We start from the raw sequence: 57,671 nt of genomic DNA on the forward strand, positions 1-57,671 counted from the left end.
ATCAACTGCTTGTAACTCATGGTAACTACTCTTGTTTTTTGGCGATTACAGAGTACCACCAACAGGCAGTTGATCTCTTCTCACCATTTAACCAAGAGTGGTGCACTTATTATCTGAATTCGGGGCTTTTACATCGCTAGGCAAATCGTTGTAATTGGCGACAATACGTAAATCGAGAATTTGCGCTTGCCCCGACTCATCAAGTTGGGCGGTTTCAGCTGCTCTCACCATCATGTTTCGCAGCATTCCATCCATGCCGTCTAAAAAGCTGTCGCTACTTTCTATCGAAAATAGCGTCACCACCAAAGTCGCTAAACTGAAAAGAGACCAAATGACATAACGGCGTAAACTCAGCCTTAATCCGCTCACCATAAATAATTAATCCTTTTCACGTGATTGAACTCGAGGGCTCTCGCCACCCACCGCCTCAGCATCTGCTGCAATACGCTCGGCGTTTGCATCAAGGGTTACATTACCAAAGGTAAAGGTGGTTGCTTGCCCTGAACGTCTGGCGGCCAATACACTTACGCGAGCAACGAGTTCAGGCATATCAAAAGGCTTCACTAAGTAATCATCAGCCCCTTTTTGAAAGCCCTCGAGTTTATTCTCAAGCTGGTCGCGGGCGGTAAGCATAATAATCGGCGTGTCATTGCCGCATCTAAATCGTCGAGGTCGCCAAGCCCAGTGCGATAGCGAGTGAGGATAACCGCTTCATTATTTTCTAGTTCTTCCAAGCGCGCTTTTTCGATACTCAGCAAATGTTGCTGCGATAAAATATCGATGTAGCGGCGAATAACATTGGCCACTAACGTATCGCGGGCAGACTGATAACTAGCTTTAGCGCTATCAGCATTTAAAGAGGCCGCGGTAATACCGTCACTGATTCTTTGCCATACATCAAGCTCCCAACTTACGTTTAGGCTGCTGGTATAGTTAGTGTCAGATTGCTTGTTTTTGGTGGCGCTTGCGCCGGCATCAACATTGATATTTCGTTGAGATGCGGTGGAATCAATGGCAACTTGCGCTTTTTGTAAGGTGATGAGTGTTTGCTGAAGGTTAGCATTGTGCTGTAACGCCTCTTCAATAAACGAAGACATATGCGCAATGTCATCAAGATTAATTAAGTCGGTTAATTGACTCGCCTTAACCCCTGACACCTCGTCGTTTAATGATTGCCACGTTACGTTATCACCGGTATTTGCTAAGGCCGACTTACTAAGTGCCCTATTATCGGTTTGTGCGCACGCGGCTAGCCCCATCGATAGTATGGTAGCTAACAGCATTTTTCTCGCCCCGGTCATTGTAATACTCTCTCGACTTACTCTTAATAAAGCGATTATTACAAAGGCAGGGTTAAGGACCGGTTAAGAACAACTGCTGCATTAGAGCAACATAGTAACATGAAGCAAAACCGAAGCAAAAACGCCGCCTAATGAAAGTAGGCGGCGAGCTAAAAGCTAGTCTTTATTTTAACGCTGCAAGCGTGCGGGCTAAATCATTCACGTCTGACACACTGTAGTTAGGCTTTTCCGCTAACGGAAAAAGGACTTTACCAGGGCGACGGATAAAGGCGGTTTTAAGACCAGCTTTGTTCGCGCCGGCAATATCCCAACCGTGTGCCGCTACCATAAGCGCGTCGCTAGCATCGACGCCCAAGTCATTAAGCGCCCATTGGTAGGTTTTTAAATGAGGTTTAAATACACCCACAGATTCTATGCTCAGGTTAGCATCAAAATATTGGCTTAATTTGGCATTTTTTAGCTGTAATTTAACACCTTCAAGAGATGAATTAGTTAAGGTAACTAACTTATATCCTTGCGCTTTTAATGCCGCTAGCCCTTCGGCAACATCTGGGTGCGCCGGCAAAGAGCGCAGCGGTGTCACGATGGCACTTCGTGCCTTATCGTGTGAAATAGCAATATCATTATTTTCTGCCACCATTTCTAACGCTGCCACACCGATATTACCAAAAGATTGATATTCGCCTGTCGCCGACACCACTAAAGAATGGTGCAACATAGTAGAAAACCACAATGGCAGTAAATCGTCTCGACCATTGAGCGCCTCGCCCACTGAAGTGCGCATGTTTTCAAGGTCTAACAAGGTTTCGTTTACGTCAAAAATAATCACTTTGGGCTTTGTGTGTTGAGCCGTTGCCTCTGCTGAATCGTTGGCAAATACGCTGCTGTTAAACAGCCAAAATACGCTAAAAAGGGATAGTAGTGTGCGATTCCTCATAATACCTCTGTCTATTTACGTTAAAGGTGAATGTCTATTTACGCTAAAGACGAACGAATTGAACGATCGTTCAATTCATTCCTAGACTAAATGAAACACCGGGTAAAATCACGGGTTAATTGCAACATGGCGTAAATTACCGCTAAACGCATTGTTGAACTAAGTAGAGAAATAAGCGTGTTTTTATCTTTTCAATTAGCCCCTCATAAAGAATCGCTCAGATGCATGCTAGTAAGATACACCGAGTGTAATTTTTATATTTAAACGCTAGGCTACGCACCCACACAGCACGCTAAAAAGGAAAGACAAATGAGCTGGATATATTTGATAGTAGCGGGCCTATTAGAAATAGGATGGCCTGTGGGGCTTAAGTTAGCACAGGAAGTTGAAACCCGTGTGGTAGGTATTGGATTAGCCGTTGGCTTTATGGCTGCCAGTGGTTTTTGCTTGTGGATGGCTCAAAAGCACATTCCTATTGGTACCGCATACGCTGTGTGGACAGGTATTGGTGCGGCAGGCACCTTTTTAGTAGGCGTTATGTATTACGGCGACCCATCATCAATTGCGAGATACTGCGGCGTAGCGCTTATTGTTGCCGGAGTAATAGTACTTAAACTTGCTCAGTAGAGCTGGTTCACTGTACTGGCTGACTAAAACTGGCTTACCCAAAAGCGAAGCCTTTAAATGTACAAAGCAATAGATAACAATTTACGCTGACCTTTTTCTATTTTGCTCACGGTATGTAGATACTTATCAGGGCGAAAAAAGTAAATGCGATTAAATAAGTTGAAGATAACTTTTTCTGCGCGAAACACACCGCCTCTCTCAGGCTTTTTCAACACAACATTGAATTTATAATAGCGCCCACGCCCCATAGGATCGTTGTGCTCTAACACACGATGGCCTTCTTTGTACGTCACCACATTGATGGCGAGCCGTTTAGATGAGAATAGCGCATTATTTACAACGTTAGCCATGAACTATGTTCGCCATATAAGTACAACCAAAATGAATAAAGTGGATAAGACAGTCATTGTCTCAATTCCACACGGCAATGACTACCGCTGACAAAGGTGAGAGAGAGGCTTGTTGGTGCTTTGATATGACGCAAACGCATATGCAGATACCACGTTGCCCTTGTGTAAAAGCGCGTTACTTACCCCAATCATGCAGAATATATCTTCAAAACATCGAGGCTTTTGGCAAATTCAGCAAATTATCGCCCTCTCGCCAACGTGAACATCAGATATGCCCAATAAAAAATAGCTATAAATAAAGCACATCTGCCAGAGGTGGATTACACTAGTGTAGCGACATACATTAAAATATAAGCTAATAACGTATTTGCTCGGGCGTGCTTGCTTAGCTTTTGTTTTATGGCTGAGCTTACTCAACAAAATACATACTCGACTGACACAGCAACAGGTTAACGTTTTGAAAAATACTAGTTTACTTAATAATGCCTTAAGCCTGCTTGCACTTTTCTGGTGCTCTGTTTCTTTTGCAGACAACAATGACATAGAGTTTTCCGGATTTGCACGTGCAGTAGGCGGATATTTAGATACATCTTCGGCAGAGTACGAGGGCTACGATGACTCAGTTAGTTTTTCAGAAAAGTCATTGCTAGGGCTTCAAGCAGATTACACGCTCAACCAGTATTTTTCAGCATCTGCTCAGGTACTGCTTCACAGCGACGAAAACCGCGAATCTGGCATTGAATGGCTGTATATTACCTATGCGCCAAACGATGCGCTTCAATTTAATGTTGGTCGCTTACGCACTCCCTCACTAAAATATTCAGACGTCATCGACGTTGGCTTTGCTTACCCATGGGTTAACGCACCTCAACAACTTTACAGCAGCTATCTATTTTCTCAATACGAGGGAGGTAACGCACGTTTTAGGGGACGATTAGGTAAAGTCACTTACGATATTGAAGGCTACTTAGGGCGATATAATGACGATTTGAGAACGAGTGGCCTAGCAATAGATGTGGAGATAGATACCCTTTATGGTGGTGTTTTAGAGCTTAATTATGGCGGTTTTCAATTAAGAACGGCTGTTACAGGAGCAAGAAAAGTGGAGGCGCAAATAGAAGGAGTAGCGCCTCTTATTAACGGATTACAAGCCGCTGGGTTTGAAGATATCGCCGAAAACTTTATTATCAACGACAGCGTGAGTTCGTTTTTAGTAGGTGCAAGCTACGATGGGCTCAAATGGTACGCGAGTGCTGAATGGATGAGCGTAAACTCTGACATTGAATTATTGGCTGAACTTGAAAGCTACTATGTCTCAGCGGGCTACTACATTGATGATGTGCTCTTACACGCTACATATGCATCATCAAGCCAGTCTCTCAATAATATTGAAAACACAATTCCAATTGGAGTTTCTCCCGACTTAGACGGGCTGTTTTTTGCTGTTGAGGAACTAAATAGCTCTTTTCCAACTGATAATCTCGATACGATAACGCTTGGCGCTCGTTGGGATTTCAAAACTAACATGGCATTGAAAGCAGAAGTTTCATTTCTTGATGGCGAAGAAGGCAATACCTCATTTTTCGAAGTGAAAGACAGAGAAGAAGGCTTCGACAGGCAAGCTACGCTCTATCAAGTAGCGTTGGAGTGGGTGTTTTGATGAAGCAGGCTTTCCTTGTTTTCGCACTATTAACATTCTCGGGAGCTTCCCTTGCCTCTGAACGTGTGGTTGTGGTGGCCAATATTGCGCAGAGCAGCGTTACGTTAACTAAATCTCAAGTAAGAGACTTATTTATGAGCGGGGCTTCTCCCGAGTTATTATCTCTTACGCCAGTATCGATTGCGCCAGGTGAGCAAAGCAGAACGATATTTAACACACGCGTTATTGGATTACCAGAATCTCGCATACAGGCGTACTGGGCCCAAATGCGATTCAGTGGACGTTTGACGCCTCCTAAAGAAGTGGAGAGTGCAGAGCAAATGCTTGACTATTTGAGAGCGAATGAGGGCAGTGTCGGTTACTTGCCTGAGTCGACCCAACTGCCTGAGGGTTTAAAAGTGGTGTACACCACAAGGTAGATCATAAGACCTATTTCGTCGCAACCTGGTGCTGTAACTGACTAAGCGTAGAGGGCCGGCTATACAGAAAGCCTTGTAATAAATCGCAATCGTGTGCGAGAAGAAAAGTTTCCTGCTCTTCGGTTTCAACACCTTCCGCACACACGGCAAAATTGAGACTTTTTGCCATAGTAATAATAGCAACGGTTATCTTCTCAGACCGCTCAGATTGACCTATTTGACTAACAAACTGCCTATCAATCTTAAGGGTGTCGATATTAAATTCGGTAAGATAGCTTAGCGAAGAATAGCCTGTACCAAAATCGTCTAGGGATAAATGGCAACCGTGCTTTTTTAGCGCCTCAAAAAAACTATTCGCCACGCCAAAGTTATTCATATAAGCAGTTTCTGTAATTTCAAACTCGATATGCTGAGCTGAGATCTCCCCCGAATTTAACCCGTTTAAAATACAGTTAGTCACTTCAGTGTTATTAAGGTCGTGAGCACTCAAATTAATAGAAACACGAATATGGCTACCAAACCGCGCTATCAGCTGTGGCAACTCCTTACAGGTTTGATTAATAACCCATAGCGAAATAAGCGATATTTTGTCGGCTTTTTCTGCAACAGGAATAAATTCAGCAGGAGAAACGAGGCCTAATACTTCATCATGCCAACGAAGCAGTACTTCAACACCTTCAATATCTTTCTGCGGGCCGACTTTCGTTTGATAGGTAAGGTAAAAGCTATCATTCTCTAGTGCGTTAGCAAGGCGCATCGATATCTGTATCTTTCGCTGTGTATCTTCAAACATGGCACTGTTAAACCAAACTAGGCGACCTTTACCTTCTTTTTTGGCACGGTACATTGCCACATCTGCATTGGTAATTAAGGTGGAGGCTTCGTAATTACACTCACTAGCAACCGCAATACCGATACTTAGACTTGAGTCTAACCGCAGTCGATTTACATCGTGTGCTTTCATGACCGAATCAATGAGGTTTGTGGCTATATGCTCCACATCTGTGTGGGAACTCACGCTGTCTACAATAACTAAAAATTCATCTCCGCCAAGCCTTCCCAAGGTGGCATTAGTAGGCAACACGCGACTCATAATAGCGCTAATATGTAATAAGAATTTATCACCCGTGTCATGACCGAATGAGTCGTTGATATTTTTAAAACCGTCAACATCTAAAAACATGAGGCACAATTCGGTATTTTCTCGCTGATTTTTTGCTAACAGCGATGATAAGGTTTTCATCAAATACTGCCGATTTGGCAGGCCCGTTAAAACGTCAAAATTGGCAAGGGTTTCTAGCTTTGACTGTTGCTGTTCAAGTAACAGGTTTTTCTGTGCATTCATCTGTGACTGAGATTTGATATTAGCCATCATGTTGTTGAATGCGTGGGACAGTGCTGCAGTCTCTGACTTATTCGTTTCTTCTACCGTTACATCATAGCTTTGTTCATCCACTACGCTATCCATTGTTTTTATGAGGTTTTCTAACGGACGTAGGGAGCGACGATGGAGTCGCGTAGAAATAAATAATGATAACAGTGTTAGTGCAATAACAGATGGAGCAACTAAAATCACATATCGTCGTCGGTTTTCATGAAGCGCCTCTTGTAAGTTAAACGTGAGAATTAACTTACCCAGTGGAAAACTCATTTCACCAATATTTTTAACAACGACAACTTTAGATTCAAGATTATGCATGCCCAAGGACAGTTGGCTGTATTCGCCATTTTCTGGGGTGCGATCAAATTTCATTGACGACTGAGCGAGCGCTTCATCACGACTGTTTTTAACAACCGATAACCCTGCTGCACCCACATAGCTATTTAGCAGGTTGTTTTCATCATCATACACGTTGGCTGTTTCAACGTACTCATATTCTTCCAGTCTAAGCAAGATTTGGGTTTGATTAAATTGGGCTGCAGGCTCGTCGATATAATCAAGCAAATCAATCGCCATATTTTGTGCAATCGCTTCAACTTCTGTTGCTATAAACTCGATATATAGCTTCTCATACACATAAATCGACAGGCTAATAATGAGCGTGCTCACAACCGCTATCGATGTAATGGTAGTAAAAGAAATTTCAAAACGAAGACTTTTCAAAGGTACTCTCTATTTATTTACCAACTCATTAACAGCTGAACATCACTGGCAAACGCTGTCGAAAAATCATTTTATATATTTTTTTGTTTTAACGCTTTGTATTAAGGCAAAAAACAGCGCGGTAAATCTCATCCCGACAAAACGGAGCGAATAGTAGCAAAACGTAAAGTGAACACTAATTATACTTTAGATGCTTCCCTTGTTTGCGCAAGTATAGTTGAGCTCACGAGCTGAGAGGTAGTTATTCTTGAAGCACAAAAAAGCCCACTAAAAAGTGGGCCTTGGTAGTCTAATCGACTGCTCTCATTTAATTAGGTGTTATTGCGTTGTGATAAACGTCTTGAACGTCATCACAATCGTTAAGCATGTCCATGAACTTTTCAAACATTGGCATATCATCTTCGCTGATTTCCGTTTCTGTTTGAGGCATCCAGCTCATTTCATCAGCTAAAAAGTTAATATCTGGGTACGCTTCTGTAAGCGCAGTTTTAACCTGGTAGAACTCAGTATGTGGTGCGTATACCGTTACCTTGCCATCGTCTACTTCAACATCGGTCACATCAACATCGGCTTCCATCAACACTTCTAAAATAGCGTCCTCGTCATCACCTTCAAACTGAAACACAGCTTGGTGGTCAAACATGTGAGAAACTGCACCTTGCGCACCAAGTTTTGCATTGGTTTTAGTAAAGCAGTTTCGCACCTCAGTGATAGTACGGTTAGCGTTGTCAGACAAGCAATCGACGATAACCATACAGTTACCAGGCCCGAAACCTTCATAACGCATGGGCTGAAAATCTTCACCAACGCCACCGGCTGCTTTGTCTATTGCCTTGTCTATAACGTGGCCCGGCACTTGGTCTTTTTTAGCTTTTTCCATCAAGCGACGCAGCGATAGGTTCGTGTCTGGATCGGCACCGCCATTTTTGGCGCACACGTAAATTTCTTTACCGTATTTAGAGTAAACCTTGGTTTTCGCGCCAGCTGTTTTTGCCATGGCGTTTTTTCTTACTTCGAATGCTCTTCCCATCTTAAGATTCTCTTCCTCGCAATTTTAGTGCAACTTTGCGTATTTTATCGGGTTGCTGCGTCTGTCTTCACCAATACACTAAATTGGTTAGCAATACGTGTCGCATCGACACGCGAAACGCGAAACGCAGAAAAATATTATAAAATTCTACCTAGTTTATGCACAACAATACAGTGTTTATAGCGTTTTACTTTATCCAGTGTGCACTATGGAAGGTGCTCGGTAGCTAGGTATTCATGAGATTGCATTTCTTTTAGCCTACTTAAGCAGCGTCTAAACTCGAAGCTTAACAGGCCCTCTGTATAGAGTTCTTCTAACGCAACCTGTGCTGAAATAATTAACTTAACGTTTCGCTCATAAAATTCATCAACCATAGCAATAAACCGCCTTGCCACATCATCCGTTCCCTGCCCCATTTGTTCAACGTTAGCTAACAATACTGAGTGATAACAGCGGCTAAGCTCTATGTAGTCGCTTTGGCTTCGCGGCCCTTTACATAAACTATCAAACTCAATCATGAGTACGCCATCGGCGTTTCTCATTGTGGGAATTTGACGATGATTGACATCTATATCTTCGTTTTGTGTACCTGCTTCTGGCGCAAGTTGGGTAAAGTAATTATTCAGATTTTCTGTTGCTTGAGCATCGAGTGGATAGTGATAAATCTCAGCTTGTTCAAGGGTTCTCAATCGATAATCGATCCCGCTGTCTACATTCACTACGTTAGTGTTTTGGTTTAGCAAATCTATCGCTGGTAAAAAGCGCGCTCTCTGCAGCCCGTTTTTGTAAAGCTCGTTGGGAATGATGTTAGAGGTTGCCACCAGCACAATACCGTGGCCAAACAATTCTTCCATTAACGTACCGAGTATCATGGCATCAGTAATGTCTGACACAAAAAACTCATCAAAACATATAACCCGCGCTTCTTTGGCAATTTTAAGCGCTATCGTTTTAAGCGGGTCTTGCGCATTTTTCAGCAATTTTAACTCGTCGTGAATTCGATGCATAAAGCGGTGGAAATGCACACGCATTTTACGCTCAAAGGGTAAACACTCAAAAAAGGTGTCTACAAGGTAGGTTTTACCCCGCCCTACGCCGCCGTAAAAATAAATACCTTTAATGTCTTTCTGAGTATCCTCTTTACCAAAGGCCGCCTTTAACTTGCTTCGCCAGTTCGCTTTGCTTTGTGGTTGAGTAAGTTCATCGTATAAACGTTGAAGCTCTTTCACGGCAGTTTCTTGCGCTGCGTCGTAATGAAAATCGGCTAATTCGAGATCTTGTTGATATTTTTCCCAGGGCGTCATCGCCAAAAACCACTCCATACGAATGTCAATAGTGGTGCACGCTGCACCGACCTGCTTGAATTTCTTAATTATGACCTTAATTTTAATGAAAATCACGGTAGAATCACTCGTTCACAGTGCGCTATCTCGTAACCATCAGAATTAATGTTTACGAACAATGCGCTTTTCAACTTCGACCTTGCTATATTCAAGGTTTGGTCGAAAGCAGCAAAACCCACGTATCAATGGTTGTGCTGTGGGATGTAGATTGATTCGGAGAATATAATGGAATTGTTAGTATCTCTTGCGTTGTTGGTCGTCGGCTTAATTATCGGCTTTTTTGTCGGTCGTTTTGCTCAGTCGAAAAAAGGAGCAGGTAATGCTGCACAAACAGAGAAGCAAGTAAAAGAGATCCTTGCACAGCAAGCGCAACACCATATACATCAAACGCGTCAAAGCCTTGAAAGTATCGAAGGCCAGTGCGATGTGTTAAAGCAACAACTTGAAGAATATGAAACGCTGCTTGAGCAAAGCGGCGATGATAGTGAAAGCAAGGTCCCTTTTTACGGGGAGCAAGCAACAACCTATCTACGTAATAACTTAAAAGGGTCTGATGGGTCTAAGGTTAAACGTGTTTCAGACACTCAACCAAAAGACTTCGCCAACTCAGGTTCTGGGCTGTTCGTCGGCGGTTCTGGTGAGAATACCGCAGAAAAACAGTAACATCGGGAACTTTTGAAAGGCCACAGACTCTTTTAGTGAGACCATGCTTTATTGCATATAACATTAAGGAGTGTAAGCGAACATGAAAATGTCTTTCCGCCATTGTGTTTTGGCGTCAGCCGTTGTTGTAAGTTCATTAGGCTTTACCGCTACTACGCAAGCGGCGTTGCCTTTCTTTTCTGATAAAAAAACAGAAGTTCCCTCTTTAGCCCCCATGCTTGAAGAGGCCACGCCTGCTGTTGTAAGTATTGCCGTTGAGGGAACGCAAACATCTCGTCAACGGGTGCCTGAAATGTTCCGCTACTTTTTTGGCGCACCGCAAGAACAAGCACAAGAACGTCCTTTTAAAGGGCTCGGCTCGGGCGTCATTATCGACGCTGACAAAGGCTACGTAGTAACGAATAATCACGTTGTTGATAACGCAGACGAAATTACGGTTAAGTTAACAGACGGTAGAGAATTTACCGCTAAGAAACTTGGCGCCGACGAGCAAAGCGATATAGCACTTCTTAAAATCGATCCTGACAATTTAAAAGCACTGCCTTTAGCTGACTCTGATGCCGCTAGAGTGGGCGATTTTGTCGTAGCAATCGGTAACCCATTTGGGCTCTCTCAAACTGTGACCTCAGGTATTGTAAGCGCGCTGGGACGCTCTGGTTTAAACATTGGCGGCTATGAAGACTTTATTCAAACCGATGCAGCTATTAACCGCGGTAACTCTGGTGGAGCCCTTGTAAACCTTCACGGCGAACTCGTGGGTATTAACACTGCTATATTCGGCCCTAATGGTGGCAATGTAGGCATTGGCTTTGCCATTCCTGCCAATATGATGAAAAGCTTAGTGGATCAAATTGCAGAATTCGGCGAAGTTCGTCGTGGTCTACTTGGCATATTAGGTAGCGATATTGACGCTGGTCTTGCTGAAGCCATGAATGCTGAAGTTAATCTTGGCGCTTTTGTTAGCGAAGTACAGCCAGAATCGGCAGCCGAAGATGCCGGTCTGCAAGCTGGTGACATTATCACAGCTATTAACGGCAGAAAGCTCAACAGCTTCCAAGAGCTACGAGCGAAGATCGCGAGCATGGGCGCAGGCGCAGAAGTTGAACTAACCGTAATGCGCAAAGGCGATGAGATCAGTGTTGACGTAACCTTAGACGATGCCACAGAACAAACGGTAACCGCAGCGCAAATTCATCCTGCATTAGAAGGTGCAACGCTGACGAACGGCAGCGATGGTGCTGGAAATGCCGGTGTTATCGTTTCTGAAATTGAACGAGGCGCACCTGCTGCTCGCATCGGTTTACAGTCTGATGACGTCATCATTGGTGTTAACCGCGTTCGCGTAGCAAGTGTAGCAGATTTCCGCAATGCCCTTGACGAAGCAAAAGGGGTAATAGCACTTAATGTGAAACGTGGTAATTCAACCCTGTATTTGGTGATTCGCCAATAAGCACCTCTCGATGTACTGTGATTTGAGAAAATTCACTCTCATGAAATGAACATCGATACATTAAAGCAGCGCCTCAGGGCGCTGTTTTTGTTTCTCGTATTTCTTTCATCCCCTCTCTTCCCAAAGGCCTATAAAAAATAATCTGGGTTAGAGTAGTTTAGTAAATAAAATGATATCCTCGTTCCACAAGTTATAATAAATAGCTGTTTCTCGTATCGGCGAGGCATTGTGTGAGTGGAAAACTGTTTTTAACACTTAACCCATAACGACAAATGCGCTGACGATAAAAGAACCCCGTGCTAACTAACAAAAAAGTGTGACCAGTGACAAGCCGCTCAATTATTCATTTTTTCATCAAATCTGTTGTTCTTGGTGCCGCAGTAGCAGCGCTTCTACTCTTATTCTTGCCCGATTTACGTCAGGGCAATGGATTTACAAACGGCCTGTTTACTGAGCCGTCGGTAAGCGCAAGTAGAGAGAGCTACTTCGCATCACTCAGTCGTTCAGCGCCGGCTGTGGTCAATATATATAGCGTGAGCATTGAAACCGATGCAGGCTTATTTAGAAACCAACCTCGTGAGCGAGCAAGCTTGGGCTCTGGTGTAATAATGACCGAAAACGGCTATATCCTTACCTGCCATCACGTGGTGGAAAATGCAGACAGTATTTATGTTGCTGTTCAAGATGGGCGGGTGCTAGAAGCACAGATAGTGGGTAACGATCCGCTTACTGACCTCGCGGTATTAAAAGTCACCGCAGAAAGCCTTAATATCATCCCACAAGTTGCCGAACCCGATACACACGTTGGTGATGTGGTAATGGCCATCGGTAATCCATTCGACCTTGGTCAAACTATTACACAAGGCATTGTGAGCCGTGCTGGTCGCAATGGACTATCGAACTATGTCGATTTCATTCAAACCGACGCCGTTTTGAACCAGGGTAATTCTGGCGGCGCACTTGTTGACAGTAACGGTATTCTTTTAGGAATAACCAATGCTAACTTTCAAGTAAGAGACTCGCGAAATAGAGTACGAAACGTCGATGGGATTAACTTTGCGGTTCCTTATGAATTGGCAAAGCGAGTAATGGATGAAATTATTAGCAACGGCAGGGTTATTCGCGGGCAGCTTGGCTTTATTGGCAGTGAAAGGCGTAACCTAGCTGGCATACTGGGTATTGATGTAACCGCTGTCGCTAAGGGCAGTCCTGCCGATACCGCAGGATTACAACCTGGGGATATTATACTGTCTATTGACGGCGTAAGAGCAGAAAGTGCATCAAAAACTCTGGATATGATTGCTGAGACAGAGCCTGGCACCAAGCTTGAAATTGAAATTAGTCGCAATGAAAAATCGATGATCTTAACTGCTACCGTGGCTGAACTTCGTACTGGTCAGTAAACATAAGAAACAAACAGACATAAAAAAAGCGCCTGAGGCGCTTTTTTTATGTCTGTTTCACAGAGAAATAGTTGTACTCTATTACTTTACACTCTATTTCTTTATTCCTTTACACGCTCAATGATAGCGCCAAGGCCGCCCAGCTTTTCTTCAATGGCTTCATAGCCTCTATCTAGGTGATAGATACGATTAACGTGAGTCTCACCCTCAGCAATAAGCCCGGCTATCACTAAACTTGCTGACGCACGTAAGTCGGTGGCCATTACTGGCGCCCCTTTGAGTACTGAGCTTCCTTTAGATACCGCAGAGTTCGCTTCAAGCGCTATTTCAGCCCCCATACGCTGTAACTCAGGCACGTGCATAAAGCGATTTTCGAAAATGGTCTCTGTAATAACACCCGTGCCCTCGGCAACACAGTTAAGCGTAACAAATTGCGCCTGCATATCTGTTGGAAATGCAGGATGAGGCGCAGTTTTCACTCTAACCGCTTTTGGCTTTTGGCCTTTCATATCAAGCTCTATCCAATCCTCACCAACAGTAATGTGAGCACCGGCTTGTTCAAGCTTATCAATAACGGCATCGAGGGTATCTGGAGCCGCATGCGTACAGCGCACTTTACCGCCCGTCGCTGCTGCTGCCACTAAGAACGTACCTGTTTCAATGCGATCGGGAAGCACGGCGTAATCACAACCATTTAGGGTTTCTACGCCTTCGACGGTAATTTTGTCAGTCCCTGCACCTTTGATTTTAGCGCCCATTTGAACGAGGCAGTTGGCGAGGTCAACAATTTCAGGCTCTCTTGCAGCATTTTCTAGAATAGACGTACCGTCTGCCAATGCTGCTGCCATAAGAAGGTTTTCAGTTGCGCCTACGCTCACCATATCCATAAAGATACGAGCACCTTTTAAACGACCGTCTACATGGGCACGAATATAGCCTTCTTCCACCTCAATAATAGCGCCCATTTTCTCAAGGCCAGTAAGATGAAGATTCACCGGGCGAGCGCCAATGGCACATCCACCGGGCAAAGACACGTTTGCCTTACCCTGTTTAGCAAGCAAAGGCCCAAGCACTAAAATAGATGCACGCATAGTACGTACAAGGTCGTAAGACGCCGTCACACTCTCAAGTGTGCTTGCGTCGATTAACACGTCGTTAGGAGATGGCTGAGCTACTTCAACACCAAGCTCCCGCAGTAACGCCGTTGTTGTATTAATATCTCTCAGACGAGGCACGTTGGTATAACGGCATGGAGAGTCTGTCAGCAGACTGGTCATCAGCAGCGGTAAAGCCGCATTTTTGGCACCAGAAATTCGCACTGTTCCGTTAAGAGCAGGACTCTTTTTAATAACAAGTTTATCCACGAAAAGCGCCTATTACTGAGGAATGTTAAACTGGCGCTCGCGCTCCCAGTCTTTCACTGAAAAAGTTTTGATTGAAATCGCATGCATTGAACCGTCTGCGATCTTATCGGCAAGCGGCGCATAAACAGCTTGCTGGCGTTTAACACGGCTCATTTCGTTAAAGGCATCACTAACGGCAATGATATTAAAATGAGAGCCTTCGGCTTTTACATGAACTTCGTGAAGGTCTAATGCGTCCTTCAAAATGCTTTCGATTTCTGACAATTCCATAATGTACTTCTTTAATCTTAAAAATTGGCGTTATTTTACCGGCAAAAAGCTATCTACATCGCTTATTTTAGCAAGCTTGTGAAGCTTAGCAGGCATATGCTGTATGACCATGCTAACACCGTTTTGGTTCGTATCCCTAACGGCATTTATTAGCCACGCTAATCCAGCACTATCCACCCGCTCTACATCGCCTAGATCAACGGTACAACTGCCTGCGCTTTTCAGGCTGTCTTGCTGCTGTGAACTAAGACGCTGCCAAAAGTTCGTAGAGAGCGTGTCACGGTCTAAATTTCCGTGAACGACAATATCTCCGTTTTTGCCAACGTCGAAAAGGCTCACACAGACTCTCCGTCAATGTCGATAGATTCGCCGGCTTTGAGTTCTACCGGCTTGCCAATTTTTTCACGCATCAGCGAGATAACCGCGTCAATACCGTCTGTGCGTAAGATAGACTCAAACTCACTGCGCTTGCTGTTCAGCATGCTGATACCTTCGGCAACCATGTCGTAAGCTTTCCACTCATTGGTTTTGCTATCTCTGCGCACTTTAAACGCAATTTTGATATCTGGACGGGTAGGATCTTTTACCACAGCACGCACCGTGACTGACTTTTCTTTTGAGAAATCTGACTCAGGCTCAAAAATCACTTCCTGGTTATCATAATATCCCATTGCTACCGCGTAGGTAGTCACAAGATACTGACGGAAAACACTGATGTACTCACCCATTTTTTCTTTAGGCACTGACTTAAAATGCTTGCCCAACACCATAAATGCAGCAAACTTATAGTCGATATGAGGCACCAATTCTTCTTGCATAATTGTGCGCAACATTTCAGGGTCAGCTTGTATTTCAGACTGATTGGCCTTAATACGCTCGAAGGTAGTGTTAGCTACACCATGAACTAATTTATAGGGATTTTGCTCGTCTACCTCTTGTGCACCTACGGCGCTCGATAACGACAATACAACCATACCCAATATGGCGATTAATTTTTTCAACGTAATTCTCCTAACAAAAACATGCTATACAGCAGACCGGACTGATGTTTAATAAGTTTCACCCGCGCTCCTGATAAATTTTTAATAATCTTCTACTCTATTCGTCACTACCGCGATTGAATAGGAACTGGCCAATGAGATCTTCAAGTACTAATGCTGATTTGGTGTCTTGTAAGTAATCACCGTCTTGCAAATCTGCCACGCCATCAAACGAAAACCCCGGTTGGAAACCAACGTATTGCTCGCCAAGTAAACCAGACGTCAATATTGATACTGAACTTGTCTCAGGAAAGCCGTTGTACTGCTTAAGAATGGACAGCTCTACTATTGGGGTGAAATCGTCTTTATCTAGCGTAATAGAAGAAACTCTTCCCACTGTGACGCCGCCCACTTTCACCGCAGAACGTGCTTTTAAGCTACCAATGTTGTCGAATTTTGCGTAAAGGGTATAGCTGTCGCCTTCAGTGGCAACAGACTGCTCGGCAACTTTCAGTGCCAACAACAGTAATGCGCTAATAGTAAGGGCAACGAAGAACCCTACCATGACTTCCGTTTTATACTTGTTCATTCTATCCTCTACTCGATACCAAACATGAGGGCGGTTAGCACGAAATCCAGCCCCAATACTGCTAATGATGAATAGACCACTGTTTCAGTAGTCGCTTTGCTGATCCCTTCCGATGTAGGAATAGAATCGTAACCTTTAAATATGGCAATCCACGTCACCACCAAGGCGAACACGACACTCTTTATTACGCCGTTAATAACGTCTTGGTTCCAATCTACCGTGGACTGCATGATAGACCAGTAGCTGCCTGAATCTACGCCTAGCCAATCAACACCCACTAAGTGTCCGCCCAAAATACCAATAGCACTGAAAATGACCGCTAACATTGGCATAGCGAGCATGCCAGCCCAAAATCGCGGAGCGACTATTCTGCGCAAGGGGTCTACGGCCATCATCTCAAGGCTGCTTAACTGTTCAGTCGCTTTCATTAATCCAATCTCTGCGGTTAACGCAGAACCTGCGCGCCCAGCAAACAGCAAGGCCGTCACTACAGGGCCAAGCTCTCGCAACAAAGACAACGCGACCATGGGCCCGAGGCTTCCCTCAGCGCCGTAGTCCACTAAGATGGTGTAGCCTTGTAAAGCCATTACCATGCCGATGAACAAACCCGAAACCATAATGATAAGCAGAGATTGCACGCCCACCACGTAGAGCTGCTGTATCACCAGAGGGATATTTTTTACCCGAGGCACAGCCACTAACGCACCGAAAAGCATTAATGTCGCTCGCCCGATAGCGGTCAATTTTGAAATAGTAGAAGCGCCTAAAGACTGCAAGAACCTCATTTACGCTCTCCCAAGAAACTCTTTTCTAGCTCTGGCGCAGGATAATGAAAAGGAACAGGCCCATCGGCTTTTCCGTTCAAAAACTGCTGTACCAGTTCGGAATCGCTGTCTCTTATTTGTTGAGCTGTTCCTTCCCCAATTACTCGCTTGTCCGCCAAAATATAAATGTAGTCGGCAATTGTCAGTACCTCTTTCACATCGTGGGTTACCACAATGCTAGTCAAGTTTAGGGCATCGTTGAGCTCGCGAATTAGCTTGACCAGTACGCCCATAGAAATAGGATCTTGGCCTGCGAAGGGCTCGTCGTACATAATAAGGTCGGGGTCTAACGCGATGGCCCGTGCTAATGCAGCACGCCTTGCCATGCCTCCAGACAATTCGCTTGGCATTAAATCGGCAGCGCCACGCAAGCCCACTGCCTGTAGCTTTAATGCGACAATGGTAGCAATGACGTCATCAGATAAGTTGGTATGCTCTTTAAGTGGAAAAGCGACATTGTCGAACACGGTCATGTCAGTAAACAGCGCACCGCTTTGAAACAACATGCTCATTTTACGCCGCGCTTTGTAAAGTGCCTTGCGAGACATAGACACAATAGATTCTTTATCAAAAAGAATATCGCCCTCGTCTGGAATCAACTGCCCGCCGATTAAGCGCAACAGGGTGGTTTTACCAATCCCGCTAGGCCCCATAACTGCAGTGATCTTTCCCTTTGGTACGTTAAGCGTTATGCCGTCGTAGATAACGCGGTCGCCCCGACTAAAGGTTAAATTATCTATCTCAACTAAATGTTCCATAGTGTTTTGTTGTCGGCCCTCGACTAGACATCGCTGCATGAATAACACGCAGTATGCAAAGCGCGTTGTGCAAATTAGATTTAAATCGTCCAAAAGCAATACAAAATTCATGCCTTCGAACAGTAACTGACCCCGATATGAGCGGTAAGTTTAAATTTTTCAGCATTGTACGCTTTTTTGAATCACTCGCCAAAGTCAAAAAGTTACAAGTTATGTTCGATGAAGACGAATGATTCATAACATAAGCTGAATCTCATTAACGAAACCTGAACAAACGTTCTTTTTCGTACAATTCAGCTCGATAATGAAAAATAAAAGCCTAGCAGCATAGGCAAAGGGCACCGTTTTTGCGACAATCTTACGAAATAGATATTTAAATACAGGTCGTTGTGCTTTTAAACATTGTTATTTTCATCATCGGATTGATTGTTTTGAGCTGGAGTGCTGATCGTTTTGTTTACGGCGCTTCTGCATTAGCGAAAAATATTGGCATTTCCCCCATGATGATAGGATTAACTATCGTTGCGATGGGTTCATCCGCACCTGAAATTGTCGTATCGGCTATGGCCTCAATAAATGGCAATATGAATACCGCCGTGGGTAACGCATTGGGTTCTAACATTACTAATATCGCGTTAGTGCTTGGTATAACAGCGCTCGTAAAGCCCCTTCTTGTTTCATCCACAACGCTTAAGCGTGAACTTCCCGCCTTATTGGTAATCTCTCTTATCGCCATCGCATTTATGTTTGATGGCGAACTAAAATCGTATGAAGGTGTGATTCTGCTCGGTTTATTTATCTTTGTGCTGGCAATGATGGCGTGGTTGTCACTGCAAGTTGATAAAGAAGACCCATTGATTGCAGAAACTGCTGATGAAATTCCAAAAGGCGTGTCTAACACCGCCGCTCTTATTTGGATTGGTCTGGGGTTAATTATGCTGCCCCTCAGTGCTCACTTTTTGGTTAATTCAGCCGTCGAAATAGCCCGATACATGGGGCTATCTGACTTGGTTATTGGACTAACAATTATTGCGTTCGGCACCAGCCTTCCAGAGCTGGCTGCGAGTATTGCTGGGGTCTTAAAAGGCGAAGATGACCTGGCGCTGGGTAATATTATTGGTTCTAACATTTTTAATTTGCTTGCGGTTCTGGGTCTGCCTGGCCTTATCGCACCTGGGCTTCTCGACCCAGACGTACACAATAGAGATATGTACGTCATGTTGGGGTTAACATTGCTACTATTTCTGTTTAGTTTTGACTTAATTGGCAAACGTAAAATATCCCGCACAAATGGTGCAATACTTTTAGCCTGCTTCGTAGGCTATCAATTTTGGCTGTTCGGATAATGACTAATAAACAAAACGACTACATTACCTCTGCAAAACGTGTCATCGACATTGAGGCTCGTGCAATTAGCAATTTAGCACAGCGACTGGACGAGAGTTTTGTTGATGCCTGCGAAATGCTTTACGCCTGCTCTGGCAAGGTAGTAGTTAGCGGTATGGGCAAGTCGGGGCATATTGGCAATAAAATAGCCGCCACGTTGGCAAGCACTGGCACCCCAGCTTTTTTCATGCACCCAGGTGAAGCGAATCATGGCGACTTGGGAATGCTCAGTAAAAACGATGTGCTTTTGGCCATTTCAAATTCAGGCGAAACCGGCGAGTTAGTGAATTTGCTGCCGGTTGTAAAACGTCTTGGCGTTAAAGTCATCGCCATGACCAACATTGTTTCCAGTACGCTAGGTCAGTACGCCGATGTAGTACTGAACATCAGTGTGGAGCAGGAAGCCTGCTCATTAGGGTTAGCGCCAACTACAAGCACTACCGCTACATTAGTGATGGGCGATGCCCTATCGGTGGCATTACTCGACAAGAAAGGATTTACGTCCGACGACTTTGCGCTATCACACCCAGGGGGCTCCCTTGGGCGAAAACTACTGTTAAAAGTCAGTGATATTATGTTGACCGGCAGTGATATTCCGCTTATAGAACCGACAGCAACCGTAGCCCAAGCGCTACTTGAGATATCGCAAAAAGGCTTAGGCATGACCGGTATTGTGGATGAATCCGGTAAGCTAACGGGCGTATTCACCGACGGCGACCTTCGCCGTATCCTTGATGCTAGGGTTGACCTTCATGAGGCAACCGTAAGTGACGTAATGACCCTAGGCGGCAAAACAACCACAGCCGACCAACTCGCCGTTGAAGCGCTTAATGTTATGGAGAGTTTTAAAATAAGTGCATTGATGGTGCTTGACGATAATGACCATCCAGTCGGCGCGTTTAATATGCATATGCTATTAAAAGCAGGAGTGCTGTAAATGAACAAGAAACAGGACATGACAACTACGCTGTACACCGAACTCAGTACGGACTTATTTGATGCACTAGCCCATATTAAACTGTTGGTGTGTGATGTTGACGGTGTTTTTTCAGACGGACGGATTTATCTTGGAAATGATGGTGAGGAATTAAAAGCCTTTCACACTCGCGACGGGTACGGCGTTAAAGCACTTGTCAGTCATAACATTGATGTTGCGGTGATTACCGGTAGACGCTCAGCCATTGTTGAAAACAGAATGAAGGCGTTACATGTAGCGCATATTATTCAAGGCGAAGAGAACAAGTTTGACGCGTTAAATCAGCTTATGGGCCGCCTTGAACTATCACCTGAACACGTCGCCGTTGTTGGTGATGATATGCCTGATACCGGCATGTTTAAACACGCGAGCGTTAAAATAGCCGTTGCCGACGCACACCCCTTTGTCGTAAAACAAGCAAATTGGATCACAACCCTACCGGGCGGTTTTGGGGCAGTGAGAGAGATAAGTGACACGATTTTGCAGGCGCAAGGTGTAAGTAATGGCATTTTCGGGGCCAGCGTATGAATCAATTCGGCTTCAACCGACTTGGCGTCAGTATTTCAGCGCTATTTATTTTAGCCATGCTGATGTACATTCCTACCTGGATGGAAGAAGACCCAGTATTAGAAACGTCTGAAGGACTGGATGCATTAAAGCCTGCTTATAAAGCCAAAAACTTAACCACAACCCTTTATAACAATGAAGGGCAACTGAATCATAAAGTTTTCGCTTCTTCTATGGAGCATTACGACCAGCTTGGCTTTGTTTCTTTCGACCGGCCGAACTACACTCTCTATACGAATGATGCAGGTTCACCATGGGTCGTGACAGCGCAAGAGGGAACCTTGTATAACAATGAATTAATACAATTAGAAAACAATGTGACAATTGAAAACCAAAGTCAGGATGACTTTGTGAAGTCAATTACCACTGAATACATTCAAATTAATTTGGATAACAAGCAGATGACGTCAGATCAACCCGTAGAAATACGCGGCATGCAATATGTTATTCAAAGTAACGGATTCAACGCAAACCTGCGCACCCAAAAATATGAGCTTATCGACCATGTACAAACTACGTATTCTCCTAGCAACTAGTGCGTTGCTAGTGCTTTGCACTAGCCCGGCATTAGGCAATGAAAATGATTTTACGCTGCCTATCGAGATTGGCTCTAACTCCCAGTTCATTGATGGTAAAAATAAGACAGCGCTATATAAAGATAACGTACTTATTACCCAAGGCTCGCTTACCATCGAGGCTGACGAAGTTGAAGTTATTGCATCACAAGGAAGCGGCCGAGAAATTTTTGTTGCTCGTGGAAACCCAGCTAGCTATTCCCAAGAGCTTGAAGACGGTAACCCTGTTTCTGCAAGAGCGAACGAGATACGCTATGAAGTGGCTAAGCGCACTATTTCCCTTACCGGAAACGCAGAACTTAAACAGGACACCAGCCAAGTTAAAGGCAACAGCATTACGTTTGATATGATCACAGAACAACTGCTAGCCACAGGTGGCGCTGGTGATGCTAGTGGGCGCGTTACTACCGTATTTACGCCTGAGTCTATTCGCAAAGCGAACGACGAGACCAGCGAAAATGATAACGGTAACGATAATGACGGTAGCAACGGTGACGGCAACAACAACGGTAAGGGCGAGCAGTAACAATGGCAACTCTTAGTGCAAAGAACCTTGCTAAAGCATATAAATCACGACAGGTAGTGATTGATGTTAGCCTGTCAGTCTCTACCGGACAAATTGTCGGGTTATTGGGGCCTAACGGCGCGGGGAAAACCACCACTTTTTATATGATTGTAGGGTTGGTTCCCTCAGACAAAGGCCAAATATCTATCGATGATAATGAATTAACTCATCAGCCTATGCATGAGCGTGCAAGAGGCGGTATTGGCTATTTACCACAGGAAGCGTCCATCTTTCGAAAGCTCACTGTGCATGAAAATATTATGGCGATTTTACAAACCAGAAAGGATTTAAATTCACAGCAGCAGGAAGAAGAAGCCGATGCACTACTTGATGAATTTAATATCAACCATATACGTAATAGTATGGGTATGAGTCTTTCCGGTGGAGAACGTCGCCGAGTAGAAATAGCACGAGCATTAGCAGCAAAACCTGAATTTATTTTGCTTGATGAACCTTTTGCTGGTGTTGATCCCATATCAGTTAATGATATAAAGAAGATAATACAGCACTTGCGCGACAGAGGGTTGGGTATACTCATTACCGACCACAACGTGCGGGAAACATTGGATGTCTGTGAAAAGGCGTACATCGTAAGTCATGGTGAACTTATTGCGCAAGGAACGGCGGAACAGGTTTTAAGTAATCAAAAAGTAAGGGATGTATACCTAGGCGAACAATTCAGGCTATAGTTATTGTGTGTAACCTAATTGTCATTTTTCATAAGCGCTCAGGTATATTCACTCAAGAGCATTAAAATAAGATATAGATGAAACCATCTTTACAGTTAAAATTTAGTCAACAACTAACGATGACTCCACAGTTGCAGCAGGCAATCAAGCTGCTGCAGCTGTCTACACTCGATCTTCAACAGGAGATTCAAGAGGCCCTCGACTCAAACCCTCTGCTAGAAGTAGAAGAAGGTAATGACGAGCCTCAGGCAGAAAAAAACAACATAGACAATGACGATAGCCAAATCGAAGCTACCGCGTCAGCGTCCAGCGACACTTTAGAGTCGGGTGATGCTTTAGAAAAGAACGACTTACCCGATGAACTGCCAATTGATAGCACCTGGGACGAATATTACTCAGCCTCTTCAGCGCCTGCACCTGGCCCGTCAAATAACGATGATGACCACGTTTTCCAAGGCGAAACCACTGACGACATTCAAACTCACCTGCTTTGGCAGATGCGTTTAACTCCTTTTTCTGATATCGACAGAGCTATCGCTGTTGCCATTATCGACTCGATTGACGAATCAGGTTATTTAACCGCTACGCTAGATGAGATATTAGAGGCAGTAAACTTTGAAGATATCGAAACCGAAAATATTGAAGAAGAAATCGAATTAGATGAAGTTGAGTGTGTACTGAAACGTATTCAAATGTTTGACCCTATCGGCTCTGGATCTCGCTCTCCGCAAGAGTGTTTAATGGTGCAGCTGCGCCAGTTTGCTGACGACACACCTTGGTTAGATGAAGCGAGAAGACTGATTGAGGACTACTCAGACCTTCTCAGTAGCAAAGATTATAGAACCCTCATGCGTAAAAGCCGCTTGAAGGAAGATGAACTTCGCGAGGCAATGCGTTTACTTCAAACCTTGAATCCTCGCCCAGGTAGTGCTTTAGTTACTAAAGAGCCTGAGTATGTTATTCCAGATGTATCGGTGGCAAAGAAGAATGGTCGCTGGACTGTTGAACTCAACCCCGACAGCTTGCCTAAGCTAGGTGTAAATCAGCAATACGCAGCAATGAGTCGAAAAGCGAAAAACAGCAGTGACTCTCAGTTTATTCGTTCTCATATGCAAGAAGCTAAATGGTTTATAAAGAGTTTAGAGTCTAGAAACGATACCTTAATGAAAGTAGCTAATTGTATCGTTCAACAGCAAATGGGATTTTTTGAGCACGGACCAGAAATGATGAAACCAATGGTGCTCAATGATGTCGCAGAAATGGTGGATATGCACGAATCCACAATATCGCGAGTAACGACTCAGAAGTACATGCATACGCCTCGCGGTATTTACGAATTGAAGTATTTCTTTTCTAGCCATGTGGCAACTGAGTCTGGCGGTGAGTGTTCGTCAACGGCCATTCGTGCATTAATAAAGAAATTGGTAGCAGCAGAAACGCCAAGCAAACCATTAAGCGATAGCAAAATTGCTTTATTGTTGGCAGAGCAAGGCATAAAAGTCGCTCGGCGGACAATAGCAAAATACCGGGAGTCTTTATCGATACCCCCGTCTAACCAACGCAAAAGCCTTATCTAAAGGCGTTATATTAAAAGGAAGACGAAATATGCAAATCAACCTAACTGGTCATCATGTGGAAATCACCGATTCTTTGCGTAATTATGTCGATACGAAGTTTAGTAAACTTGAGCGTCACTTTGATCACATTTCTAATGTGCATGTCATCCTGAACGTAGAAAAAATAAATCAAAAAGCAGAAGCTACGATGCATTTAAGTGGTGCCGAAGTATTTGCATCCTCAGAAAATACCGATATGTATGCGGCGATTGACAGCATGGTTGATAAACTCGACAGGCAGGTGATCAAGCATAAGGAAAAACTGAAAAAGCATTAATAGATAATTAAGCATGGATATTAAAGCCATCGTAAGCCTGGACCGCACCGAGTGTGCGGTTCAGTGCAATAGCAAGAAGCGAATATTAGAAATCATTTCTGATATTGCTGCCCAAGACAATACCAGCATTGACCAAGTCACCGTGTTGAATAGTCTTCTATCTAGAGAGCGGATGGGCAGTACAGGAATAGGTAACGGTATAGCGCTCCCTCATGGTCGTTTAGCGGGTTTAGAACACGTTATGGCCATTATTGTAACCTGCATTCCAGCGATTAATTTTGACGCCCTCGATGAAAAACCTGTCGATATATTTTTTGCACTGCTAGTGCCTGAAGAACAGACAGAGGGACATTTACAAACCTTAGCGACAGTGGCTGGTAAGCTCAGCGACAAAGACACTGTCAAAGCGATACGAAGAGCCAAAACCAACGAAGATATTGTTTCGGCACTTGGCATGTAAAGACAGTTTCAAAAGATACATTGACGTTTTCGTCACTTTTTTGTTTAGGGAGAAATATCGGTGAAGCTGATCATTATCAGTGGTCGTTCAGGCTCAGGAAAGTCGGTGGCATTAAGAGCATTGGAAGATTTGGGCTACTATTGCGTCGATAACATTCCCGTCAATTTGCTACCAACGCTCACCCATACTGTTGTGGATGAATACGATCAGGTAGCGGTGAGTATCGACGTACGCAATTTACCAAAGAATCCCAACGATTTGGTAGAAATATTAGACTACCTTCCCTCCTCTTGGTCGATGACGATTGTTTACATTGATGCCAGTGACGACGTGTTAGTAAAGCGCTTTAGCGAAACTAGACGTTTACACCCTCTAGCCAAATTAAATAAATCGCTCTCTGAGGCCATAAAGGCAGAATCAACGTTGCTTGGGCCTATTGTTGAGCGTGCTGACCTCTACTTAGACACAGATAAGCTCACTATACATCAGCTGGCCGAAATTATTCGCGAGCGGATTTTAGGTAAAAAGAGTTCTCGTTTGGTACTAGTGTTTGAATCTTTTGGCTTTAAGCACGGTATACCGAAAGACGCCGACTATGTATTTGACGCTCGTTTCTTACCGAACCCTCACTGGGAGCCTGATTTGCGGCATTTGACGGGTTTAGATGCACCTGTAGAAGTATTTCTTGGCTCACAACCTGTGGTTACTAAGTTTGTATGGCAAATCCAAAACTTAATGACCACATGGCTGCCTCATCTCGAGCGAAATAATAGAAGCTATGTCACGGTAGCCATTGGCTGTACGGGTGGGCAGCACCGTTCTGTCTATATTGCGCAGACGTTGTCAAAAACATTCGGTGAAATTCATCCGGATGTGCAGATTCGTCACAGAGAGCTAAATTAACCACTCGCATTAATAAAAAAGAGCGTAAATACTAGTGACTATTGAGAAAACACTCACCATCGTCAATAAACTTGGCCTTCACGCAAGAGCGGCAACCCAACTTGTGCAGCTTGCTAATCAATTTGATGCCAAAATAATTCTTGAAAAAGGCGATAAACAGGCCGACGCAAGCAGTGTGCTTGGGTTGATGATGCTTGAAAGCCATCAGGGTGAGCAAGTTAACGTGATTGTTGAAGGCGATGATGCAGAGGACGCCTTAGCCGCTATTGAAACACTCATTGAAGGACGCTTTAACGAAGACGAGTAACCTCGTAGGCCCTCCCATAGGCCAGCTTTTCACTGGCCGCTGGCTAAGCGCCTATATAACTGCTTACATAGCGTCTTATATAAGCGCTGACACGTAAAAACTCATTCTAAAACAATGTATTTATCATGACACTGCTAGGGTAAATACGCTATTCTATAAGCTTAATCTATTTGGTCATTGTCTACGGCGTGAAATACGCTTTCTTTAGGCACACTCTTGGTTAGGAATTGCTTTTCATGGCAGAAGCTCTCGTTTCTAAATATGTACAAACTCAATTGCGAACGCTCAACAATGCGCTGAGTAACGGCCAATTTGTGTCGGTTAGAAAGCTCCTTCTTGAACTTCCGCCTTCCGACGTAGCCCACATTTTAGAGTCCAGCCCTAGCCGCACTCGTGACGAGCTATGGGAGTTGATTGACGGCGACTTTCACGGCGATATTTTAGAAGAACTGTCCGATGATGTTCGTAACGGCATAATTACTAAAATGCTGCCTGCAAATGTGGTGGACGCGCTTGAGGAAATGGATACCGATGACCTGGCAGAGACCCTAAGCAGCCTGCCAGAAACGGTCCTCCTCGACATCCTAGACTCCATGGACGCACAAGACCGGTTGCGCGCCGAACAAGCACTATCTTATGGTGAAGAAACTGCCGGCTTCATCATGAATACCGACACTATCACCCTGCGTCCCGACGTTACTATTGATGTGGTATTGCGTTATATCCGCCTCAAGGGCGAGCTACCAGAAAACACAGATACCTTTTATGTGGTCAATCGCACCGATAACCTCGTGGGTATCGTACCAGTAACACGGCTTCTAACCGCAGACACTAGCGACAAAGTCTCTGATGTGATGGATGAAGAGTCAGAAGCTATTCCGGTTAACATGCCAGATGATGAAGTCGCGAGCCTATTTGAACGCTATAACTGGCTCTCAGCACCTGTTGTTGATGAAAATAATCGCCTCGTCGGGCGAATTACTATTGATGACGTGGTTGATATTATTCGCGAAGACGCCGAACACTCCATGATGAGTATGGCGGGTCTAGACGACGATGAAGATACCTTTGCCCCTGTTATGCAAAGTACCAAGAGACGTTCAGTGTGGCTAGCGGTGAACCTAGCCACGGCATTGATGGCAGCAATGGTGAGCGACTTATTTGAAGCCACATTAAGCGCTTTAGCTGTACTCGCTATTTTAAACACCATTGTACCAAGCATGGGTGGTGTGGCAGGTAACCAAACCCTGACTCTTGTTATACGCGGTATGGCGCTGGGCCATGTCAATGCAAACAACTCCCGCTGGCTGATTAGTAAAGAGATTGCCATTGGTGTGCTAAACGGCATCATTTGGGCGGTATTAATAGCCTCTGTCATCGCATTGTGGAAACAAGACTATATGCTAGGTGTCATCATTGCATTTGCTATGCTTGTTAACATGATTGCGGCTGCATTAGCCGGCGCAACGCTGCCTATGATAATGAAGCGACTAAAGATAGACCCTGCACTAGCGGGAAGTGTCATTTTAACCACCATCACAGACGTGGTGGGTATTTTTGCATTCCTAGGCACTGCCACATTGTTTTTGGTATAGCGGTAACAGTCAATTTTCACTAGGGTATCTTGATGAAACGCATAATATTAGCCGTTGGTTTACTTACTCCCTTCTTAGTAGCCGCTGGAAACGTTAATTACACGTCAACGCCTATCCACATTGATGGTGTATCAGAAGATGCTTGGAATAAAGCCACATGGCACGATATGCCCCATTTAATGGATGGAACGCTTCCCACATCAGATAATGACTTTAAAGGCCGCTATCGATTATTGTGGGATGAAAACTATCTATATTTGCAGGCGAGTATCAGCGATGATGTGCTGATTGACACTCACCCTAACCCAACTAAAAAATATTGGGATGATGATGCGCTAGAGGTATTTATAGACAGCGACGCTTCTGGTGGCAATCATCAATTTAACCATACCGCATTTGCCTACCATATAGGCCTTGATAACCAAGCCGCCGATTATGCACCTGACCAAAAAGCGCATTTGTATACAGAGCATCTTATCAGCCGTTGGCAACGACAAACATCAGCGCCTTATAACATTGTCTGGGAAGTGGCGATTAAACTCTTTTCCAATAGTTATGAAGAAAATAGCCCCAACACCCCTCTAGTGTTAGAGGAACACCAAGTTATTGGTTTTATGCTGGCCTACTGCGATAATGATGGCAGTGAAGTACGTGAGCATTTTATGGGCTCTCATGAGATACAGCCGGTAAACGGTGACAAAAACCGTGGGTACATAGATGCAGATGTGTTCGGCAAGATAACGTTGCTACCTAAAAAGTAAAGGTGGCTACTTATCGTCTTTAGCAGCCTTCACCTTTAACAGCCATCTCCTTTCAAAAAAACCGTCTCAAACAAAAAAGCCGCAGTATCTTAAAATACAGCGGCTTTTGAATAATTCGACCTAAAACCTAGTTGATAATTACGCTTGGGCTACTTAATGACCTTCAGCGTAGGCTTACCCTTTTTAGGCGGTACAGGCGCATCGCTTGAGGCAGAAGCATCAGCATCTTCTATAGATGTTGGTCCTGTTTGTTCTGGCTCACTTGAGATAGGCTCTGCTGGCTCAATAGCATCAGAACGTGCTACATCTTCCTCTGTTGCAAACACAGTACCAGCACCATTCTCACGAGCGTATATAGCAATTACCGCTTCACAGGGCATGCTTAAACGACGAGGTTGGCCTCCAAAACGCGCTTGAAAAGACAAACCGTTTATATCCAGGTTAAAACCCACGCAGGCACTCGGTGATACATTAAGTACAATTTGGCCGTCTTTAACAAATTCTTGCGGAACTTCCACCAATTCATTTGTTGCATCAACAACAACGTATGGCGTCATATCGTTATCCACTATCCATTCATAAAAAGCCCTAAGTAGATAGGGCTGGTTTGACGTCATAGATGTCATAATGGGTTATGGATCTCGCGCTCTTGGTCAGTCAAAGATGCCTTGAACGAACTGCGAGAGAAAATACGGTTCATGTAAGTACTGATTTCTTTGCTTCCTGTTCCACTAAGCTCGATGCCTAATGCAGGTAAACGCCATAATAGCGGCGCAAGATAGCAATCCACCAAGCTGAACTCTTCACTCATAAAGTAAGGCATTTCAGCAAAAACAGGGGCTAAAGATAAAATAGCTTCACGAAGTTCATTACGTGATGACTCAACATCGCCTTCACCGCGGAAAATGCGTGCAGCGAGTGAATACCAATCTTGCTCGATGCGGTGCATCATTAGACGGCTTGTACCACGAGATACTGGATATACCGGCATCAATGGTGGGTGCGGGAAGCGCTCATCAAGGTATTCCATGATGATGTGAGACTTATAAAGTACGAGTTCACGATCAACAAGAGTGGGTACCGTACCGTATGGGTTTAACTCCAACAGATCTTCAGATAAGTTACTAGGATCTGTGTAGCTGATTTCAACACCCACACCTTTTTCTGCCAACACAATACGAACCTGGTGGCTATAAATATCAATTGTGTCAGAGAACAACGTCATGATAGAACGTTTATTCGCGGCTACGGCCATTCAATTTCCTCCGTCGAGAAACAAGTTAAAGCTCACTGTTACAATGAGCGAATTACAAATGCCAAAAAAGGGGGCGAGAAGCCCCCTTTTGGTATTATACATAAATCTGTGCGATTAGTGCACTTCTCGCCAGTAATCTTTCTTGAGCAAGTAAACAAACACAAACAATACGGCAATAAAGATAAGTACCCATTTACCGATTTTGTGAGACTCAAGTTTAGCTGGCTCACCCGTGTACTCCAAAAAGTTCACGATGTCGGCAACGGCTTGGTCGTATTCGTCCGGAGACATTGAACCCGTTCCGTCAGATTTGATACCCACATAGCGCTTAACCATCTCGCCATCTACCATTTGCTCTTCATAGGTACGCGTTGGCGTGCCTTGAAGAGGTTGTAGAACATGCGGCATACCCACTTCTGGGAACACGGTGTTGTTAACACCAAACGGTCTGCTTTCGTCCACATAGAACGCGCGCAGATAGGTGTATATCCAATCTGTACCACGAACACGAGCTACTAGCGTAAGATCAGGTGGCGCAGCTCCGAACCACTGTGCTGCGGCATCTTCAGGCATAGCGCGTGTCATGTAATCAGACACTTTCTCGCCCGTAAACTGCAGATACTCTTCGCCTAGTTCGTCAGGAATACCCAAATCGGTAAATGAACGCTGGTAGCGTTGATACTTCATTGAGTGACAGCCTGAACAGAAGTTCATGAACAACTGCGCACCGCGTTGTAGTGACGCCTTATCTGACAAGTCAATCGGCGCTTCGTCTAGATGCACGTTCCCACCTGCCGCCATCGCGACGCCAGGTAGAAAGAATGCTAAAAAGTACATCATTTTTTTCATTTAGGAATCCTCTCTGGCACAGGTTTAGTATTTTCGTTTTTGCTGTACAAGAACAATGCAATGAAGAAACCAAAGTACATGATTGTAGCAACCTGTGACGCAATGATTTTCCAGTTCTCTTGTGGCGTACCACCTAGGTAACCCAGGAAGATAAACACAATCGCGAACACAATAAGGTTCACTTTGTGTAAACCACAACGATAGCGCCATGATTTAACGCGACCACGGTCTACCCATGGCATTGCGAACAATGCAGCTATAGCGCCAAACATAGCTAGTACACCAAACAGCTTGTCAGGTACTGCTTTCAAAATTGCGTAGAATGGCGTGAAGTACCACACTGGGAATATATGCTCTGGCGTTTTCAGAGGATTAGCAATTTCAAAGTTAGGGTGTTCAAGGAACTTACCGCCCATTTCAGGCGCAAAGAACAATACATAAGTAAATAACGCCAAGAATACACAGAACGCCACCAAGTCTTTCAACACAATGTGTGGGAAGAACGGTAGAACGTCGTCAGCAATATCGTACTTGCTAGTGTAGTACTCGTGAATTTTGTACTTCGTTTTCTCTGACTCTGGCAGTGAGCCTTTCTTGTGCTTAATGGCTACGCCATCCGGGTTATTAGAACCCACTTCGTGAAGCGCAATAATGTGCAAGAACACAAGTATTACAATCACTAACGGCAATGCAATAACGTGCAAGGCGAAGAATCGGTTTAGCGTGGCGCCGGAAATAACATAGTCGCCCTGTAACCAAATAACGAGGTCAGGACCCACTACCGGAATGGCACCGAATAACGAAACGATTACCTGAGCACCCCAGTAAGACATTTGTCCCCAAGGAAGTACATATCCCATGAAGGCTTCAGCCATCAGTGCAAGATAGATAAACATACCAAACACCCACAGTAGCTCACGTGGTTTTTGATACGAACCGTATATCATTCCGCGGAACATGTGCATGTAAACAACAATAAAGAACGCTGACGCGCCTGTACTGTGCATATAACGGATTATCCATCCGTAATCGATTTCACGCATGATGTATTCAACAGAAGCGAAAGCGCCCTCTGCTGAAGGTACAAAGTTCATGGTTAGCCATATACCAGTAATTATTTGGTTGACCAGAACGATAGTTGCTAAAAACCCAAACACATACCAAAAGTTCATATTTTTTGGCGCTGGGTATTGAATAGCGTGCATATTTGCAACGCGCCCCACTGGGAGACGGTCTTCAATCCAACCTAGAAAAGCGTTCATATAATTAAGCCTCCGCTTCTGAACCAATGATGATGTTTGTATCATCAACGAACTGATAAGGCGGCACTACTAGGTTTAATGGAGCAGGTACGTTTTGAAATACACGTCCTGCCATATCAAACTTAGAACCGTGGCACGGGCAGAAGAAACCTTCAGGAACACCTTCAACGTATTCTTCAAACGCACCGTCTTTTAGATGCTGTGGAGAGCACCCAAGGTGAGTACAAATACCCACTAGGATTAAGTATTCTTCTTTCATGGAGCGGAAGCGGTTTTGCGCAAAAGTAGGTTGCTGCTCGGCTTCTGAATTTGGATCTTTAAGCTGATCTTCGTGCCCGCCTAGTGCCTCTAAAAGCTCAGGGGTACGACGCACAATCCACACAGGCTTGCTTCGCCACATTACACGCACTAACTGTCCAGGCTCAATCCCGCTGATATCAACTTCAACGTCAGCACCGGCCGCTTTCGCTTTGGCACTTGGATTCCAGGACGCAATAAAAGGCACTGCAGCACCAACGACACCTACACCGCCAACTACCGACGTGGCAACGGTCAAAAACCGACGACGGGTGTTGTTCTCAGGCTGATTTTCGTTATGTGCAGACTTTGTTGCATCTACAGATACATTGCTCATCCACATTTCTCCAGGTTTGGATAATTATGATGCCATCTAAAAAGGCTTATACTGGTTTTATCTCGCCTGTATTACCGCATCATATGGCTTGTCGTAAGAGCGAAATAACAGCAAAAGGCGCTGTTTTACGGTTCCACGAAAGTTATCAATTTTTTCGACTGCAAATGATAAAAGAAAAGCCCTTATAAACACAAGGTTTTACTGGTATTTAAGCATAAATTTAATTCATTGAAGCTGAGGGTAAAATCGGTGATAAGCGCTTTAAATCAGGGTTTTACCATGAATAGCACCTAAAAAGCAGGGGAAATTAAACCTTTTTTATTTTGCTCAATATCTTACAGGCAATAAAAAACCCGGCAGAGCCGGGTTTTTGCAAAACAAAAAACGTAAATTAACGTTTTGAGAATTGTGGACGCTTACGTGCTTTGTGTAGACCCACTTTCTTACGTTCAACCTGACGTGCGTCACGTGTAACGAAGCCAGCTTTGCGTAGTGCAGGACGTAACGCTTCATCATACTCCATAAGAGCACGAGTGATGCCGTGACGAATTGCGCCAGCTTGACCATTTGAACCACCACCTTTAACAGTGATGTATAGGTCAAACTTTTCTAGCATCTCTACAAGTTCTAGAGGCTGACGAACAACCATGCACTCAGTCTCACGACCGAAGTACTGATCTAGAGCGCGTTTGTTTACTTGAATGTTACCTGAGCCTGGACGCAAGAACACACGAGCGGTAGAACTTTTGCGGCGGCCGGTGCCGTAGTATTGAGTATCTGCCATGTCGATTGCCCCTTAGATGTCCAAAACTTGTGGTTGCTGTGCTGCGTGCGAATGTTCTGCACCAGCGTAAACTTTCATTTTACGGAACATTGCACGGCCTAGAGGACCTTTTGGCAGCATTCCTTTCACTGCTTTCTCAATAACCATTTCTGGTTTGAAAGCTAGCAGCTTTTCAAAGTTAGTTTCTTTCAGACCACCTGGATAGCCACTGTGCGCATAATAGATTTTGTTCAACGCTTTACGGCCAGTAACCGTAATTTTGTCAGCATTGATAACTATAATGTAATCACCAGTGTCCACGTGAGGCGTGTACTCTGGCTTATGCTTACCACGAAGGCGCAATGCGATTTCTGAAGCCAAACGGCCTAGAGTTTTGTCTGTGGCGTCAACCACGTACCAGTCACGTTGTACCGTTTCTGGCTTTGCAACAAAAGTTTTCATTTAAATATCACCCGAATAATATCGTCGTTACTGATTTCTGAACACCAGAAATCACCATAAAATCAACACAAGGACCCCTTCGAGCCGGTCGATTCTTCCACCTTCCCAAAGGTGGGCGTAACTGGGCAGGGCGCGAATTATACAGATTTTATCGCAAATGCGAACCCCTAGAGTGAAAAAATGTACAGTTTTTCTGCTTTAAACGGTGACTTCCATTTCAATATAAGATAACGTTCATCTGCTTTATTTTTGACCAGTTATAGTAATCATAAAAGCAGCCATAAATACAACGACAAAAACAACTACGAAAATAACTAGAAAAATAACGACGACATTGTGAATCGCCCTACAGCATTTATTATTGCAAACCTTATGGCGTGTGCTATCGCACTATCTGTTGTGTGCTATCCCTCAAATGCCTTTTATCCTGAGTCGGTTCAAAGCGCAGTTAATGGTGCCGCTATTGAAGTAAATAACGAAACGGTTAATGAAACGCCTAACGACTCGCTAAATAAAAAAGACGCTATAGCGGACACCGTCGTACTTGCCAGGGCCTTCGCCAATGATGACTTTGGAAAGTACCAAATAGCAGTATTATCCCGAGCCCTTGAAGTCACGTCAGAGTTCGGCGAGCTAAACATATCCCTTCACCCACAGCCCATGTCTCAAAGCCGTCAAATGCGAAGCTTACTTGAAGGCTCTGCTGATATTATGTGGAGCGTAACGAGCAAGTCTAGAGAGCGCAAACTCACGCCTATAAGATTACCTTTACTACGTGGATATTCTGGCCATCGCGTCATCGTAGTTAACACAGAGAAAAAGGCACAGTTTGACGGTATAACCTCACTGGAAAGTTTAAAAGAAAAGCAGTTTGTGCAGGGGGCTGATTGGCCAGATTTGAAAATACTCAAAGCCAATGGATTTGGTGTAGTTAGCGAAGACTGGAGCACGTGGTTTCGTTCTATGTATCTGCTTGTTGAGCGCAATGTGGTAGACGGTTTCCCTCGAAATATTATTGAAATACATAGCGACATTCAGCATTTTGATAATAACGAATTAGCCATAGATAAAAACCACCTAATCACCTACCCCAACTACGAATATTTCTTTGTACGCTCTGACAAACAGCAATTGGCCAATAGGATTCGCCTTGGACTGATAAGGCTTATTCAATCAGGAGAGCTTGAAGAGATTTTCTATAGTATAGATACACACTTACTCGCTAATGACCTGCTTAATGACCCAAAACGCCAAGTCCATGAATTAAACAATCCGCTCATTCCCGGCCCCCTTAACTATGCAGATTGGGTTAAAACCCCGCAGCTGGCGGTTAAAGCCATTGAGCTAGAGATGGGTTATCCCTCTTTAGCTATTGATGTGAATGATTAGTATATATCAGTTCTTAGCAGTTCCAATTTACCCGTTGCGCTCCTACTATAAATAAAACGTAGGAAGGATTGTTTATGCCTAAGATACCCCGTTCTCCAGCCCTTGATTACACCCGTGACACGAGCGAAAAACGCAGACAGTTTATCGAAAACGAAACCAATGCATCCCTTACTCATTCGAGTCATTTTTCTCTTGAGCCAGAATCTCTGGCCGGAAATATTGAAAACTTTACCGGTGTGGCGCAAGTTCCTATTGGATTTGCAGGCCCCATGCTGGTTAACGGCGAAGCTGCACAAGGAGAGTTTTATGTGCCTATGGCGACGACAGAAGGTACGTTAGTGGCAAGCTACAGCAGAGGTATGCGTTTAACTCGGGAAGCAGGCGGCATTAAAACCACTGTGATAGATGACGCTATGCAGCGCGCACCTATGTTTGCTTTTGCTGACGCGAGAGAAGCCCTTGCCTTTGGAAAATGGATTGAGGCTAACTTTGATCAGATAAAAGTGGCGAGCGAAGAAACTACTTCAGTGGGAAAACTCAGAGACATCGAACAATATGCAGTTTCAAAACTGCGCTGGCTGCGCTTCAATTTTACCTGTGGTGACGCAGCGGGTCAAAATATGGTGAGTAAAGCAACAAAAGCAGGATGCGACTGGGTATTAGACAACTATCCTGGAAACGTTGACCACTTTGTACTTGCTGCCAATTTAGACACCGATAAGAAGCACTCTCACCTCAACTCATTACACACTAGAGGTAAGCGAGTTGTTGCTGAAATCACCTTGCCTAAGCAGTTGATGACAGACATCATGCATTGTCCCCCTGAGGCGCTTTTTAAGCAGCGCCAGTATTCCAACATGGGCGCCTTAATGGCTGGCAGTGTTAACAATGGCGCTCATTTTGCCAATGGCATTACCGCGGTATTCATTGCCTGCGGTCAGGATGTGGCTAATGTCGCAGAGTCATCTGCAGGCTTCACCTATGCTGAAATTTTACCAAACGGCGACTATTACTTTTCGGTTACCATACCATCGCTCATCGTTGCGACCTATGGTGGAGGGACCGGCTTAGCAACACAGCAGGAGTGTTTAAACGTTCTGGGCTGTGCAGGTAAAGGAAAGGTGAATAAGCTCGCAGAGATCATTGCGGCGACTGTGCTATGCGGCGATCTATCTCTTGGTTCTGCCGTTGTCGCAAATGAATGGGTATCTAGTCATGAAAAATTGGGCAGAAACCGCTAAGCATCAACGCATTCAGGTCGAGATATGACAAAGTATGCGCCTGCGCTCATAAACACCGCAACGCCAGCATATGCATAAAGCGGCGCGTTGGCGAATATACAAAATATGATGAAGCTAAGCAGCATGCTGCAGCAGGCCACACACTTTGTCCGTTTAGATATTGCGCCATTGTCGCGCCATGCGCGCAAGGTTTCACCGAAACGAGGGTGTTGCAACAACCAGCGCTCAAGCTTAAGCGATGAGCGTGTAAAGCAATAAAGTGCACCAATGAGAAAAACGGTGGTTGGCATAACCGGCAAGAAAGCACCAATGACACCTAAGAGTGTGAATAACGCACCGAGAACGGCGAAAAATGGCTTACCCACTTTTTTAATGATGCGAACGCTCAATGAACTCCCCTTAAGACCTCTGACAGTGACGAATAAAAATAGCAAATCAGCACACTGACGATTCAATAACGGCCAAATTTCGATTTGATAATAATATTAGCGTAGCACGGGTTTGTTATTACAGCGCTGAAATCTAGCTACTTTTTTACAGTTTTTCCTGCGCTTTTACTTTCCCCCATAGCGACTCCATCTCATCTAGCGATAAATCGGTTAATGAGTGATGCTGAGCGTGAGCGAGTTCCTCTACAGCGGTAAAACGCTTTGCAAACTTAAAACTTGCTTTGCGCAGTGCGGTATCCGCGTCTATGTTGCAGTGCCTGGCTAAATTAACCATTGCAAAGAGTGCATCGCCAATCTCTTCTTCAATGGCGTCTTGGTTTCGTGTTGAGGCGTTAAGCTCTTGCTTAATCTCTTCTAACTCTTCTTCCACTTTATCTAATACGGGCAGAGTATCTGGCCAATCAAACCCTACTTTGGCACATTTTTTTTGCAATTTTTGTGCGTACATCAGTGCAGGCATTCCTTTAGGCACACTGTCTAAAAGAGGCTCATTGTTGACTCGATGAGGCTGGCTGCTGTCTGTGTTGGCCTGTTTTGCTGCTTTTCTCTCTGCTTTCTCTTGGGCCTTAATGGCCTCCCACTGCTGAGACAAAGCGGACTGACTGGTTTTGGCGTCGGTGTTTACGCTGGTTTGCCCCTGAGCGAAGACATGAGGATGGCGACGTACCAGCTTATCGCTAATGGCTGTTGCCACATCGTCAAAGTCAAACTGCCCGTCTTCTTGTGCAATATGAGCATAAAAGACAATTTGAAACAGCAAGTCACCCAGCTCGTCTCGGATATCGTCTATATCGCCACCAGCGATAGCATCGACAACTTCATACGCTTCTTCAATAGTAAATCGCGTTAGGGACTCCATGGTCTGCTGTTGGTCCCACGGGCAACCACCGTCATCAGAGCGCAACGCATCCATAATAGATAAAAGACGCGCCACGCCGGGCAAATTAGCTTTGCTTACGTCTTGCATCAGTGACTCCTTTTAGCTGGCGCAGACGAGTGATGACTTTGGACAAACTGTCTAGCGTCAATACTTCAATAGATAGGGTAATTAACGCGGTTTGACGGTTTTTATCACTTAAGCTGTTTACCCCAAGCAGCGGTACATTTTCGTTTGCCAACACGGTTGTGACATCGCGAAGTAGGCCGGTTCTGTCGTGACAATGAATATCCACCGCCGTTTCAAAGCCCACTTTGAGCTCTTGTGACCAGTTAACTTCTATTTGGCGTTCGGGGTGTTGAACCAATAAGTTCTGCAGTTGGTCACAGCTTTCTTTGTGAACACTCACTCCCCTGCCCTGAGTGATATACCCCATAATAGGCTCGCCTGGTACGGGCTTGCAGCAGTTAGCCAACTGACTCATGAGGTGACCAACGCCTTGCACAACGACAGCGTCTTTTTTACCTGTTCCAGCAGCCGTTTTGCGGGTTTTAACTTTAGGGCTAATCTCAGGCTCAACCTGGGGCGGCTCTTGTAAGTGATGAATGAAATTGACAACTTGCATCACCCTTACATCGCCAGCTCCTACCGCAGTGAAAAGGTCGTCTTTCGTCTGCAGATTAAACTTCTCACAGGCCTGTGCCGGGATTTTCAAAGGTAAATGAGCACGGTGAAGCTCTCGCTCTAGCAGCTCTTTACCGGCGGCAAGATTCTTTTCTCTGTCTTGTTTTTTAAAGTAAGAATGAATGGTAGCGCGTGCCCGAGAAGAATGAACATACCCCAAACCAGGGTGCATCCAGTCCCTACTTGGGTTCAGCTCTTTTCCTGTGAGCACTTCCACCTGATCGCCACTTTGCAGCAGGTAAGTAAAAGGCACGATCCTGCCATTTATTTTAGCCCCATTGCAACGGTGCCCTACGTTGCTATGTATGTAGTAGGCGAAATCTAACGGTGTAGCCCCTTGGGGTAAATCGATAACATCACCTTTTGGTGTGAAAACATACACTCTGTCGTCGAATACCTGACTTCGGATTTCTTCAACCAAGTCGCCGGACTCTGCCACTTCTTCTTGCCACGCTAAAATACGGCGCAGCCAGTTTATTCTCTCATCGTAACCAGACTGTTTACCCGCACTACCCTCTTTGTACTTCCAATGAGCAGCCACCCCTAGCTCGGCATCTTGATGCATCTTCTGTGTGCGTATTTGAATTTCAATAGACTTGCCTTTGGGGCCTACAACTACGGTGTGAATAGACTGATAACCATTGGGTTTAGGCGTAGCGATATAATCGTCAAATTCAGTAGGTAAATGTTTATAGTTGGCGTGAACGGTGCCAAGAGCGGCATAACAATCTTGTAGTCTATCGGCAATAATTCTCACTGCTCGAATATCGAATAGCTGCTCAAACGTGAGCCGCTTTTTCTGCATTTTTTTCCAAATACTGAATATGTGTTTTGGCCTTCCGTACACTTCTGCACGGATGTTTTCGGTATTCATTATTCCCTGCAGATCGTCGACTATGGAATCGATGTATTCAGCCCGCTCTTTGCGTTTTCCATCAAGCTGCTTCGCAATTTGCTTATAGGTAACCGGGTGCAGATAGCGAAAGGCTAAGTCTTCGAGTTCCCACTTTAATTGCCCTATACCCAATCGATTCGCTAAAGGTGCATAAATGCTGGCGCACTCTCTTGCCACCATCACTCGCGTTTCTTCATCGGCAACTTTGGCTTGCTGCAACGCGCAAATTCGCTCTGCCATTTTAATAACAACGGCGCGCACATCCTCGACCATGGCCAATAGCATTCTGCGAATACTATCGGTGTGCTGTTCATCTGAAGAATCTGCGCGTTCTTTGCCACTTAGCCTGCGTGCATGGAGCGACTTGATTGCATCCATTCTGCGTACGCCAACGATAAGCTCTTTTATCTCAGCGCCAAATTCATCACTAATATCTTCTTCATTTAAAGCGTGCTGTTCACAATAGGGAAAGACGAGTGCGGCCTGAAGCGTTACGTCGTCCATATTGAGCTGACAGAGAATTTCCACCATCTCTTGACCCACAAGCAGCCGCTCGGGGGAAGCAGACACTGCGCGTAACTTTTCTTTTGTGTGACTATGAAGCCCTAAACTATCTAACCACGCCTCAAAGGGGGGTCTATGCGCTTCGTGTACCTTTCTTGTTGATACCATATCCGTAACTCACTGCGACTGCTAACGTGTGAAAAGAGCCATCATTTCCATGTGATGGGTATAAGGAAACATTTCCACTGCCCCTGCTTTTTTCATCAAGTATCCTCCCTGAATCAATACATTTGCATCTCTTGTAAAGGTGCTTGGGTTGCAAGAAACGTACACTATTGTACTTGGTTTCGCATTAACTAATGCCTGACAAACCGTTAAGGCACCTTCCCTTGATGGGTCCAGCAAGACTTTGTCAAAGCCGTCATCAAGCGCGTCACTCACGTTTTTATTATTGCCTAAATCTAAATGCAGCCACTCTACGTTATCTACGCCCTGTTGTTGCGCATTTTCCTTAGCACGCTGCACCATTTCAGCCACCCCCTCCACGGCCTGAACAACCGCGCCGCGCTTTGCAATAGACAATGTAAAATTGCCTAGCCCACTAAACCAATCGGCTATTCGCTCTTGGGGCTTCGGCGCTAACCAAGACAACGCCTGCTCTATCATTTGGGTATTAACGGACTTGTTGACCTGCACAAAATCGTTGGGCGCGGGGCTTAACGTGAATTCATCAAAACTACTCATCGTCAGTGCGGCCTCAAAGTGCAGTGGGTTAAACCGCCCTTTCTTGTTTTCCAGCACCACGTTTATACGCTCTTGTTTGGCAAACAAAGTGAGCTCACTGTATAGCTCGGGGCTAAGGGCTTTTGTATGTTTAATGGTTACCTGACACACGTTATCGCCAGCAAGCAAACCAATATGGCCTATAAACCTTGTGCTTTCACACCTTGATAGTACTGCCCGCAGCGGTGCGATAAGACGGCTTAACTCATCAACAAGGACGGGACAAGAGGTAATATCAACAATGTCGCTACTCGCCTGTGAGCGAAAACCTAGCTTGAGTTTATCCGTCCGTCTTGCGTCTAGTGCTAAACGCGCCTTTCGCCTGTAGGCTGGTTTATCGCCAGCAAGCGGAGCCTGCCATACGCCATCTTCCATCGCCAACTGTCGAACCATCATCGACTTAAGCGCATTGTTTCGTTCTGTTAGGGCATGTTGAGCGTCTATATGTTGAAGCTGACATCCGCCGCATTGGTCAAACACGGGGCAAAATGGCGTTGCTCTCATAGAAGATGGATGGGTTATTGTGGTCGCTTTTGCGTTCACCACATTCTTTTTTGCATGCAAAACGCTGACATCACAGGTTTCGCCAGGTAGTGCGCCCTCGACAAAATGCACCGGTGTAGCTCGCGCTATTCCCTGTCCCATCCAATCTAGACTTTCTATGAGAAGTGGAGATTGAGCCTGATTGGTAACTTGATTGGCAGCATGGCTTTCAGAGGAGTCATGTTCAGATGCATGGGTTTTAGAGGCATGGGCTTTAGAGGCATTGGCTTTATCAGAAAAACGCAGGTTGGCTACCTGTGCATTAGCGCTGGTTTTACGTTTCAATGTTGGGGTACTAAACAGCCCGTTTTGTTTTTTGCCTTTTGCAGGCTTATTGGGGTTTGACAAGGAAAGCTCCGTAAGGAAATTATATTTTATGCTGATTCAAGAATAACAGTAGCAACAGCATAGTGCTGTTCATCAGAAATGCTAATAACACTGTTGGTTATTCCACGCGCCTCGCAACGCGCCGCGAATTCACCATTAAACGCCAGTGTAGGCGCACCCAGTTCATTGTTTTGAACCTCAATATGCTGCCAGCTTATCCCATTGCCAATACCTGTACCTAACGCTTTTACTGCCGCTTCTTTCGCTGCAAAGCGCTTGGCTAAAAATCGCTGGGGCGTGCGGTGCTGTTCAAACTGCTGCAGTTCGCTGGGGGTTAATACGCGCTTAGCAAGCCTCAGCATTGCTCCCTCGTCTTTACCTAAGCGCACAATTTCGACAATGTCGGTGCCTAAGCCTGCTATGGCCACTCAACTTTCCTTTTTCATAAAACCAAATAATAGGTATTAGACGGTGCTAGTGCTTACTACAAGCCACGCGCTCATACTAAGTGAGTACCGCTAGCACCATACCCCATTAAATACCAGCTCTTGCTTCCAACATAAGTTTGCGCATATCGGCAACAGCAGTGTGCAAGCCATCGAAGGCGGCGCGGGCAATAATGGCGTGCCCAATGTTTAGCTCTATTAGCTGCTTAATTGCGGCAATAGGCTTAACGTTGTGATAGTGCAAACCGTGCCCTGCATTTACTTTTAGGCCCAAGCTATCGGCATACTCAATACCTTCTACCAATCGAGCGAGCTCTGCTTCTTGTTGCTGCTCGTTTTCTGCCTCCGCATATTGGCCCGTATGAATTTCGATATAAGGCGCTTTACATGCTACCGCTGCATCAATTTGTGCTTTGTCGGCATCGATAAACAGCGATACCTGAATATTGGCTGCAGCTAGACGCTCACAGGCCGCTTTCATAACATCAAGGTTACCCGCTACGTCAAGGCCACCTTCTGTAGTAAGCTCTTCGCGTTTTTCAGGCACGAGGCAACAAAATACCGGCTTTACTTCTTCAGCAATAGCCAGCATTTCATCCGTGACTGCCATTTCTAAATTTAGACGGGTATTGATAGTTTGAGCAAGAATTCTTACGTCTCTATCTTTAATGTGTCGGCGATCTTCACGAAGGTGAACCGTTATCCCATCGGCGCCCGCACGCTCCGCGATATCTGCTGCATGCACAGGATCTGGATAGTGTGTACCTCGTGCATTTCTCAGTGTTGCAATGTGATCAATGTTTACGCCTAACAAAATTGAGCTCATATACCTGCCTAATAAGTGATTACTTTCCCTGTGAAGTGTATCAAATTTTTGCTGATAATTAGATTGCTAACGGCTTGTGTTAACAGAAAATAATTTCTGTTGTCGCCTATTAAAACAAATTTCGCTAGCGTTTTGGCGCCATACGGCTAAAAAGCTCTCTGCTTTTTAAGGGTTTGTCGCCAATTAATGGTCTCAATAAATCACGACAAAGGACTTTCGCCACTCGTTTACTCAGTGGTGTGAACTCACCGTGTGCAAGGTCTAGTAAGGCTTCTCCAGGAAACCCTTTAAGATGCAATGCGTCTTCAGGAATAACCACAAACCCAGCTTCTGCTTGAAAGTTGTACTGGCGAGACGCTTCAACGGGAAGCTCGTATTCTGCATCTAAGGTAAAATCGGGAAGCAGCCCCATTTCATCGAGAATGGCAAACTCGAATTGGCGCAGCGTTATCTCTACGTCGCCTTGCTCACTCAATGACGCAAGGGCGTCTTGATAGGCTTCAAAAACCAGATCGCTTGCTAACCCAATAGGCATAATGCGATTGCAAAGTTCATTGACATACATGGCACAAAATAAGGTTGTACCGGGCAGGATAATGGAAGGGGCGGTACTTTCTACGTGGCGTAAGTTTTTTAATTCCGATTTGCCGCTAAGCTGAAGACGCAGCGCTTGAAAAGGCTGCAATAAACTTTTCTTGTCTGATTTACTATTTTTAACGCCTTTTGCTACAGCGCTCACCCTACCTTCTTCTAGGGTGAAAAAATCCACAATATAGCTGGTTTCTCGATAAGGACGACGGTGCAGTACGTACGCAGTTAACCATTCATTATTCATTATTTTTCGCTCAACCGTAACGTCTTTAACGTGTCTACGTTAGTCTGTTCTAAGCCGCTCATGGCCGTTATATGGCTTATGTTTAACTTCAATTAACTGCGTTAACTCATTTGATTAACTTTACCAGCCTAACCACATTAACTGCGTTTTACCCGAACCACCTTCATGGTTTCAAATTCAATACCGGCAACCTCTTCAACGTGTCGATAGTAGGTTAGGTTTACTCTAGCACCCGTGAGGGATTTATAATTGTGCTTGCGCCGATAAATAAAGGGCACATCAATGCCTTCTAACATAATAGTGTGCCGGATCCAGTCGCCGTCTTTCTCTTCCCGTTGAACGTGAGAGACCACTTTGGCGTTGTCCGTTTGATTAAGCTTGCTATGCTTTTCTACAAGCTTTTCTCTTTCGCTTTTCACCGTTTCCAACCTTTTATGCTTTGCCAATACAAGCTTCGCGCTGCTGGCCACAGACTGCGCAACAAACACTGCCGTTTGCTGCTATGCAGCATCAATCTGCTCAACAATAAGTTGCACAGACTCTTGGCCGCGAAACACGTTAATATCGAGTCTATAGGCAATATGCACATTTTTCACCATGGCATTAGGCCACGTTTTTAAATCAACATTAAACGCAATGGCGTCGATTTCCGTGCCCTCTTTTGACTTAACAACCATTTTAAGGTGTTTTTGCCCTACCAGTCGCTGATCGACCAACTGAAATTCACCATCAAAAAGCGGCGACTCAAAGCCCTGTCCGAAGGGCCCTGCTTGACGCAGCATATGGGCAAATGGCAATGACAGCTCCTCAGAGCCTAAGTCTCCGTCGGATAATAGCGCATGCGCAGTGTCGAGTTTGTCCACGTGAGCCTGAGTAATTTCTACAAAAGCTTGTTCAAATTCAGCTAGCTTAGCTACGGGTAAACTCAGCCCTGCCGCCATTGCATGACCGCCAAACTTATCAATAACATTGGGGTAACGGGTGTTTACTTCATCAAGCACGTCTCGAATATGCACCCCCGGGATAGAGCGAGCCGAGCCTTTAATCACCTCTTCATCTTGATGGGCAAAGGCAATAACGGGTTTTAAATACTTTTCTTTTAATCGCCCTGCCACAATGCCGATGACGCCCTGGTGGAAATCTGCGCGATATACAACCAGCGCTGCAGGCATATCGCCTTCATCAATCGACATTTTTTCTAGTGCTTGTTCAGCCTGCGCCTTCATGCCTGTCTCTATTTCTCGACGCTCTTTATTTAATGCGTCAAGTTCAGCGGCAATCATTCTCGCTTGAATCTTATTGTCTTCTAACAAGCAGGCAATGCCTTGCGACATGTCGTCTAAGCGCCCAGCAGCATTTAAACGTGGGCCAACAACAAACCCTAAGTCGGTAGACGTCAGATGTGAACACTCTCTATTGGCGACTTCCACCAGCGCTTTTATACCCGGTCGACATTTACCGGCGCGTATGCGCTGTAAGCCTTGGTGAACCAGAATTCGATTATTCTTATCGAGAACCACCACATCAGCCACCGTGCCTACAGCAACAATATCAAGTAATGTGGCTAAGTTTGGTGGCACTACACCGCTGCGCTCAAAGTAACCGCGTTGCTGCAGCTCAGCCTTAATGGCCAGCATAATGTAAAAAGAGACGCCAACACCGGCCAAATTTTTTGATGGGAAGGTACAGCCAGGTTGGTTCGGGTTAACAATGGCATCGGCAGGTGGGAGTGTATCACCTGGCAAATGATGGTCGGTAACGATGACCTCTAGGCCTTTTTCTTTGGCATGGGTGACACCGTCGATACAGGAAATACCATTATCCACGGTAACAATAACGTCGGCATTCCGCTCTATGGCCACATCGACGATAGGTACACTCAAGCCGTAACCAAAATCAAAGCGGTTGGGAACCAAATAATCAATATTGTTGAAGCCCATTAACCCCATTGATAACAAGCATACGGCGATACTGGTTGCCCCATCGGCATCGAAGTCTCCCACAATAATAATACGCTTATTTTGCTCTACTGCATCAGCAAGCAGCGCAGCACCAGCTTCTATCCCTTTTAGCGCTTTGTAATGGGTAAGCCCCTTGAGGCCATTTTCAAGTTCATCGGTATGACTGACTTGCCTGCCTCTATAAATTCTATCGATAACAGGGTGTAACTGTGAACTAAGCATAACCGGGCTTAACTCTCGGCGCACAATAGGCAATATCATGAGGTACCACTAAGTATTGAAGAGTTGTTTCGAGGTATCGATTCTATCGCAGAGGTAGAAAGGGGTACAGTGATTCAGTAAAACCTTTGTGCGTTGCATTTTACATTTAAAGCGGACTCACTTCGCAGCATAAATCTAAAAACACGTGATGAAGAACTAACGTCGGGGCATTAAAAATCTGACGCTCTAAAAAGAAATTAGAGAACTGAACGATAAAAGAGCGGGAACGATTCCCACTCTTTCTTTGTTTTTACGAGCTCTACATTACCCCGCTTGTTCTAAAGCGCTGACAATAAGTGAAGCTGGCTGGTAACCAGGAATAAGCGAGCCATCTGGTAAAATAATGTTAGGGGTGCCGTTTACACCCAGTTTCTGACCAAGCTTATATTGCTCAGCCACTTTGTTTTTACAGGTAGCCGATGCAACATTGTCGCCGGCTTTTGCATTGGTTAGGGCTTGCTGGGGATTCTTAGCACACCATACCGACACCATGTCATCATAATTTTCGCTATTTAGCCCGGCGCGAGGAAATGCTAAATAATTTACCGTAATACCGTTGTCGTTTAACTCGCCAATTTCATTGTGAAGTTTGCGGCAGTAACCACAGGTGATATCGGTAAATACTGATATCACATGCTTCTCATTTTTGGCTTTAAATGTGATAGACGACGCTTCCATTTCTTCTACGCCCTTAAGTCTTAACGACGTCATTGCTACCTCGGTCTCATCTCGCATCCCTTCATCGATATTGAGCACGCGAGCTTGAATAAGAAATTGACCATCATCGCTGATGTAGAAAAAGCCTCTGTTTGTGGAAACTTGAACTAAACCAGGAACAGGGGAATCGGCAATTGAATCTACGGTTAAGCCTAATACTGAGCTAAGTTTTTGTTGAATTGCGGCGTCATCGGCAGCCTGAGTAACACTACTCATCATGATAGCTGCAACAGCGATGGCGTTAATTGCGATGTTTTTTACTACTTTCACTTTAGACTTCTCCAATTGGACTCACATGGCCGCGGATGATGGTTGACGGTGACGCAGTTTATGCGGCACGTCGCAACGACGCATTATTAAAATGTGGTTCTGACCCCATTTATTTTTTTAATCGTACCACAGGCGGTTGGAATTGAGGTAGGTGGAAGCATCCGTTTGTCGCGACTTTTGCCTGTTCCACAGCTTTCGGTACGATTCACCTTTTTGCTTACCTGTCTCACTCTCAATGCACTGCTACCCTCTCGGGTGGTGGCTGTGAATGAGCGTTTGCAGTCGTTCGGTGGCAACATGGGTGTATATCTGCGTTGTCGATAAATCGCTGTGCCCTAATAGCATTTGTACCACTCTTAAATCAGCGCCGTGATTTAAAAGGTGAGTGGCAAAAGCGTGTCTTAATGTGTGGGGGGACAAATGCTGCTCTATTCCCGCTTTCACCGCATAGTATTTAATACGATGCCAAAAGGTCTGACGGGTCATTTGCTGCCCTCGGCGACTTAGAAACACAACATCAGATTGCTTGGTTGCCAACATGGGCCTTGCCGTTTTGATGTACACTAAAAGCCACTCTATGGCCTCTTCGCCAAGGGGTACTAAGCGCTCCTTATCACCCTTACCGACTACGCGAACAACGCCTTGCTGCAAACTTATCTGATCCATGGTCAGCCCAATTAGCTCACTCACTCTAAGGCCCGTGGCATACAGCACTTCAAGCATGCTCTTATCTCGACACTCGATAGGATCGTCAGTGAGCGGCGCTGCCAACAGGTCTTCCACTTGCTGTTCGCTGAGTGAAGTCGGCAATGATTTGGGCGTTTTGGGGTTAGACAGGGTCGACACTGGGCTGTCTACGCGAACCTGTTTAGCAATCAAAAAGACATAGAACGACCTAATAGCGCTTAACGCCCGCTGAGTACTTCGACTCGATAGGCCCTGTTCGTAGCGGTAGGCTAAATAGTCTTGAAGCTGCTCAGTAGTGACAACAGCAAGGTCTTTTATTCCCTCGTTGTTAAAGTAAATCGCGAGTTTTTTTAAGTCGGTTCGGTAACTTTGCTGGGTATGCTCAGATAGTCCTTTCTCTAGCCACAGCATCTCAATAAAATTATCAATGTGCGCTTGGCTAGCCCCAGGCACATAGGTTAACTGTCTTGTTGTCTGTGTCATGGAAATATCACAATAGCGTTAGCATTTGAAAACCTCAAAAAAAGCCCATCAAAAGCGCCTATTAAATCACCGTTTAAAAACGCACTGCACGCCATTTTAAAAGTCACGTCGCTGTTTAATAAGCTCATAAGCAGACTGAATATCCTGCGCTTTTTTCTTCGCAATCTCCATCGCCTGTTCAGGTAAGCCTTTTGAAATCAGCTTATCAGGGTGATGCTCTGACATTCTCTTGCGGTAGGCCCGTTTAATGGTTTTTTCATCGTCTGATGCGCTAACGCCTAAAATACGATAGGCATCATCGAGGGTCTGCTGCGCGGAATATGGCGCTTGCTGTTGGCGTGAATGCTGACGTCTTCCGTTTGCTTGTCCGCGCTGGTTTCCTCGCTGGCCTTCCCGCTGGCGAAAGCGAAGCTCAGCTTCAAACATAGAAATTAAGTAGTCGAGGTCACGACGTCTAAAACCAAGAGGCTTAGCGACCTTTTCAAGCACCACATATTCTTCTTGTGAAAGCTGGCCGTCGGCAAACGCAGCTTGAATCAAAATCTCCAAAAACACTTGTAGAATATCTCGTCGACCATGGGTTGCCTCATAAAAGCCCTTGAGCATATCGGCAAGCGGAAAGTCTCGTGCCTTCCCTTCTCTGAATGCATCTTGGGCCTCTCGACGGGCATCACCGGTTAACTGCATTTCATCCATTAGCGAAGTGGCTATCTGAATTTCTCTGTCTGTCACTTTTCCATCAGACTTTGCAAGATGTCCTAAGGCGCTGAACAAGCTATGAAAGAATATGGCCTGCTGTTTGAGGGAATTTTGGTCGCTGAAGAATCGGCCAAAGCCACCCACTCTATTGAAGTTTTGGCTGTAAGCTTTGTCGAAGAAGTGGCCAACCACTAACCCTAAAACGATGCCAAGAAAATGTTTCAAAAACATGAAACCAAAGAGGGCTCCGAGAACCTTACCCCAAAAAGACATTAAATTGCGCTCCTGTAGTGCTACCTTTGGCAACATCGGCTTTGTGATTGTCACTACAACTATATCAAAGACATGCCTGCAGTGAAGTAGCAATGTTTGACGTATTTGCCATTCTTAGAGTGTTATTGTGTGTAAAAAGCCCTACTTCAACCTAAAAATGCGTATTATTGTGATATTTTTTGGACGAACGGTTGGTTATTGGTTCAGAAGTGCTTAGAATTGAACGGCTGTAATCTACATCAAAACGTTGGCGGTCTCTCGACAGTGTATCGACAGTCTCTCAACTTGGTCCGCTGCGTTTTAAACGTCTGCCGCCAGCACATTTTAAACACAGCACCGAACTTAAAAAGACCTACAGCGTCTTATACAGGGTTAAACGCATTATATTATTTAACAGGCCGCCTTTTTACGCATGAAAAATACCTGCGCCTTGCTCGTTTTCGCGACTCTATTGCCTATCGTCGCGTTTGCACAGGACACCTCCACATCGTTAGCTACTCCGTTGGCTTTTTGCAGTGCTGAACCGGTTTCGTTCAGTAGCAATAAGCTAATGGAAAAAGGCCATATAAAGGTAGAAGCAAATCGTACTGAGATTGTGGAAAACAAGGTTGCTCTGTTCTCTGGCAACGTTGATATAACCTCGGACACAGCAGTGATTAGTGCATCTCAAGCACAAGTGAACAGTGGTGGCAAAGATGTTATCGCCAAGGGCGATGTGACCTACCAAGATTCAGCGCTAAAAGTGCAAAGCGATACTGTGTCATTGCGTTCTGAAGAAGAACGCTTAGAAATGACCAACACCAAGTATGAACTCACCGGTTTTGTTGGCCAGGGCGCAGCGAAAGATATTGTGTTGGACACCGATACAGGAATAGTACTTAAGGAAGTCAGCTTTACCACATGCCCAGAAGGCGATGAAGACTGGTTAATCAGGGCCAGCGAAATAAGCTTAGAGAAAGGCACCGCGTGGGGCCAAGCCAAGCACACTCGCTTTTACATCGCTGACGTCCCCGTATTTTACCTTCCCTACTTTGCTTTTCCTGTGAGCAATGAGCGTCAGACAGGCCTGCTTTTTCCAGAATTAACGAGCTCTAGTCGAACAGGCGTAGACTACACCCAACCTTTTTACTGGAATATTGCCCCTAATTACGACATGACCATTTCTCCTCGTTTAATGACGAGACGCGGGGTTCAGCTCAATACTGAATTTCGTTACTTAACGAAAAAAAGTGAGGGTACGGCCTATGTGGAATACCTTCCAAGCGATAGTGATATTGACGGTAATCCAGACCGCTATTTTTATCGATTACAGCATCAAGGGCTTGTTGGTGATAACTGGCTACTCAATATCGATTTCAATGGGTTAAGCGACGATAACTATCTGCTTGACCTTGGTTCTGATTATTACAGCCGTTCCGACACTCACCTATATCGCAGCGTCGGACTCAGTTATTACGACGAAAACTTATCAGTCAACGTTGAGGTAAAAGATTTTGAAGTGCTTGGAGATACCGCCGACAGTTATCGCGCAGTACCTCAAGTAAAAGTTAATTACAGTACCGAAATGTGGCGCTATTTTGAGTTCAGCTTAGACTCGGAAATAGCCCATTTCGACAACACACTTGATATCGCGCCAACGGCCACACGTTTTCATATCGCTCCTACATTGGCGCTACCTTTACGAGCGGCATGGGGAGAAGTGGTAGCTGAAACGTCGCTGTTTCAAACCGTATACAAGCAAGACAATGTTGAAGGCACCGCGTTAGAAGAAGATGTTGAGCGAAGTCTTGGGCAAGCGAGACTGTACGGTGCGCTATACTTTGAAAGAGATACCTCTTGGTTTAATGATGAACTGTCCATGACCTTCGAACCAAAAGTACAGTATTTGTATACCTCATATGAAGACCAAACTGCTATTGGTTTATACGACTCCACGGCGCTTTTAACCGACGTTGAAGGCCTGTTTCGCGGTCAGGAATTCACAGGCCTTGATCGCATTAACGACAACAATCAAATTACCCTTGGCGCAACGACTCGCATGTTAGATAAAAACAATCGGGAACAATTTGTTCTTAGTGTGGGTCAGATATTCTATCTTGAAGACAACAAGGTGATAGCAGCAACAAAAGATCAGGACCGTTCTGCCCTTGCCGCCGAGATAGACTGGCGCTTTGACCAAAATTGGTATTTTCACTCCGACGTTCAGGTAACCACTGACACTGACAAAGTTGACTTAAGCAGCGTTGGAATAGAATACAGAAAAGATGCATCTCGCTTTCTTCAACTTAGCCATCGTTATGTTCGCAATTTAAGTGGCGAGACAATTGATCAAATCGGACTATCTGCCAGCTGGCCTATCAACAAAAACTGGCAATGGGTTGGCAGAACGTACAGAGATTTAGAAAGAAACCGCAGTGTCGAAACCTACGCAGGCCTGCAATATGAATCTTGCTGCTGGGCTGTGCGCTTTGTGGCCCAGCGAACCCTTAACAATCGTTTTAACGACAATGGTGAGCAAACCACAGACGATTTTGACTCAGGGGTTTCACTGCAGTTTATTTTCAAAGGAATTGGCTCGATGGCGAGTAGAAGAAGCATGCTGGAAGACGGTATGTTTGGCTATCGACAGCCTTATAGTTTAAATTAACCCGTAATTACGCACCGATTAAACGTGCGTTAATACATTAACCAATAATAAAAGAGTGTGTATGAAGTTCATTATCCGTGCATTGATGTTAGGTGCAATACTCTCATTTAGCAGTATGGCACAAGAGGTCATGCTTGATCGCGTTGCCGTGATTGTTGACCAAGGTGTAGTGCTAGAAAGCGAAATCGCTGCACTAGTGAAAGAAGTAAAGCGCAACGCAGAGGCGAACAATCAAGAGCTTCCCTCAGATCGCGCCCTAAGAACTCAGGCCATTGAGCGCTTAATAACCAAAAATCTCCAGCTTCAAATGGCTGAGCGTATGGGTATTCAAATTAGCGATCCACAGTTAGAGCAAACCATTGGTAACATTGCGGCAAATCAAAATGCCTCTATGGAACAATTAAGAACTCAACTCGCTGCAGAAGGCATTGCGTATGACGACTACCGCGAAGACATTCGCGAAGAAATCATCATGGGCGAAGTAAGACGGGCCAATGTTCGTCGTCGTGTTTATATTACGCCACAAGAAATTGATACGTTAATGGGTCTTATAGAGCAGCAAGGTGCGGAACAAGCAGAATACCGCCTTGGTCATATTCTTATCGGTTTCCCTGCCGACCCTACCGACGAAGACATCCAAGCCTCTCGTGAAAGAGCGGAAAAGGTTATCTCGTTACTCGAGTCTGGCTCAGATTTCACTAAAATTGCTATCGCGTCATCGTCGGGTAATGAAGCCCTTGAAGGTGGTGACATGGGTTGGTTAAACATCAACGCAATGCCGACGCTGTTTGCTGAAGCCGTTCAAAACAAAGAAGTGGATTCATTGGTAGGTCCCATTCGAAGCGGCGCCGGTTTCCACATATTAAAAATCGTTGATACCCGCGGTATTGAGAAAGTGACGGTGCAAGAAGTGAATTCTCGTCATATTTTGGTTAAGCCTTCTATTATTCTTAGTGAAGATAAAGCGAAGGACATGCTTGCTGGTTTTAAAGCAGACGTAATAGCAGGCGAGGCTGAATTTGAAGAGCTGGCTAAAGAATATTCAGAAGACCCTGGTTCAGCCCTTCGCGGCGGAGACCTTGGCTGGTCTAACCCAGATAACTACGTACCTGCATTTAAAGACGCGCTGGCAAACCTTGAGCCAGGTGAGTTTAGTGAACCTGTGCGCTCAGTTCACGGTTGGCATTTAATTCAGCTTATTGAGCGTCGCGTTGACGATGCCACCGATAAGCGCAAAGAAGAAAAAGCCTATCAGCTGATCTTTAATAGGAAGTTTGCCGAAGAAACAGAAAACTGGCTTCGTGAAATGCGCGACGCAGCGTATATCGAAGTTATCGAGTCTTAAACTATAAGTTATTCATGAGCAGACCAATTAAAATAGCAGTAACGCCGGGCGAACCGGCGGGCATCGGGCCAGATTTAATCATTAAACTGGCCCAAGAAGAATGGCAAGCTCAGCTTGTTGTATTTGCCGATAGCGATATGCTTACGGCACGTGCCAAGGACCTTGGCATTGAATTAACGCTAATCGATTACGACCCCGACAACGCTGATATTCAAGCGCCGGGGTCATTGTTTATAAAGCATATCGATAAGTCGGCAGACGTTGTGGCCGGCACACTCGATAGTGAGAACGGCCTGTACGTAGTGGAAACACTGCGCCAAGCCTGCCAGGCCAACATTGATGGTGATTTTGATGCTGTGGTGACCGGCCCAGTTCACAAAGGCATTATCAACAAAGCGGGTGTTTCTTTTAGTGGTCACACTGAGTTTTTTGCCTATCAGTCAAATACGATTGATGTGGTGATGTTACTTTCTACAGAAGGGCTCAACGTTGCACTGGCTACCACACATATTCCTTTAGAGTATGTTGCAAAAGCCATTACAGGTACTCGCCTTCACAAAGTGATTCATATTATTCATACCGATTTAAAGCTTAAATTCGGTATTAAAGAACCACGTATTTACGTGTGTGGACTGAATCCTCATGCGGGAGAAGACGGTCATATTGGTACTGAAGAAATCCGTACCATCACGCCTGCCCTCAACGAGCTTCGCGAAGAAGGGCTTGATATCATCGGGCCACTCCCCGCAGACACCATTTTTCAACCTAAATACCTGCAAGATGCCGACGTTGTGTTGGCGATGTACCATGACCAGGGCTTACCTGTGTTAAAGTACAAGGGGTTCGGCGCGGCGGTAAACATCACTCTGGGTTTACCCTTCATTCGTACATCGGTAGACCACGGTACTGCGCTTGATTTAGCCGGTACTGGTAATGCCGACGCCGGTAGTTTCAGAAAAGCATTGGAAAAAGCCATTGAGCTTGCGCAGCATCAACAATGAGTAAAACACACTTAGGCCACACGGCACGAAAACGATTTGGGCAAAACTTTCTTCACGATGATTACGTGATTGGAAAGATTGTTGCGGCTATCGCTCCCAAAAATGAACAAAACCTGGTTGAAATAGGACCGGGTTTAGGCGCGCTTACCGACCCGGTATGCGAAGAAGTAGACAGACTCACTGTTATTGAACTTGATAGAGATTTGGCCAAGCGCTTGCGTCAACACCCATTTAACGGTGAAAAGCTCAACGTTATTGAGCAAGATGCAATGACAATGGATTTCTGCGCATTATTAAAAGAAATGCCTGATAGCGACCGCAAGCTTCGAGTATTTGGCAATCTTCCCTACAACATCTCAACGCCACTTATGTTTCACCTTTTTGATCACGCGCCCTGCATTGAAGATATGCACTTTATGCTGCAAAAAGAAGTGGTAAACAGACTGGCCGCTGGCCCTGGTTCAAAAAGCTATGGCCGCCTTTCGGTAATGGCGCAATATTACTGTCACGTTATTCCTGTATTAAATGTACCACCAGGTGCTTTTAACCCGCCACCTAAAGTAGATTCAGCGGTTGTTAAACTTGTACCTCACAGTGTACCGCCTGTTCAGGTAGAATCGCTAAGCACCCTTGAAAGAGTCTGTGCTCAAGCATTTAACCAGCGCAGAAAAACAATTCGTAATTCTTTGAAAGACTGTTTAAGTGAAGAAGAAATCACTGAGCTGGGTCTTGACCCGAAGTGTCGCGCTGAAACACTCTCACTAACAGATTTTGCTACCATCGCAAATGCCGTTTCTAGCAAAGAATACCACCAAGAGTCCTAGTTTTTCTATGCATGAATTAGACATCCAAGTGCGAGTGAAAACTCGCCACTTGCCTGAACATCTCCCCTCCGATTCCGCGCAGTTCGCATTTGCCTATCACATTACGATTGAAAACAAGAGTGATGAAACCGTTCAGTTAATTAATCGCTACTGGCGTATTACTGATGCAAATGAAAAAACGTCTGAGGTTGAGGGTGCAGGTGTTGTGGGAAAACAGCCTATACTGAAACCTAATGAAAGTTTTGAATATACTAGTGGCGCGGTAATCGATACCCCTGTAGGCAATATGCAAGGGTATTATGAAATGGAGCGCGAAAATGGTGAGCGCTTCAAACTCCCTATCGATGTATTTAGACTTGCGGTTCCCCATATACTGCATTAAGGATGAATAATGGCTAAAGGTAACACTTATGTCATTGGCGATATTCAGGGCTGCTACGATGGGTTGCGACGCATTTTAGACAAAGCCAAGTTTGACTCTTCCAAAGACACGCTTTACGCCGTGGGCGACTTAGTGGCTCGCGGAGAAGATTCCCTCAGCACACTGCGATTTTTAAAGTCTCTTGGAAACAGTTTTTCTAGTGTGCTTGGCAATCACGACCTCCACTTTTTGGCTACGCTTAATGATATTCACAAAGCCAAAAAGTCTGACAATTTAGACCCTCTGCTAAACGCCAGCGATGTCAAAGAGCTAGAGACATGGCTTCGCCAGTTTCCGTTAGCGGCCAAGTTAGATAAACATACGCTCATTGTCCACGCCGGACTCTATCCAAGCTGGTCAATGAAAAAAGCGCTGGCGCTAAGTAACGAGGTGTCTGACGCCTTAAAGGGGCCTGACTACGTCAACCTCTTAAAAACGATGTACGGCAATACGCCAGTAAAATGGTCGAAAGAGCTTAGCCAAGAAGAGCAGCGCCGCTTTACCGTCAATGCGTGTACGCGAATGCGCTTTGTCACGGAATCTGGGGAGCTCAATTTTGACAATAAATCCCATCCTGATAGCGCGACAGATGACATCAAGCCATGGTTTAAACTGCAAAACCCGAAGCTAAAAGCCAAACAAAAGGTTATATTTGGTCATTGGGCGGCCCTTTCTGGTGAGACACAGTCGCCTCAATTCGTTGGTCTTGATACTGGCTATGTGTGGGGACAAACCTTGACCTTACTGAACCATACTTCTGGTGAGCTCATCACGCTCACGGCTTGAGGGTTAAAGCCACTTTCCATATACCTTGTGCTCCTACTTCCCTCTCCTTATCTCGCACTTGTGTACTATTAATACCGGAATAAGCCGCGCTTAAATAAGCGGCCTTTAGCGACGCGACTGGTCTGACCGAAAAATAAATGTCATATATTTAAGAATAGGGGTAAACATTAAGTAGTTGTAGTCGATACATTATTTTAATGCTCTACAATAGAAATGTTCACTAAAGATACTCAAAGCTAGGCCACACCTTAAACAATGAGGTATATTTTGAACGGTTTGCGAGGTAATATTGTGGAAAAGAAAAACAAAAACACCCATCAGGAGTTCCGATGAAAATAACCGTAGCCACTCGCGTCATTGGTGGATTTGTAGCGATAAGTGCGCTGCTCATTGTTGTGAGTATTGTATCCCTCGTTAACCTCAACTCCATTGGTTCAGCAACTGAAGAAGTTAACGACGTCGCTTTGCCGAGTGTTGCGGGAAGCAATGCGCTTAAAGCGAGCTTCCTGAATATGGGCCGACTTACCTTCGAAAGTTATATAGAAGAAGAGCTATCAGGTCTTTCTGAAAAGCGTAATTCTTTTAATGCCGCGCAAGATACCTTTGACTCTGAGTACAACCAGCTAGCAAAAGCTGTCAGCAAAGATGCTGAGCTACAGGGTTCTCTTAATTCAGTTCGCGACGCCTATGAAGCCTACACCAAGAACGTAGATGCTATGTATGCCAATCATAAACAGTATCTTGATTTGCGCAACACCATCGCTGACCGTTTAGGTGACGCAGAAGATAATGCTGATGACGCCTCAACCTACCTTCTCGATTTTTCTGATTTAGACTCGGTTCAGCGTATTCCTGAGCTGCGCCGTGCATCTGAAATTGGTAGCGAACTTGAGACCTCTCTTCTGTCTTTGCTCACTGTATCTTATGAATACATTAAAACGCAGACACTACAACGCTCTCAAACACTGGGTAATGAAGTTGATTTAGTTGTCGACAAGGTGGTTACTCAGTTAAGTGAAATGAACGCAGCGGCAGATGGCCGCGACGATTCTGGAACCCTTGATGATATAAACGATCTAGTCAACGACGCCATTAACGCCATTAAGGCGAGTGATGGTGTGATGCAGCTTCACGTAGACAGACTTGAACGTCGTAATGACGCAGAGCAAGCGCTGAACGCCTCTGACGCTAACATAAACCAAGGTACGTTGGAGCTAGGCCGTTTATTGACCTTAGCTGACAAGAAAGCCAGCGATATAGAAACACAAGTAAACTCAGCCATCACTACGGGTAACACGTTCGTTATTGTTGTTGTACTTGCGTCAATCGCCGTCGCTGCATTTATCGGTTACATCACGGTTCGCGCTATTACGCTTCCGCTAAGCCGAGTAAACGAGCTACTTACCGTGGCGTCCTCAGGTGATCTTACTCATCGTCTTGATGATTCTGCTCAGGATGAATTTGGTTTACTAGCAAGAAACTGCAACACGCTTATCGGCAATTTAAAAGAGCTTATCACTGGT

General features: G+C 45.0%; 61 protein-coding genes and 1 pseudogene (1 of these 62 running past the window's edge). 28 read left to right on the plus strand and 34 right to left on the minus strand.

All coding sequences use genetic code 11. From position 1 onward, the window contains the following. Positions 1-87: 87 nt before the first annotated feature. The 4 genes and pseudogenes from GTQ48_RS14965 to GTQ48_RS14980 all read right to left on the minus strand — a co-directional run bounded on the left by GTQ48_RS14965 (position 88) and on the right by GTQ48_RS14980 (position 2,238). Entirely contained in the window at positions 88-372 is a 285-nt protein-coding gene (locus GTQ48_RS14965; RefSeq protein WP_163107394.1) for a hypothetical protein, read from the minus strand. A 60-nt stretch (positions 373-432) separates the two neighbouring features. Beyond that, positions 433-654, minus strand: a pseudogene (locus GTQ48_RS17750) (response regulator); the annotation flags it as partial. Further along, positions 564-1,301 (minus strand): TolC family protein, encoded by a 738-nt coding sequence (locus tag GTQ48_RS17755; RefSeq protein ID WP_163107396.1) that lies wholly within the window; start codon positions 1,299-1,301, stop codon positions 564-566. The pseudogene GTQ48_RS17750 and the gene GTQ48_RS17755, both read right to left, overlap by 91 nt. A gap of 163 nt (positions 1,302-1,464) precedes the next feature. Continuing rightward, positions 1,465-2,238 carry a haloacid dehalogenase type II gene (locus GTQ48_RS14980; RefSeq protein ID WP_163107397.1) on the minus strand — a complete coding sequence of 258 codons (774 nt, stop codon included), beginning with the start codon at positions 2,236-2,238 and terminating at the stop codon, positions 1,465-1,467. 309 nt (positions 2,239-2,547) lie between these two features. On the opposite strand from GTQ48_RS14980, the gene GTQ48_RS14985 reads away from it, so the two are divergent. After that, positions 2,548-2,865 (plus strand): DMT family transporter, encoded by a 318-nt coding sequence (locus GTQ48_RS14985; RefSeq protein WP_163107398.1) that lies wholly within the window; start codon positions 2,548-2,550, stop codon positions 2,863-2,865. Positions 2,866-2,918: 53 nt separating this feature from the next. On the opposite strand, the gene GTQ48_RS14990 is transcribed toward GTQ48_RS14985, so the two are convergent. After that, on the minus strand, positions 2,919-3,215 hold the full coding sequence (locus GTQ48_RS14990) for a 2OG-Fe(II) oxygenase (protein WP_163107399.1): 297 nt from the start codon (positions 3,213-3,215) through the stop codon (positions 2,919-2,921). A 457-nt stretch (positions 3,216-3,672) separates the two neighbouring features. On the opposite strand from GTQ48_RS14990, the gene GTQ48_RS14995 reads away from it, so the two are divergent. Next, entirely contained in the window at positions 3,673-4,875 is a 1,203-nt protein-coding gene (locus GTQ48_RS14995; protein WP_163107400.1) for a porin, read from the plus strand. Then, the gene (locus GTQ48_RS15000; RefSeq protein ID WP_163107401.1) at positions 4,875-5,294 is read left to right on the plus strand and encodes a hypothetical protein; all 420 of its coding nucleotides are present in this window, start codon (positions 4,875-4,877) and stop codon (positions 5,292-5,294) included. The genes GTQ48_RS14995 and GTQ48_RS15000 overlap by 1 nt, the downstream gene beginning before the upstream one ends. Before the next feature lie 10 nt (positions 5,295-5,304). Here the strand turns inward: GTQ48_RS15000 and GTQ48_RS15005 are convergent, their stop codons facing one another. From GTQ48_RS15005 to zapE, 3 genes are all read right to left on the minus strand, one after another. Further along, the gene (locus tag GTQ48_RS15005; protein ID WP_163107402.1) at positions 5,305-7,398 is read right to left on the minus strand and encodes an EAL domain-containing protein; all 2,094 of its coding nucleotides are present in this window, start codon (positions 7,396-7,398) and stop codon (positions 5,305-5,307) included. A gap of 307 nt (positions 7,399-7,705) precedes the next feature. Continuing rightward, positions 7,706-8,428: a YebC/PmpR family DNA-binding transcriptional regulator gene (locus tag GTQ48_RS15010; RefSeq protein WP_032096351.1), complete on the minus strand. Its 723-nt coding sequence runs from the start codon at positions 8,426-8,428 to the stop codon at positions 7,706-7,708. Positions 8,429-8,634: 206 nt separating this feature from the next. Then, on the minus strand, positions 8,635-9,732 hold the full coding sequence (zapE, locus tag GTQ48_RS15015; protein ID WP_163107473.1) for a cell division protein ZapE: 1,098 nt from the start codon (positions 9,730-9,732) through the stop codon (positions 8,635-8,637). A gap of 264 nt (positions 9,733-9,996) precedes the next feature. On the opposite strand from zapE, the gene GTQ48_RS15020 reads away from it, so the two are divergent. The 3 genes from GTQ48_RS15020 to GTQ48_RS15030 all read left to right on the plus strand — a co-directional run bounded on the left by GTQ48_RS15020 (position 9,997) and on the right by GTQ48_RS15030 (position 13,287). Then, entirely contained in the window at positions 9,997-10,434 is a 438-nt protein-coding gene (locus tag GTQ48_RS15020; protein ID WP_163107403.1) for a ZapG family protein, read from the plus strand. An 88-nt stretch (positions 10,435-10,522) separates the two neighbouring features. Continuing rightward, positions 10,523-11,884: a DegQ family serine endoprotease gene (locus tag GTQ48_RS15025; protein ID WP_163107474.1), complete on the plus strand. Its 1,362-nt coding sequence runs from the start codon at positions 10,523-10,525 to the stop codon at positions 11,882-11,884. A gap of 323 nt (positions 11,885-12,207) precedes the next feature. Continuing rightward, positions 12,208-13,287, plus strand: a complete 1,080-nt coding sequence (locus GTQ48_RS15030; RefSeq protein ID WP_163107404.1) for a trypsin-like peptidase domain-containing protein — start codon at positions 12,208-12,210, stop codon at positions 13,285-13,287. A 101-nt stretch (positions 13,288-13,388) separates the two neighbouring features. On the opposite strand, the gene murA is transcribed toward GTQ48_RS15030, so the two are convergent. The 7 genes from murA to mlaF form a co-directional block, all read right to left on the minus strand. Then, entirely contained in the window at positions 13,389-14,651 is a 1,263-nt protein-coding gene (gene murA / locus GTQ48_RS15035; protein ID WP_163107405.1) for a UDP-N-acetylglucosamine 1-carboxyvinyltransferase, read from the minus strand. 12 nt (positions 14,652-14,663) lie between these two features. Continuing rightward, positions 14,664-14,921: a BolA family protein gene (locus GTQ48_RS15040; protein WP_032096347.1), complete on the minus strand. Its 258-nt coding sequence runs from the start codon at positions 14,919-14,921 to the stop codon at positions 14,664-14,666. A gap of 30 nt (positions 14,922-14,951) precedes the next feature. Further along, positions 14,952-15,260: an STAS domain-containing protein gene (locus GTQ48_RS15045; protein ID WP_163107406.1), complete on the minus strand. Its 309-nt coding sequence runs from the start codon at positions 15,258-15,260 to the stop codon at positions 14,952-14,954. Continuing rightward, on the minus strand, positions 15,257-15,895 hold the full coding sequence (locus tag GTQ48_RS15050) for an MlaC/ttg2D family ABC transporter substrate-binding protein (protein ID WP_416360002.1): 639 nt from the start codon (positions 15,893-15,895) through the stop codon (positions 15,257-15,259). Before GTQ48_RS15050 ends, GTQ48_RS15045 begins: the two co-directional genes overlap by 4 nt. A 124-nt stretch (positions 15,896-16,019) precedes the next feature. After that, positions 16,020-16,490 carry an outer membrane lipid asymmetry maintenance protein MlaD gene (mlaD, locus tag GTQ48_RS15055; protein WP_163107408.1) on the minus strand — a complete coding sequence of 157 codons (471 nt, stop codon included), beginning with the start codon at positions 16,488-16,490 and terminating at the stop codon, positions 16,020-16,022. Between the two features lie 8 nt (positions 16,491-16,498). Further along, positions 16,499-17,275, minus strand: a complete 777-nt coding sequence (mlaE, locus tag GTQ48_RS15060; protein ID WP_032096343.1) for a lipid asymmetry maintenance ABC transporter permease subunit MlaE — start codon at positions 17,273-17,275, stop codon at positions 16,499-16,501. Next, a complete protein-coding gene (gene mlaF / locus GTQ48_RS15065; RefSeq protein WP_163107409.1) occupies positions 17,272-18,072 on the minus strand; it encodes a phospholipid ABC transporter ATP-binding protein MlaF in 801 nt (266 codons plus the stop codon). The genes mlaE and mlaF overlap by 4 nt, the downstream gene beginning before the upstream one ends. A gap of 389 nt (positions 18,073-18,461) precedes the next feature. On the opposite strand from mlaF, the gene GTQ48_RS15070 reads away from it, so the two are divergent. The 13 genes from GTQ48_RS15070 to GTQ48_RS15130 all read left to right on the plus strand — a co-directional run bounded on the left by GTQ48_RS15070 (position 18,462) and on the right by GTQ48_RS15130 (position 28,749). Continuing rightward, positions 18,462-19,418, plus strand: coding sequence for a calcium/sodium antiporter (locus GTQ48_RS15070; protein WP_163107410.1), 957 nt, complete (start codon positions 18,462-18,464; stop codon positions 19,416-19,418). Then, a complete protein-coding gene (locus GTQ48_RS15075) occupies positions 19,418-20,395 on the plus strand; it encodes a KpsF/GutQ family sugar-phosphate isomerase (protein ID WP_163107411.1) in 978 nt (325 codons plus the stop codon). Before GTQ48_RS15070 ends, GTQ48_RS15075 begins: the two co-directional genes overlap by 1 nt. A gap of 18 nt (positions 20,396-20,413) precedes the next feature. Beyond that, the gene (kdsC, locus tag GTQ48_RS15080; RefSeq protein ID WP_163107475.1) at positions 20,414-20,962 is read left to right on the plus strand and encodes a 3-deoxy-manno-octulosonate-8-phosphatase KdsC; all 549 of its coding nucleotides are present in this window, start codon (positions 20,414-20,416) and stop codon (positions 20,960-20,962) included. After that, positions 20,959-21,537 carry an LPS export ABC transporter periplasmic protein LptC gene (gene lptC, locus GTQ48_RS15085; RefSeq protein WP_032096339.1) on the plus strand — a complete coding sequence of 193 codons (579 nt, stop codon included), beginning with the start codon at positions 20,959-20,961 and terminating at the stop codon, positions 21,535-21,537. Before kdsC ends, lptC begins: the two co-directional genes overlap by 4 nt. Further along, positions 21,506-22,102 carry a lipopolysaccharide transport periplasmic protein LptA gene (lptA, locus tag GTQ48_RS15090; protein WP_163107412.1) on the plus strand — a complete coding sequence of 199 codons (597 nt, stop codon included), beginning with the start codon at positions 21,506-21,508 and terminating at the stop codon, positions 22,100-22,102. Before lptC ends, lptA begins: the two co-directional genes overlap by 32 nt. 2 nt (positions 22,103-22,104) lie before the next feature. Continuing rightward, the gene (gene lptB / locus GTQ48_RS15095) at positions 22,105-22,830 is read left to right on the plus strand and encodes an LPS export ABC transporter ATP-binding protein (protein WP_032096338.1); all 726 of its coding nucleotides are present in this window, start codon (positions 22,105-22,107) and stop codon (positions 22,828-22,830) included. A 77-nt stretch (positions 22,831-22,907) separates the two neighbouring features. Then, complete coding sequence (locus tag GTQ48_RS15100) at positions 22,908-24,407, plus strand: RNA polymerase factor sigma-54 (RefSeq protein WP_163107413.1); 1,500 nt, start codon at positions 22,908-22,910, stop codon at positions 24,405-24,407. Between the two features lie 28 nt (positions 24,408-24,435). Continuing rightward, positions 24,436-24,723 (plus strand): ribosome hibernation promoting factor, encoded by a 288-nt coding sequence (gene hpf / locus GTQ48_RS15105; protein WP_032096336.1) that lies wholly within the window; start codon positions 24,436-24,438, stop codon positions 24,721-24,723. A gap of 13 nt (positions 24,724-24,736) precedes the next feature. Continuing rightward, positions 24,737-25,183, plus strand: a complete 447-nt coding sequence (gene ptsN / locus GTQ48_RS15110; RefSeq protein WP_163107414.1) for a PTS IIA-like nitrogen regulatory protein PtsN — start codon at positions 24,737-24,739, stop codon at positions 25,181-25,183. Between the two features lie 60 nt (positions 25,184-25,243). Beyond that, the gene (rapZ, locus tag GTQ48_RS15115) at positions 25,244-26,086 is read left to right on the plus strand and encodes an RNase adapter RapZ (RefSeq protein ID WP_163107415.1); all 843 of its coding nucleotides are present in this window, start codon (positions 25,244-25,246) and stop codon (positions 26,084-26,086) included. 34 nt (positions 26,087-26,120) lie between these two features. Then, positions 26,121-26,393: an HPr family phosphocarrier protein gene (locus GTQ48_RS15120; RefSeq protein WP_032096333.1), complete on the plus strand. Its 273-nt coding sequence runs from the start codon at positions 26,121-26,123 to the stop codon at positions 26,391-26,393. A 236-nt stretch (positions 26,394-26,629) separates the two neighbouring features. Further along, entirely contained in the window at positions 26,630-27,988 is a 1,359-nt protein-coding gene (gene mgtE, locus GTQ48_RS15125; RefSeq protein ID WP_163107416.1) for a magnesium transporter, read from the plus strand. Between the two features lie 32 nt (positions 27,989-28,020). Further along, positions 28,021-28,749 (plus strand): CBM9 family sugar-binding protein, encoded by a 729-nt coding sequence (locus GTQ48_RS15130; protein ID WP_163107417.1) that lies wholly within the window; start codon positions 28,021-28,023, stop codon positions 28,747-28,749. Between the two features lie 149 nt (positions 28,750-28,898). Here GTQ48_RS15130 and GTQ48_RS15135 read toward each other — a convergent pair whose 3' ends face one another. The 7 genes from GTQ48_RS15135 to rplM form a co-directional block, all read right to left on the minus strand. Then, complete coding sequence (locus GTQ48_RS15135) at positions 28,899-29,375, minus strand: ClpXP protease specificity-enhancing factor (protein ID WP_163107418.1); 477 nt, start codon at positions 29,373-29,375, stop codon at positions 28,899-28,901. Then, positions 29,372-30,004: a stringent starvation protein SspA gene (sspA, locus tag GTQ48_RS15140; protein ID WP_032096330.1), complete on the minus strand. Its 633-nt coding sequence runs from the start codon at positions 30,002-30,004 to the stop codon at positions 29,372-29,374. Before sspA ends, GTQ48_RS15135 begins: the two co-directional genes overlap by 4 nt. 114 nt (positions 30,005-30,118) lie before the next feature. Next, the gene (locus tag GTQ48_RS15145; RefSeq protein ID WP_163107419.1) at positions 30,119-30,853 is read right to left on the minus strand and encodes a cytochrome c1; all 735 of its coding nucleotides are present in this window, start codon (positions 30,851-30,853) and stop codon (positions 30,119-30,121) included. Then, complete coding sequence (locus GTQ48_RS15150; protein ID WP_163107420.1) at positions 30,850-32,115, minus strand: cytochrome b; 1,266 nt, start codon at positions 32,113-32,115, stop codon at positions 30,850-30,852. Before GTQ48_RS15150 ends, GTQ48_RS15145 begins: the two co-directional genes overlap by 4 nt. 4 nt (positions 32,116-32,119) lie before the next feature. Next, a complete protein-coding gene (gene petA / locus GTQ48_RS15155) occupies positions 32,120-32,749 on the minus strand; it encodes a ubiquinol-cytochrome c reductase iron-sulfur subunit (protein ID WP_032096327.1) in 630 nt (209 codons plus the stop codon). Positions 32,750-33,140: 391 nt separating this feature from the next. Continuing rightward, positions 33,141-33,533: a 30S ribosomal protein S9 gene (gene rpsI, locus GTQ48_RS15160; RefSeq protein WP_032096326.1), complete on the minus strand. Its 393-nt coding sequence runs from the start codon at positions 33,531-33,533 to the stop codon at positions 33,141-33,143. Positions 33,534-33,545: 12 nt separating this feature from the next. Then, positions 33,546-33,974, minus strand: a complete 429-nt coding sequence (rplM, locus tag GTQ48_RS15165; protein ID WP_032096325.1) for a 50S ribosomal protein L13 — start codon at positions 33,972-33,974, stop codon at positions 33,546-33,548. Positions 33,975-34,310: 336 nt separating this feature from the next. Between rplM and GTQ48_RS15170 the strand changes: the two genes are divergently transcribed. Then, the gene (locus GTQ48_RS15170) at positions 34,311-35,363 is read left to right on the plus strand and encodes a transporter substrate-binding domain-containing protein (protein ID WP_338023336.1); all 1,053 of its coding nucleotides are present in this window, start codon (positions 34,311-34,313) and stop codon (positions 35,361-35,363) included. 74 nt (positions 35,364-35,437) lie between these two features. Further along, positions 35,438-36,604 (plus strand): hydroxymethylglutaryl-CoA reductase, encoded by a 1,167-nt coding sequence (locus tag GTQ48_RS15175; RefSeq protein ID WP_163107421.1) that lies wholly within the window; start codon positions 35,438-35,440, stop codon positions 36,602-36,604. Here the strand turns inward: GTQ48_RS15175 and GTQ48_RS15180 are convergent. From GTQ48_RS15180 to djlA, 12 genes are all read right to left on the minus strand, one after another. Continuing rightward, on the minus strand, positions 36,601-36,993 hold the full coding sequence (locus GTQ48_RS15180; RefSeq protein ID WP_203565261.1) for a YbaN family protein: 393 nt from the start codon (positions 36,991-36,993) through the stop codon (positions 36,601-36,603). The two genes, GTQ48_RS15175 and GTQ48_RS15180, sit on opposite strands and share 4 nt — an antisense overlap. A gap of 145 nt (positions 36,994-37,138) precedes the next feature. Continuing rightward, positions 37,139-38,020 (minus strand): nucleoside triphosphate pyrophosphohydrolase, encoded by an 882-nt coding sequence (gene mazG / locus GTQ48_RS15185; protein ID WP_163107422.1) that lies wholly within the window; start codon positions 38,018-38,020, stop codon positions 37,139-37,141. Then, on the minus strand, positions 37,998-40,181 hold the full coding sequence (gene relA / locus GTQ48_RS15190) for a GTP diphosphokinase (RefSeq protein WP_163107423.1): 2,184 nt from the start codon (positions 40,179-40,181) through the stop codon (positions 37,998-38,000). Before relA ends, mazG begins: the two co-directional genes overlap by 23 nt. Positions 40,182-40,202: 21 nt before the next feature. Beyond that, a complete protein-coding gene (gene rlmD / locus GTQ48_RS15195) occupies positions 40,203-41,687 on the minus strand; it encodes a 23S rRNA (uracil(1939)-C(5))-methyltransferase RlmD (RefSeq protein ID WP_239060153.1) in 1,485 nt (494 codons plus the stop codon). Positions 41,688-41,713: 26 nt separating this feature from the next. After that, positions 41,714-42,094 carry a holo-ACP synthase gene (gene acpS / locus GTQ48_RS15200; protein ID WP_163107424.1) on the minus strand — a complete coding sequence of 127 codons (381 nt, stop codon included), beginning with the start codon at positions 42,092-42,094 and terminating at the stop codon, positions 41,714-41,716. A 106-nt stretch (positions 42,095-42,200) separates the two neighbouring features. Then, positions 42,201-42,938: a pyridoxine 5'-phosphate synthase gene (gene pdxJ, locus GTQ48_RS15205; protein ID WP_163107425.1), complete on the minus strand. Its 738-nt coding sequence runs from the start codon at positions 42,936-42,938 to the stop codon at positions 42,201-42,203. Positions 42,939-43,062: 124 nt separating this feature from the next. Beyond that, positions 43,063-43,773: a DNA repair protein RecO gene (gene recO / locus GTQ48_RS15210; RefSeq protein WP_163107426.1), complete on the minus strand. Its 711-nt coding sequence runs from the start codon at positions 43,771-43,773 to the stop codon at positions 43,063-43,065. A gap of 137 nt (positions 43,774-43,910) precedes the next feature. Continuing rightward, positions 43,911-44,192, minus strand: a complete 282-nt coding sequence (locus GTQ48_RS15215; RefSeq protein ID WP_032096766.1) for a hypothetical protein — start codon at positions 44,190-44,192, stop codon at positions 43,911-43,913. Between the two features lie 81 nt (positions 44,193-44,273). Further along, positions 44,274-45,995 carry a single-stranded-DNA-specific exonuclease RecJ gene (gene recJ, locus GTQ48_RS15220; RefSeq protein ID WP_163107427.1) on the minus strand — a complete coding sequence of 574 codons (1,722 nt, stop codon included), beginning with the start codon at positions 45,993-45,995 and terminating at the stop codon, positions 44,274-44,276. A gap of 264 nt (positions 45,996-46,259) precedes the next feature. Beyond that, positions 46,260-46,964, minus strand: coding sequence for a bifunctional protein-disulfide isomerase/oxidoreductase DsbC (gene dsbC / locus GTQ48_RS15225; RefSeq protein ID WP_420837612.1), 705 nt, complete (start codon positions 46,962-46,964; stop codon positions 46,260-46,262). Positions 46,965-47,225: 261 nt separating this feature from the next. Beyond that, positions 47,226-48,152, minus strand: coding sequence for a site-specific tyrosine recombinase XerD (gene xerD, locus GTQ48_RS15230; protein WP_163107428.1), 927 nt, complete (start codon positions 48,150-48,152; stop codon positions 47,226-47,228). 96 nt (positions 48,153-48,248) lie between these two features. Further along, complete coding sequence (djlA, locus tag GTQ48_RS15235) at positions 48,249-49,124, minus strand: co-chaperone DjlA (RefSeq protein WP_163107429.1); 876 nt, start codon at positions 49,122-49,124, stop codon at positions 48,249-48,251. 412 nt (positions 49,125-49,536) lie between these two features. Between djlA and GTQ48_RS15240 the strand changes: the two genes are divergently transcribed. From GTQ48_RS15240 to GTQ48_RS15270, 7 genes are all read left to right on the plus strand, one after another. Beyond that, positions 49,537-51,771 (plus strand): LPS-assembly protein LptD, encoded by a 2,235-nt coding sequence (locus GTQ48_RS15240; protein WP_163107430.1) that lies wholly within the window; start codon positions 49,537-49,539, stop codon positions 51,769-51,771. 55 nt (positions 51,772-51,826) lie between these two features. After that, positions 51,827-53,116, plus strand: a complete 1,290-nt coding sequence (surA, locus tag GTQ48_RS15245) for a peptidylprolyl isomerase SurA (RefSeq protein WP_338023337.1) — start codon at positions 51,827-51,829, stop codon at positions 53,114-53,116. A 14-nt stretch (positions 53,117-53,130) separates the two neighbouring features. Beyond that, entirely contained in the window at positions 53,131-54,117 is a 987-nt protein-coding gene (gene pdxA / locus GTQ48_RS15250; RefSeq protein WP_163107432.1) for a 4-hydroxythreonine-4-phosphate dehydrogenase PdxA, read from the plus strand. Further along, positions 54,114-54,941, plus strand: a complete 828-nt coding sequence (rsmA, locus tag GTQ48_RS15255) for a 16S rRNA (adenine(1518)-N(6)/adenine(1519)-N(6))-dimethyltransferase RsmA (protein WP_163107433.1) — start codon at positions 54,114-54,116, stop codon at positions 54,939-54,941. The genes pdxA and rsmA overlap by 4 nt, the downstream gene beginning before the upstream one ends. Before the next feature lie 7 nt (positions 54,942-54,948). Beyond that, positions 54,949-55,323, plus strand: coding sequence for a Co2+/Mg2+ efflux protein ApaG (gene apaG, locus GTQ48_RS15260; protein WP_163107434.1), 375 nt, complete (start codon positions 54,949-54,951; stop codon positions 55,321-55,323). Positions 55,324-55,332: 9 nt separating this feature from the next. Beyond that, positions 55,333-56,148, plus strand: coding sequence for a symmetrical bis(5'-nucleosyl)-tetraphosphatase (locus GTQ48_RS15265; protein WP_163107435.1), 816 nt, complete (start codon positions 55,333-55,335; stop codon positions 56,146-56,148). Positions 56,149-56,477: 329 nt separating this feature from the next. Continuing rightward, a protein-coding gene (locus GTQ48_RS15270; RefSeq protein WP_163107436.1) for a HAMP domain-containing methyl-accepting chemotaxis protein crosses the window boundary here: on the plus strand, positions 56,478-57,671 show its 5' portion. It continues 831 nt past the right edge of the window; the window shows 1,194 of its 2,025 coding nt (coding positions 1-1,194); it begins with the start codon at positions 56,478-56,480; its stop codon lies off the right edge, out of view.

This window comes from Alteromonas genovensis (assembly GCF_010500895.1).
Classification (GTDB): domain Bacteria; phylum Pseudomonadota; class Gammaproteobacteria; order Enterobacterales; family Alteromonadaceae; genus Alteromonas; species Alteromonas genovensis.

Excerpts from the sequence above, each read along its gene's own strand:
- GTQ48_RS14965 (WP_163107394.1), bottom strand. The coding sequence starts at position 372 with ATGGTGAGCGGATTAAGGCTGAGTTTACGCCGTTATGTCATTTGGTCT.
- GTQ48_RS17755 (WP_163107396.1), bottom strand. The coding sequence starts at position 1,301 with ATGACCGGGGCGAGAAAAATGCTGTTAGCTACCATACTATCGATGGGG.
- GTQ48_RS14980 (WP_163107397.1), bottom strand. The coding sequence starts at position 2,238 with ATGAGGAATCGCACACTACTATCCCTTTTTAGCGTATTTTGGCTGTTT.
- GTQ48_RS14985 (WP_163107398.1), top strand. The coding sequence starts at position 2,548 with ATGAGCTGGATATATTTGATAGTAGCGGGCCTATTAGAAATAGGATGG.
- GTQ48_RS14990 (WP_163107399.1), bottom strand. The coding sequence starts at position 3,215 with ATGGCTAACGTTGTAAATAATGCGCTATTCTCATCTAAACGGCTCGCC.
- GTQ48_RS15000 (WP_163107401.1), top strand. The coding sequence starts at position 4,875 with ATGAAGCAGGCTTTCCTTGTTTTCGCACTATTAACATTCTCGGGAGCT.
- GTQ48_RS15010 (WP_032096351.1), bottom strand. The coding sequence starts at position 8,428 with ATGGGAAGAGCATTCGAAGTAAGAAAAAACGCCATGGCAAAAACAGCT.
- zapE (WP_163107473.1), bottom strand. The coding sequence starts at position 9,732 with ATGACGCCCTGGGAAAAATATCAACAAGATCTCGAATTAGCCGATTTT.
- GTQ48_RS15020 (WP_163107403.1), top strand. The coding sequence starts at position 9,997 with ATGGAATTGTTAGTATCTCTTGCGTTGTTGGTCGTCGGCTTAATTATC.
- GTQ48_RS15025 (WP_163107474.1), top strand. The coding sequence starts at position 10,523 with ATGTCTTTCCGCCATTGTGTTTTGGCGTCAGCCGTTGTTGTAAGTTCA.
- GTQ48_RS15040 (WP_032096347.1), bottom strand. The coding sequence starts at position 14,921 with ATGGAATTGTCAGAAATCGAAAGCATTTTGAAGGACGCATTAGACCTT.
- GTQ48_RS15050 (WP_416360002.1), bottom strand. The coding sequence starts at position 15,895 with ATGGTTGTATTGTCGTTATCGAGCGCCGTAGGTGCACAAGAGGTAGAC.
- mlaD (WP_163107408.1), bottom strand. The coding sequence starts at position 16,490 with ATGAACAAGTATAAAACGGAAGTCATGGTAGGGTTCTTCGTTGCCCTT.
- mlaE (WP_032096343.1), bottom strand. The coding sequence starts at position 17,275 with ATGAGGTTCTTGCAGTCTTTAGGCGCTTCTACTATTTCAAAATTGACC.
- mlaF (WP_163107409.1), bottom strand. The coding sequence starts at position 18,072 with ATGGAACATTTAGTTGAGATAGATAATTTAACCTTTAGTCGGGGCGAC.
- GTQ48_RS15075 (WP_163107411.1), top strand. The coding sequence starts at position 19,418 with ATGACTAATAAACAAAACGACTACATTACCTCTGCAAAACGTGTCATC.
- kdsC (WP_163107475.1), top strand. The coding sequence starts at position 20,414 with ATGACAACTACGCTGTACACCGAACTCAGTACGGACTTATTTGATGCA.
- lptC (WP_032096339.1), top strand. The coding sequence starts at position 20,959 with ATGAATCAATTCGGCTTCAACCGACTTGGCGTCAGTATTTCAGCGCTA.
- lptA (WP_163107412.1), top strand. The coding sequence starts at position 21,506 with ATGTACAAACTACGTATTCTCCTAGCAACTAGTGCGTTGCTAGTGCTT.
- lptB (WP_032096338.1), top strand. The coding sequence starts at position 22,105 with ATGGCAACTCTTAGTGCAAAGAACCTTGCTAAAGCATATAAATCACGA.
- GTQ48_RS15100 (WP_163107413.1), top strand. The coding sequence starts at position 22,908 with ATGAAACCATCTTTACAGTTAAAATTTAGTCAACAACTAACGATGACT.
- hpf (WP_032096336.1), top strand. The coding sequence starts at position 24,436 with ATGCAAATCAACCTAACTGGTCATCATGTGGAAATCACCGATTCTTTG.
- ptsN (WP_163107414.1), top strand. The coding sequence starts at position 24,737 with ATGGATATTAAAGCCATCGTAAGCCTGGACCGCACCGAGTGTGCGGTT.
- mgtE (WP_163107416.1), top strand. The coding sequence starts at position 26,630 with ATGGCAGAAGCTCTCGTTTCTAAATATGTACAAACTCAATTGCGAACG.
- GTQ48_RS15130 (WP_163107417.1), top strand. The coding sequence starts at position 28,021 with ATGAAACGCATAATATTAGCCGTTGGTTTACTTACTCCCTTCTTAGTA.
- GTQ48_RS15135 (WP_163107418.1), bottom strand. The coding sequence starts at position 29,375 with ATGACATCTATGACGTCAAACCAGCCCTATCTACTTAGGGCTTTTTAT.
- sspA (WP_032096330.1), bottom strand. The coding sequence starts at position 30,004 with ATGGCCGTAGCCGCGAATAAACGTTCTATCATGACGTTGTTCTCTGAC.
- GTQ48_RS15145 (WP_163107419.1), bottom strand. The coding sequence starts at position 30,853 with ATGAAAAAAATGATGTACTTTTTAGCATTCTTTCTACCTGGCGTCGCG.
- GTQ48_RS15150 (WP_163107420.1), bottom strand. The coding sequence starts at position 32,115 with ATGAACGCTTTTCTAGGTTGGATTGAAGACCGTCTCCCAGTGGGGCGC.
- petA (WP_032096327.1), bottom strand. The coding sequence starts at position 32,749 with ATGAGCAATGTATCTGTAGATGCAACAAAGTCTGCACATAACGAAAAT.
- rpsI (WP_032096326.1), bottom strand. The coding sequence starts at position 33,533 with ATGGCAGATACTCAATACTACGGCACCGGCCGCCGCAAAAGTTCTACC.
- rplM (WP_032096325.1), bottom strand. The coding sequence starts at position 33,974 with ATGAAAACTTTTGTTGCAAAGCCAGAAACGGTACAACGTGACTGGTAC.
- GTQ48_RS15175 (WP_163107421.1), top strand. The coding sequence starts at position 35,438 with ATGCCTAAGATACCCCGTTCTCCAGCCCTTGATTACACCCGTGACACG.
- mazG (WP_163107422.1), bottom strand. The coding sequence starts at position 38,020 with ATGCAAGACGTAAGCAAAGCTAATTTGCCCGGCGTGGCGCGTCTTTTA.
- relA (WP_163107423.1), bottom strand. The coding sequence starts at position 40,181 with ATGGTATCAACAAGAAAGGTACACGAAGCGCATAGACCCCCCTTTGAG.
- pdxJ (WP_163107425.1), bottom strand. The coding sequence starts at position 42,938 with ATGAGCTCAATTTTGTTAGGCGTAAACATTGATCACATTGCAACACTG.
- recO (WP_163107426.1), bottom strand. The coding sequence starts at position 43,773 with ATGAATAATGAATGGTTAACTGCGTACGTACTGCACCGTCGTCCTTAT.
- recJ (WP_163107427.1), bottom strand. The coding sequence starts at position 45,995 with ATGATATTGCCTATTGTGCGCCGAGAGTTAAGCCCGGTTATGCTTAGT.
- xerD (WP_163107428.1), bottom strand. The coding sequence starts at position 48,152 with ATGACACAGACAACAAGACAGTTAACCTATGTGCCTGGGGCTAGCCAA.
- djlA (WP_163107429.1), bottom strand. The coding sequence starts at position 49,124 with ATGTCTTTTTGGGGTAAGGTTCTCGGAGCCCTCTTTGGTTTCATGTTT.
- GTQ48_RS15240 (WP_163107430.1), top strand. The coding sequence starts at position 49,537 with ATGAAAAATACCTGCGCCTTGCTCGTTTTCGCGACTCTATTGCCTATC.
- pdxA (WP_163107432.1), top strand. The coding sequence starts at position 53,131 with ATGAGCAGACCAATTAAAATAGCAGTAACGCCGGGCGAACCGGCGGGC.
- rsmA (WP_163107433.1), top strand. The coding sequence starts at position 54,114 with ATGAGTAAAACACACTTAGGCCACACGGCACGAAAACGATTTGGGCAA.
- apaG (WP_163107434.1), top strand. The coding sequence starts at position 54,949 with ATGCATGAATTAGACATCCAAGTGCGAGTGAAAACTCGCCACTTGCCT.
- GTQ48_RS15265 (WP_163107435.1), top strand. The coding sequence starts at position 55,333 with ATGGCTAAAGGTAACACTTATGTCATTGGCGATATTCAGGGCTGCTAC.